Here is a 55,881-nt window from a genome sequence, read left to right as displayed (position 1 = left end):
CCGCGGCCTGCTCGGGTGTGCGGATACCGAAACCGACGCTGATCGGCAGATCGGTGTGGCGGCGCAAGCGAGCGATGGCCTCAGTGACGTGCTCGGTGGTGGCCGAGCCAGCACCGGTCACACCGGCAACCGACACGTAGTAGACGAATCCGGAGCTGCGCTCCAGCACACGCGGCAGACGCGCATCGTCGGTGGTGGGGGTGGTAAGACGGATGAAGTCGATGCCGGACGCCTGTGCAGGTGTCGCCAGCTCGGCGTCGTGCTCGGGTGGCAGGTCAACGATGATCAGACCGTCAACGCCTGCTTTTTTTGCCTGCGCCACGAAGGCTTCGACGCCAAAGCGGTGGATCGGGTTGTAGTAACCCATCAGCACAATCGGCGTAGTCTGATCGTCGACACGGAACTCGCGGACCATCTGCAGAGTTTTCTGCAAGGTCTGGCCAGCGTCCAGAGCACGCAGGGTCGCCAGCTGAATCGCCACACCGTCGGCCATCGGATCGGTGAACGGCATGCCTAGCTCGATCACGTCAGCACCCGCAGCAGGCAGGCCTTTCAGGACTTTAAGCGACGTGTCGTAGCCAGGGTCACCGGCAGTGATGAAGGTGACCAGCGCCGCACGACCTTCAGTCTTAAGCTGGGCGAAACGATGTTCTAGACGGCTCATACCAGCTGCTCCTGAGTGTGTTCGGCGGCGGCCATGTGGTTCATGACGGTTTGCATGTCTTTGTCACCGCGCCCGGACAGGCACACGACCATCAGGTGATCGTCGCGCAGGTTGGTCGCGCGCTTCATGGCTTCGGCCAGGGCGTGAGCGGTTTCCAGCGCCGGGATAATGCCTTCGAGCAGGCAGCACTGATGGAAAGCATCCAGCGCTTCATCATCGGTGATGCTGACGTATTCGACGCGCTTCACTTCGTGCAGGAATGCGTGTTCCGGGCCGATGCCCGGGTAGTCCAGGCCGGCAGAGATCGAGTGCGCATCGGTGATTTGTCCGTCGCCGTCCTGCAGCAGGTAGGTACGGTTGCCGTGCAGCACGCCCGGTACGCCGCCGTTCAGGCTGGCCGCGTGCTTGTCGGTGCTGACGCCGTGACCGCCCGCTTCAACGCCGATGATTTCCACGCTGGCGTCATCCAGGAACGGATGGAACAGGCCCATGGCGTTGGAACCGCCACCGACACAGGCGACCAGGCTGTCCGGCAGACGACCTTCCTTCTCCAGCATCTGCTCTTTGGTTTCCTTGCCGATGATGGCCTGGAAATCACGGACCATCGCCGGGTAAGGGTGCGGGCCTGCCACGGTGCCGATCAGGTAGAAGGTGTCTTCAACGTTGGTCACCCAGTCACGCAGCGCTTCGTTCATCGCATCTTTCAGGGTGCCGGTGCCGGAAGTGACCGGAACGATTTCAGCGCCCAGCAGCCTCATGCGGAACACGTTGGCCTGCTGACGCTCGATGTCGGTAGCACCCATGTAGATCACACAAGGCAGGCCGAAACGTGCAGCAACCGTAGCAGTGGCAACGCCGTGCATGCCGGCGCCGGTTTCTGCGATCAGGCGTTTTTTGCCCATGCGCTTGGCCAGCAGCACCTGGCCGATGCAGTTGTTGATCTTGTGCGCGCCGGTGTGATTGAGCTCTTCGCGCTTGAAGTAGATCTTCGCGCCGCCGCAGAACTCGGTCAGGCGCTCGGCGAAGTACAGCGGGTTCGGACGGCCCACGTAATCGCGCTGAAAGTAGGCCATTTCTTTGATGAATTCCGGGTCGACCTTGGCGGCTTCGTACTCGCGGTTGAGGTCGAGCACCAGCGGCATCAGGGTTTCAGCCACGTAGCGGCCGCCGAATGAGCCGAACAGGCCGTTGGCGTCGGGGCCGCTGCGGAAATTGGTCTGGGTCATGAAGTGCTCCAGTTGCAGTATTGGGCGAATAGGTTGAGCCGTATTGGCAATGGGTCCACTTTAACCAGCGCAAGGCCGGATGAAAACCGATAAGATCGCTGCAACCTGTCAGGAAAACTCACAGATCATGAGCCGCGACCTCCCTCCCCTCAATGCATTGCGCGCCTTTGAAAGCACTGCCCGGCTTGGCAGTGTCAGTCAGGCCGCTGAACAGCTGAACGTGACGCATGGCGCTGTCAGTCGCCAATTGAAGTTGCTCGAAGAGCATTTGGGTGTAAGCCTGTTCAGCAAGGAAGGACGAGGCTTGAAACTCACAGATGCAGGTATTCGTCTACGCGATGTCAGCGGCGATGCGTTCGATCGGTTGCGCGGCGTATGTGCAGAGCTGAGCAAGGGCAGCGCAGATGCACCGTTCGTGCTGGGGTGCTCGGGCAGCCTGCTGGCGCGCTGGTTTATCCCGCGCTTGAGCCGCCTGAATGCCGAGCTGCCGGACCTGCGTCTGCACTTGTCGGCAGGCGAAGGTGATCTTGACCCGCGTCGGCCAGGGCTTGATGCCCTGTTGATCTTTGCCGAGCCGCCGTGGCCGGCAGACATGCAGGTATTCGAACTGGCAAGCGAGCGGATCGGACCGGTGTTGAGCCCACGCTTCGCGCGATTCGAGCGGCTGTGCGATGCACCTGTCGAGGCGCTGCTGGGAGAATCATTGCTGCAAACCACATCGCGTCCGCAGGCGTGGCCAAGCTGGGCGCAGCAGAACGGTATCGACCCGCAGTCATTGCGTTACGGGCAGGGTTTCGAGCATTTGTATTATTTGCTGGAGGCGGCCGTGGCGGGCCTTGGCATCGCGATTGCGCCGGAACCTCTGGTCATCGATGACCTGAAGGCCGGTCGCCTGGCTGCGCCTTGGGGGTTCAGTGAAACCCCGGCGCAGCTGGCGCTTTGGGTACCCAGACGTGCGGCCGATGGACGGGCGCAGCAGCTTGCTCAATGGTTGAAAAATGAGCTGAAGCGGTCCGGGGAACCGATCAGAAACTGATCAGTTACCGCGCTTGAACAGCATGTAGGCAGCGATCAGGCCGATGGCACCTACCGCAACGCCGGCGGTGGTCCAAGGATGTTCCTGAGCGTAGTCACGAGTTGCCAGTGCGTTTTCGCGGGTTTTCTCTTTGACGTCTTCGTAGACATCGCTGAGCAGGCTGCGCGAATGGCTCAGCGCGCTTTCAGCGTTGGCTTTCAGATTCTTCAGAGTCTTGCGCGACTCGTCGGTAGCATCGGCTTTCAGGCCCTCAAGGGACTTCAGGAGGCTCTCGATTTCAGCTTCCATACTCTGCAACGAGGCTTTGCGAAGTGACGTAGTAGCCATGGTGTTTCTCCTGCAATGATGAGTGAGCGTGTTGTTTCGGACTCCGGGCTTTTTGGAAAGTGCGATGGGATTTTTGCAAAGGTCTGAACTTTTGCGCGCCTTCTCCTGACAGAAGCAGGGAGCGCGCTCTATATCGCGTCTTTTTCAGACCTCAGGAGAACTGCCATGTCGGATCATCACACGTACAAGAAAGTTGAAATCGTAGGCTCTTCCACGACCACCATCGAAGACGCCATCAACAATGCCCTGGCCGAAGCCAGCAAAAGCCTCGACCTGATGGAATGGTTCGAAGTGACTGAAACCCGCGGCCATATCGAAAACGGCAAAGTCGCGCACTTCCAGGTGACGTTGAAAGTGGGCTTCCGCATCACCAACAGCTGAGGGTGATCTGAACCTTTCGGCTGGCCGATTGCCATAACTTGCGCTACACGCAGATGTGGCCACGCGTTCGCTGTGTGAGCGTGGGGATTTCAATGGGCGCCTGTTCCGATGGCGTCTTCATTTGGCCGGACGAAAGGGATTACCCATGAAGAAGTTTTTGTTGGCTGTAGGCTTGCTGAGCATTGCAGGCACTGCCCTCGCGGCAGGCAAGCCATGTGAAGAGTTGAAAAGTGAACTCGATGCCAGACTCCAGGCGAAGGGCGTAACGTCCTACACGCTGGAAGTGGTCGAGAAAGGCAGCGCAGCCGACAAGCAAGTCGTCGGCACCTGCGAAGGTGGTACCAAGGAAATCGTTTACCAGCGCGGTTGATTGCCAACCGGGCCCGGCTCAGGCCGGTTTGCCCGGTTAATCCCGTTTGCAGGTTTCACGAACAGAATCGCCCCGGACTGTCATCCAGTCCGGGGCGATTCTGTTTGTGGCTGGTTTTTTCCGATTCGGAAAATCGCTTAGCCGTGTGCGACCTGCGCGAGGATCTCGTATGAGCGCAGTCGATCCTCGTGCTCGTACATGTCGCAGGTGAAGATCAACTCATCAGCGTCGGTCTGCTCAAGCAGCACATCCAGCTTGGCGCGGATCTTGTCCGGGCCGCCCACCATCGCCAGCCCGAGGAAGCTTGCTACGGCCTCACGCTCGTGTGGCAACCACAGACCGTCCATCGACTCGACAGGCGGACGCTGCATCAGGCTGTGTCCACGCATCAGCGCCAGAATGCGCTGGTAGACCGAGGTCGCCAGGTATTCGGCATGCTCGTCCGTGTCGGCTGCCGACAGGGGCACGCCGAGCATCACGTAAGGCTTGTCGAGCACTTCCGATGGCTGGAAGTGATTGCGATACACGCGAATCGCCTCGTGCATGTAACGCGGCGCAAAGTGCGAGGCGAAGGCATACGGCAAGCCGCGCATGCCTGCCAGCTGGGCGCTGAACAGGCTCGAGCCGAGCAGCCAGATCGGCACGTTGGTGTTTGAACCGGGTACGGCGATCACTTTTTGATCAGGCGTGCGCGGGCCCAAATATTCCATCAGCTCGGTGACATCATCCGGAAAGTCATCGGCACTGCCGGAGCGCTCGCGGCGCAAGGCACGCGCAGTCATCTGGTCAGAGCCCGGTGCGCGGCCCAGCCCCAAGTCGATGCGGCCGGGATACAGGCTGGCCAGGGTGCCGAACTGCTCGGCAATCACCAGCGGCGCGTGGTTAGGCAGCATGATCCCGCCCGATCCGACACGAATGGTCGATGTGCCGCCTGCCAGGTAGGCGAGCAGCACCGAGGTCGCCGAACTGGCGATGCCGTCCATGTTGTGGTGTTCGGCCACCCAGAAGCGGTTGTAACCGAGCTTTTCGACATGCTGGGCGAGGTTGAGCGAGTTGCGCAGCGATTCGGCGGGCCCTTTGTCGTGGCGCACCGGCACCAGATCAAGGGTGGAAATTTTTACATCTGCCAGACGTTTCATAGGCCGGGGTAGCTCCTCGAATTGTGATGGGCCGGCTGCTGGAGCTGCCCACGATGAAACAGCAGTGCGGGCGCAAGTCCGGCTTTTCAATGGGGCAGTGTAGAAAAACCTACTGAAACGGTAGGTCTTTCCGACGGTTGAACTTTCCAGAGCCGTCTATCCTCAGAATGCTGTAACAGCAACGATCCAAATTCATCCCAAAAGGAGCCACCATGAGTATCGTCAAGAAAGCATCCGCCCACTGGGAAGGTGATCTGAAAACCGGTATCGGCAGCATCTCCACGGAAACCGGCGTGTTGCGCGAAGCACCTTACGGCTTCAAGGCACGTTTTGAAGGCGGCAAAGGCACCAACCCGGAAGAACTGATCGGTGCAGCGCATGCAGGTTGTTTCTCGATGGCACTGTCCATGATTCTGGGCGGTGCAGGCCTGACTGCTGAAAGCATCGATACTCAGGCTGAGGTGTCGCTGGATCAGGTAGAAGGCGGTTTCGCGATCAGCGCTGTGCATTTGACCCTCAAGGCCAAAGTGCCAGGCGCGACCCAAGAGAAGTTCGACGAGTTGACCAAGCAGGCCAAAGAAGGCTGCCCGGTTTCCAAGGTACTGAACGCCAAGATCACCCTGGATGCGACATTGCTGAGCTGATTCACAGCCAGCCTTGCAGGGGCGCCTTGTGCGCTCCTGTATCTGCTGTATAAAGCTGGCTTGCTTCATCGGTCATGCGTTGGTTGACGCATGGTTTGATTATGATCAGGAGTCGAGCATGAAACGTTTTATTCTGGCAGCGACCTGCACCCTGCTGGCAACCAGCGCCCTGGCGGCACCGAAATCCTGCGAAGAACTCAAGGTTGAAATCGAAGCCAAGATCCAGGCCAACAACGTCACGTCCTATACGCTGGAAATCGTGAGCAACGAAGAAGCCACCGATCCAAGCATGATCGTCGGCAGCTGCGACAACGGTACGAAAAAGATCATCTATCAGCTCAACGGACGCTGATCAGATGCAGTGCACCCCGCCCTCTTCTTCCTCCTCGGCCACCACCTTGCGCTCTGCATCGTAAAGCCAGGCATCGACACTGTTCGCCAGTGAGCGTACCTCCAGCACATAGCGCTGCCCGGCAGCGAAGTGGTCGTAACGAACACTGACGTAACAGGTGATCTCGGTGTACTCGTCGCCGATCATCCCCATGCCGCCGGAGCGGTACTCATAGTCATAACGCACCTGCAACTCATGGCTGCCCGGCGTGACTTGAAAGTAGCGCCCGTCATACGTGTTCTTGTCATCGAGCTTGTCGCCCATGATCAACTGGCCGGTGATGGTGCGCATGTCGACCCACGCCATGTCCGGGTTGACGGCAGGCAAGGGACCGGCGCATCCGGCGAGGGTGGCTAGAGTGAATACGGTTATCAGTATCAGAAGACGGTTTGGCACCGAGGTGTACCTCTGTTTAAAAAGGTTTAGTGGCAACCGTTGAGATGACCTGCCGTTGGCCATTCATCCAGTCTGCAGAAACTGCGCAGCGTGTTTCGGTCAAGCGTTGGATAACGGCAAAATCGCTTCTCAGGTTTCGTGAAAAGATTGGCTCATGATGAGCAATTCGATTTCGAAGCAATCGGATTTGTTCGAGATCAGCCGCGATCTTTGCTCGGTGGGCAGATACAGTGAAGCACTTTTCGAGGTTTGGAAAAAAGCGGTACAGATAAGGCGCCCAGATACGGCCTTCAAACCGTTTTGTGAACATTTTTTCCCAAAAGACGAATTTCAACTCCGCGATGACGGCGCCGGTTGTGCCACATTTCTGTCGGGCTCTTGCAAGCTCTTGTTTTGGCTTGAAAACCGGACCTGTAACATTGGGCAAGCTCTGCTCGAAGCCGGGACTCCAAGGCCACTCGGGGCCGTAAACCGAAGCGATTGCGTCTGCAACACCGTTACGAATAATCACCTCGCACAGGTGTAGAGGTGTAAGGAACGCTGCAGAGACGAGGGCGTTCCAGGCATACAAGGTGATGGCCTCATCAAGACCTCGGCCCACAGCGCGCGCTGCGTTTTCATACGTCGAAATCCGGGCAGAGGAAATGGATAATCTGATTGCCTTTGCGACCTCTAAGGCTGACATTGACGACAACTGCAAATCTCCCTATAGTCTTTCCACTTGCCGAGGGCCTAGCTGGCTTATGCCTCCCCCCACGGACAGATGATATAGCAATACCTAAAGCCCACCTGCACGGTGGGTTTTCTGTTTGTGTCTGATGAAAATAGCTTTTTACACGGGCGCACAGCCTGGTACGTTCCAGCTCGTCCGTGGTTTGAGTCTCCATACCCTTCAATCCTCGTAACAGTTGCACATCCCCACTCCCCTCCTGCATAACATCACCATACCCAAGCCACCAAAGCCCTTCCCTTCATGGCCACACTCTCCCTACCACGCCTTCGACACCTGCTAGCGCTGACGGCCGTCACGCTGCTTGCCGGCTGCTCCAGCGTTTCCTATTACGGCCAGTTGGCTCAAGGGCAGTGGCAGTTGCTGCAGGCGCGCGAGCCGGTGGAGAAGATCGTGGCTGACCCGACTCGGGATGCGGGTTTGCGCGAGCATCTGGCCCGGTCGCAGTTGGCGCGCACGTTTGCCAGTGAGCATTTGCATCTGCCGGACAACAAGAGTTACCGCCTGTATGCGGACCTGGGCCGCCCTTATGTGGTGTGGAATGTGTTCGCGACGGATGAGTTCTCGCTGGAGCCGGTCACGCATTGTTTTCCGATTGCAGGGTGTGTCGCGTATCGCGGTTATTACAGCCCTGGCGGGGCGCGTGGTGAGGCGGCGTTGCAGCGCCAGGCGGGGAAGGATGTGTATTTGAGTGGCGTGGAAGCCTATTCGACGCTGGGTTGGTTCAATGATCCGATTCTCAGTTCGATGATGGGCTGGGGTGACGAGCGTCTGGCCACGCTGATTTTTCATGAGTTGGCGCATCAGCGTTTTTATGTGAAGGACGACACCGAGTTCAACGAGTCCTACGCCAGTTTCGTCGAGCAGGAAGGTACGCGGCAATGGCGTGCGGCGCGGGGATTACCGCCGGAGAGTGTTTCGCAGTCGGCGCGGCGTGATCAGTTTACCCGGTTGGTACTTGACACCCGGGAGCGACTCAAGGGGCTTTATCGTCAACCCCTGTCGGCCGAGGTGATGCGCGCGCGCAAGGCTGAAGCATTCGAGCGGATGCGCCGTGATTACCGCACGTTGCGGAATGAGCAGTGGGCTGGCGACAAGCGTTTCGATGCCTGGATCAACAGCCCGATGAACAACGCCAAACTGCTGCCTTTTGGTCTTTACGATCAATGGGTGCCAGCGTTCGAGACGTTGTTCAGGCAGGTGAATGGCGACTGGCAGGCGTTTTATCACGCTGTGGAAAAGTTGGGCGCGATGCCGGTCGAGGCGCGCAAGGCGGCGCTGCGGGCGTTGATGCCTTGAAGCTCCTGTGGGAGCGAGCTTGCTCGCGAAGAGGTCGGTACAGCGCCCACACAAAGGGCGTTTGAACCGCGGTCTTCGCGAACAAGCGAAGCGTCTCCCCGGCTCGCTCCTACGGCCTTCGGCCAGAATTGAAGGCCGACTGAGTGCAGAGCGCAGTATTAATGACGGGCCTCAACCCTCATCAAACCCCTCAGCCAGGTGCTGATCCTTGAGCTTCACGTAATTAGTCGCGCTGTACGGGAAGAAGGCGATTTCCTTTTCGGTGAGTGCGCGCACCTGTTTGACCGGGCGACCGACGTACAAAAAGCCGCTTTCCAACACTTTGCCCGGCGGCACCAGGCTGCCTGCGCCTATGATCACTTCGTCTTCGACAACCGCGCCATCCATGATGGTGGTGCCCATGCCGACCAGGATGCGGTTGCCGATTGTGCAGCCGTGCAGCATGGCCTTATGACCGATGGTCACTTCATCGCCGATCAGCAGTGGAAAACCGTCCGGGTTGAAGGGGCCGGCGTGGGTGATGTGCAGCACGCTGCCGTCCTGCACGCTGGTGCGAGCGCCGATGCGGATGCGGTGCATGTCGCCGCGTACCACGGTCAGCGGCCAGACGGAGCTGTCGGCGCCGATTTCGACGTCACCGATAACCACCGCTGAATGATCGACAAAGGCCCGTTCGCCGAGGGCTGGGGTGTGCTCCTGAAACTTGCGAATGGCCACGATAGGCTCCTTCTTTGGCAGTGATAGGCGTGTAGAGCGGGTTTGGTTGCTGCGGTCGGCGTCGATTGTAATTAAGATGGCTGAGTGTTTCTTCAAGGCAAGGTGCAAAACCGTGAGCGCGAACAACCCTCTTCTGCAATCGTACGACCTGCCACCCTTTTCGGCGATTCGTGCCGAGCATGTCAAACCTGCTATCGAACAGATCCTGGCGGATAACCGTGCCGCGATTGCCGACATCCTCGCCAAACAGGGTTCGACACCGACCTGGGCCGGGCTGGTGCTGACCATGGACGAGCTGAACGACCGCTTGGGCGCTGCCTGGAGCCCCGTCAGCCACCTCAATGCCGTGTGCAACAGCGCCGAGCTGCGCGAAGCGTATGAATCGTGCCTGCCGGCCTTGAGCGCCTACTCCACCGAGATGGGCCAGAACCGCGTACTGTTCCAGGCCTATGAAGCTCTGGCCAATGGCCCGGAAGCCGCCGGTTTCGACGTTGGCCAGAAGACCATTCTGGAGCAGTCACTGCGTGACTTCCGCCTGTCCGGTATCGATCTGCCGCCAGAGCAGCAGAAGCGTTACGCCGAAGTGCAGAGCAAACTGTCAGAGCTGGGCAGCCAGTTTTCCAACCAGCTGCTCGATGCCACTCAGGCCTGGACCAAGCTGGTCGCCGATGAGTCCGCCCTCGCCGGCCTGACCGATTCTGCCAAACAGCAGATGGCCGCCGCCGCCAAGGCCAAGGATCTGGAAGGCTATCTGATCACGCTGGAATTCCCGAGCTACTACGCGGTGATGACCTACGCCGAAGACCGCGCACTGCGCGAAGAAGTCTATGCGGCGTACGCCACCCGCGCGTCGGATCAAGGTCCGAACGCGGGCAAGAACGACAACACGCCGGTCATGGAGCAGATCCTTGACCTGCGTCAGGAACTCGCGCAATTGCTCGGCTATGCCAACTACGCCGAGTTGAGCCTGGCGACCAAGATGGCCGAGTCCAGCGACCAAGTGCTGAGCTTCCTGCGTGACCTGGCCAAGCGCAGCAAGCCGTTTGCTGCCCAGGATCTGGAGCAGCTCAAGGCTTATGCCGCCGAACAGGGCTGCCCGGATCTGCAAAGCTGGGACAGCGGTTTCTATGGGGAGAAGCTGCGCGAGCAGCGATACAGCGTTTCCCAGGAAATCCTGCGTGCCTACTTCCCTGTCGATAAGGTGCTCGGCGGTCTGTTCACCATCGTTCAGCGCCTGTACGGCATCGAGATTGCCGAGCAGAAAGGCTTCGACGCCTGGCATCCGGATGTTCGTCTGTTCGAGATCAAGGAAAACGGCCAGCACGTCGGGCGCTTCTTCTTCGATTTGTACGCCCGCGCCAACAAGCGTGGTGGTGCCTGGATGGACGGCGCGCGTGACCGTCGCCGTACGGCGCAAGGCACGTTGCAGAGCCCGGTGGCCAATCTGGTGTGCAACTTCACGCCTGCTGTTGCCGGCAAGCCTGCGCTGCTGACCCACGACGAAGTGACCACGCTGTTCCACGAATTCGGTCACGGCCTGCATCACCTGCTGACCCGCGTCGAGCATGCCGGGGTATCCGGTATCAATGGCGTGGCCTGGGACGCCGTCGAGCTGCCGAGCCAGTTCATGGAAAACTGGTGCTGGGAGCCCGAAGGCCTGGCGCTGATTTCCGGTCATTACGAAACCGGCGAGCCCCTGCCGCAGGATCTGCTGGAGAAGATGCTCGCTGCCAAGAACTTTCAGTCCGGCCTGATGATGGTGCGTCAGCTGGAGTTCTCGATGTTCGATTTCGAGCTGCACGCCACTCACGGTGACGGCCGCAGCGTGCTTGAAGTTCTGGAAGGCGTTCGTGATGAAGTCTCGGTGATGCGTCCGCCTGCCTATAACCGTTTCCCGAACAGCTTCGCGCACATCTTCGCAGGCGGTTACGCAGCCGGTTATTACAGCTACAAGTGGGCTGAAGTGCTGTCCGCCGATGCGTTCTCGAAGTTCGAGGAAGATGGCGTGCTCAACGCTGAAACCGGACGCGCCTTCCGCGAAGCCATTCTGGCGCGTGGCGGTTCGCAGGCACCGATGGTGCTGTTCGTCGACTTCCGCGGACGCGAGCCGTCGATTGACGCATTGTTGCGTCACAGTGGCTTGAGTGAGGACGCGGCAGCATGACCGATACACCGGTAGTCATTACCAAGAAACGCTTTATCGCCGGGGCGGTTTGCCCGGCGTGCAGCGAGCCTGACAAACTGATGATGTGGAACGAAAACGACGTGCCGCATCGCGAGTGCGTGAGTTGCGGCTACAGCGATACGCTCAACGAGCAGGGTATTTCGATACCGAAGGAGTTGGGTACGCGGGTCAACAAGGCGGTGGTCAAACCTGCTGATCCGAAGGTCCAGGGCGTGCAGTTCTTTCCGAATCCGAAGTTGAAGAAGCCGGTTGATTTGGATTGATTCGAAATTCATGGCACTCAAAAGACGCTCTTTCCGAGCGTCTTTTTGATAAAGCTACCGAGTCAATTCGTAAGTAAAAGAAATGTTTTTGCCAACTGACTCATCAACTCTTTATCTTCCTCGTCATGCTCTCCGTCCCCGTCGGCATCGATTTTGCCCGAGACATTATTATAACTTCCGTCTTTATTCGGATCACTCACATAGGCTACGTAATCTAGGTCTCCATTTTTATAGATTTCAACAACCACTTCAAGAGTACCATCGCCCTTGGTATATTTTCCGTCAGAATCGCGGATCTTAAAGTCTTCTGCCGAAAGCTTGATTTCTCTGGTGCTCATGGTTCGATCCTCACTTGATAAGTTGATTGCTAAATAACTTATTAGTTTTAATGTTGACGTGAACAATGCTGGATTGACTTTGCTTTACCAATCCGCCAGTTCAGCGATCTTCTTCCTGAACGCCAACGCCAAAACCTGCAGCATTGCCTCGTCCCTGCCCAATTCGCCTTCAACTATTTTGTATCGGCCCTGAGGGTAAAGTTTTATCAGAACATGCTCTTGCAGTTCATCGTCCTCATAAAACTCAATGGCTATTACAGGATGGTTATGTCGCGCTGTATCTTCCGCCCACAACCGAATCTCGTACTTGGCCATCACCCACCTCGTTCTCAGGTAAATGCGCCAGTACCCGATAGCCGAGTTGGCGTTTCGCTACACTAGGCCTGAAGAAAAAGGGCGTCTACTGGCAGAAGTAACAGGTGGTTTTTTGTACAGGGCGGAAAGTTAAGACGCAGAATCGCAACAACGCTGCGGGGGAAGCAGGGACAAGTGGCGAGTACCACTTGTCCCTGGCAGGCAAACGTCAGTCTGCCGTCTGCAGCCTGCGCTTCTCGGCCAGACGACTTCTGCCGTACAGCGCTGCAATGGCGATCAGGGCGATCGCCTGTGCGCCGAGCGAGTACAGGTCGGCGTGAATGCCCAGCCAGTCGAACTCGAAGAACGGCACCGGCCGTGTGCCGAATATGCCCGCCTCCTGCAGCGCCTTGACGCCGTGACCGGCAAACACCACTGACAGTGCGCAGAGTAGTGCAGCGTTGATGCCGAAGAACAGCGACAGCGGCAGCTTCGCCGAACCGCGCAGGATGACCCACGCCAGGCCCACGAGCAGCACCAGCGCCGTGGCGCCGCCCGCCAGCACGGCATCGTGTCCGGCAGGGCCTGCCTGCAGCCACAGGGTTTCGTAGAACAGGATGACTTCGAACAGTTCGCGGTAGACCGAGAAGAACGCCAGCAGCGCGAAGCCGAAACGACCGCCGCCGCCGACCAGGCTGCTTTTGACGTAGTCCTGCCACGCAGCAGCGTGACGACGGTCGTGCATCCACACCCCGAGCCAAAGCACCATCACACTGGCGAACAGCGCGGTGGCACCTTCCAGCAATTCACGTTGCGCGCCGCTGACGTCGATGACATACGCCGCGAGCGCCCAGGTGGCCAGCCCGGCCAGCAGCGCCAGGCCCCAGCCGATGTTGACGCTGCGTACGGCAGACTGCTGGCCGGTGTTGCGCAGAAACGCCAGAATCGCCGCCAGTACCAGAATCGCTTCAAGCCCTTCACGCAGCAGGATCAGCAGGCCCGAAATATAGCTCAGCGACAGGCTTAGCCCATCGCTGCCTAGCAGATCCGCTGATTCCTTGAGCTTGCCTTTGGCTGCTTCCAGCTTCTGCGCAACCTGAGGTAGCGGCATGCTGTCCTGCAAGGACTGCCGGTAAGCCATCAGGCTCTTTTCAGTATCTTTGCGCACATTGGCGTCGACGTTATCCAGCGAGCTTTCGACCAGCTCGAAACCCTCCAGATATGCCGCGACCGACAAATCATAGGCCTGCTCGCGATCACCAGCCTTGTAGGCTGCCAGGCTCTTGTCCAGCGTTACACTGGTGTAATCCAGCAGTTGCGCCGGGCCGCGCTGCACCTGAGGTGGCTGAGCGCGTTGGGCCCGGAAGGTGGCGGTAGCGTCCGGACCTTCGGCAGCCTGGACTTCGGCCGGCGTCTGGCGAGCCAGATCGGCGAGGTTGAAGGTCTTGGCTGGCTGGGCGACAGGTTGTGCGCTGAAGCTGGCGATATAGGTCGCGATGTCCCAGCGCTGGCGATCGTCCAGCTGGTCGGCGAACGCGGGCATATCGGTGCCGGCAATCCCCAATCCGGTCGCGTTGTAGAGATCGTAAAGACTCAGGCGATCCAGCCGCGCGGTATCCCGCAGGTTCGAGGGGGGTGGTTCCAGGCCGATGCCTGCCGGTCCATCCCCTGCACCGCTGTCGCCATGGCACACCGAACAATGCTGAGCGTACAGGGGCGCGCCACGGGCGGGGTCCGGCGTAATGGCCGGGGCCTGACTGACCTCATAGGCAAGCGCGAGCTTCGCACTCAACTGCCGCGCCTGACGCGTGACCTGCACAGCGTCCTGTCGACCTGCCACAGCGCTTTTCAACTGGGTTACCGCCTGCTCCAGAGCCTCACGCTCGGCGCGCTGTGGCAAGGCAACGACCAAGCCCTGCAACGCAGTCAGGTTATCGACCTGTTGCTGATATTTGCCGGTGTCCACAACCTTGCCGTCCGCCACGGTCGCCGGATAATCGGCCCCCAGGTAATCGAGCAGATGCAGCGCCTGGGCCGCACCCTCGACCGGGTCGGCCAGCGCAATGCAACTGCCCAACGCCAGGAGCGGCAACAGTAACCAGGCAAGAAAACGAGAATGGACGGGCATTGCAGAATCTCGACGGGAATGCGAAGCGTTGCATTGTTAACGCCGCAACGGTACTACTCAATAGTCGAGGTCCATTTTTGTTACAGAATCTTACGTTCAGCCTTCAGTCGCCCTGAGCAAAGCGGGTGTCTGCTCAGGGCTCGAGACCGACACGTTTCAGGCCGTACCGCGATGCAACGTCGCGAGGAAACCTGCCGCGCCCACGAACAGGCTGGCGAAGGTGCGATTCATGCGACGTTGCTGGCGAGGCGTCTTGAGCAGGCGCAGCACTTTGGAGGCCAGCCCGGTGTAGCCCGCCATCACGATCAGATCGACCACCACCATGGTCGCCGCGATGATCGCGTACTGGATGAGCAGCGGAGCGGCCGTGTCGATGAACTGTGGCAGGATCGCCAGAATGAAGATCAGCGCCTTGGGGTTGCTGATATTCACCAGAAAACCACGCAATACCAGTGTCATCGGTTTGCCCACCGGGCGCACGGCGGATTCATCGGCCAGGTCGGCTGGCAGGGCGCGCCATTGCTTGATGCCGAGATAGACCAGATACGCGACGCCGAACCATTTGATCAGCGTGAACGCCATATCGGAGGCCGCCAGCACTGCACCCAGACCTGCCGCGACAATGGCGATCTGTGCCACCAACGCAATCTGCAAGCCCAGGGCATTCCAGTAGCCACGCCAGAAGCCGTATTGCAGGCCGCAGGACATCGAAGCGATGGCGCCCGCGCCGGGAGACAGACTGATAATCCAGCAGGCCGCAAAAAAGCCCAGCCACGTTTCAAGCGCCATCGTGCACCTCAAGCAAAGTCGAATGCGCAATAAATTAGTGCTTAATGCTTTGCAAGGCTAACGATTTCTAGGGTCTTTACGAAAAGTCGGCGAGCGAAGGTCAGGCAAGGCAAAAACAGGCGAGGAAGCGGAGTCTACGTGTTGTAAATGAGCATTCCGAGCCTGTTTTTAACGCAGCATCACCGAGCGCAGCCACTTTTCGTACAGACCCTAATCTTGCTCATCCGGCTGCTTTGCAACCACCATCTGCGGAAACAGATCGCTGCCACGCCAGCGGCGCACCGACTTCTGGAAAAACTGGCTGTTGGGCACCTGAACCAGCGTGCCACCGGCCTCTGGCGTCTCGATCAGGGTGGTGAACATCAGATTGATGGCGACCACCCGCCCCTTCACGCCCGGCTTGTCCAGCGTATCGACCAGCTCGACCATGTCACCGATGCGGAACGGGCCGATGGTGAAGATCAGAATGGCGCAGAGCAGGTTCGACAGCACGCTCCACATGGCGAAGAACGCCACCGCCGCAACGGCGACGAAGCCCGACAGTGCCGTCCACAGCACCGTGGCCGACACCCCGAGTCGGCCCAGGACGAGGACAAAGGCGCTGCCCATGATGAACCAGCGCAAGCCGCCGCGAACCGGCACCAGCAATTCTGGCGGCAACGGATAACGCTGGCCCAGACCGGTCAGAAAACCACCGACGATGCGTTGCAGTACGTAACCGGCCAACAGGATCAGCAAAATCTGCGCACCCACCAGCAGCGGTTCAAGCCAGTAAGCGGATACTGGCAAGCCCAACATGTCCATCACTTGCCTGCCTCGCTCACGACAATGCTTCCAGTTCGGCCTGCATTGACTCCAGCAGTTCCAAAGCGTGCATCCAGGCGTCTTCCAGCTCGGATTCACGCACTTTCAGCTTGGCCTGTTCGGCCAGCAGATCGCGCAGCTTGTCCTTGTTGGCCGCCTCGTAGTTGGTGCTGTCGGCCAGTGCTTCTTCGACCTTGGCGAGCTTTTCATTCACCAGTCCGAGATCACGCTCCAGCTTGTCGGCTTCGCGTTTGTGCGGCGCCAGTTGCTGACGCAAGGCCGCTGCCTGCTGACGCTGGGCTTTCTTGTCGGTCTTGTCGGCGTTGACGGGCGTGTTGCTGACCGGCGCGTTGCGCAGCCGGTAATCAGCCAGCCAGCGCGTGTAGTCATCCAGATCGCCGTCGAACTCCTGCACGCGGCCGTCGGCCACCAGCAGGAAGTCATCGGTCGTGCTCTTGAGCAAGTGCCGATCGTGAGACACCACCAGTACCGCGCCACCGAACTCCTGCAAGGCCATGGTCAGCGCCAGGCGCATTTCCAGGTCGAGGTGGTTGGTCGGTTCGTCGAGCAGCAACAGGTTGGGCTTTTCCCAGGCGATCAGCGCCAGCGCCAGACGGGCTTTCTCGCCACCGGAGAAATTCAGCACCGGCTCATCCAGACGCGCGCCACGGAAGTCGAAACCGCCAAGAAAATCGCGCAGCGTCTGTTCACGCTCAGTTGGTGCCAGGCGCTGCAAGTGCAGCAACGGCGTCGCCTTGGCGTCCAGTGAGTCGAGCTGATGCTGGGCAAAGTAGCCCACGGTGAGGTTTTCGCCACGCACCAGCCGACCGCTTTGCGGCTCAAGCTCGCCGGCGAGGTTTTTGATCAGCGTCGACTTGCCTGCGCCGTTCGGACCCAGCAGACCGATGCGTGCGCCCGGCGTGAGTTGCAGCTTGACCTTCTCGAGGATGGTCTTGTCGCCATAACCCAGACGCGCGTCGGACAGGTCCAGCAGAGGGCTGGATATCTTGTCGGACTCACGGAAGACGAAGTTGAACGGTGAGTCGACATGCGCTGCGGACAGCTCTTCCATGCGCTCCAGCGCCTTGATCCGGCTTTGTGCCTGACGGGCCTTGGTGGCCTGAGCCTTGAAGCGCGCAATGTATTTTTCCATGTGCGCACGTTGCACCTGCTGCTTCTCGTAGGCCTGTTGCTGCTGGGCCAGACGTTCGGCACGAGCCCGCTCGAAGGCGCTGTAGCCGCCGCGGTACAAGGTGATCTTGCGCTGCTCGACATGGGCGATGTGATCGACCACGGCATCCAGAAAATCCCGGTCGTGGGAAATCAGCAGCAAGGTGCCGGGGTAACTCTTGAGCCAGTCTTCAAGCCACAGAATGGCGTCGAGGTCCAAGTGGTTGGTCGGTTCGTCGAGCAGCAGCAGGTCCGAGGGGCACATCAATGCCTGCGCCAGGTTCAGGCGCATACGCCAGCCACCGGAGAAACTGCCGACCTGACGCTCCATCTGCTCGTTGGTGAAGCCCAGCCCGGCCAGCAGCTTGCGAGCGCGTGCGTCGGCGGTGTAACCGTCGGCGCTGTCGAGCTCCGAATGCAGACGTGCCTGAGCGGCGCCGTCCTGCGCGGCTTCGGCCTCGGCCAGCGAGCTCTGTACTTCTCGCAGGCGCTCGTCGCCATCGAGCACGTAATCCACGGCCAGGCGTTCGAGTGTGTCGACCTCCTGGCGCATGTGCGCGATACGCCAGTCGGCGGGCAGCAGGCAGTCGCCGGCATCCGGCGTCAGCTCTCCACGCAACAGGGCAAACAGGCTGGATTTACCGGCGCCATTGGCACCGATCAGACCGGCTTTATGGCCGGCGTGCAGAGTCAGCTCGGCGTCTTCTAGCAGACGTTGCGGACCACGCTGTAAGGTAAGGCTTTGAAGTCGAATCATAATGGCGGCGGAGTCTACCAGCTTCGTCCTGAACAGGTGGATCACTATGCCTTCAGCGCTCTGGAGTTTCACCCTCGATTTCTACGCCCGGCCGGGTGTGGAACAGGCTTGTCTGACGCTGCAAGCCAACGGGGCCAACGTGTGCATGGTGCTTTGCGGGGTGTGGCTGGGCACGCGCGACGTGGCGTGTGACGCTCAGCGAGTGGCGCAAATAAAGCAGTTGGCGACACCCTGGCATGACGATGTGGTGCGTCCGCTGCGGGATTTGCGTAACCAATGGCGTAATGCGGCGCTTGAAGATGCGTCGCTGACCCCATTACGGATGAAGGTCAAGGCGCTGGAACTGGAGGCCGAGCAGGGTCTGATGATGAAGCTTGAGGCACTGACCGGGGATTGGCCGGCAGGTGAGGCGAGGAATGCAGAGGAGTGGCTGCTCGAGCTTGCCGAAGGGGACGCAGAAAAAAACCGCGATGCGCTGCATGTGCTGCGCATCGCGGTTGTACTTGCCGTCGACCAGACTTAGGAAGCGCTGGTTGGCGTTGCGCCATTGGCAGGTGTTGCCGGTGCGGCGGCTGGCGCAGCAGGTGCAGCAGGTGCAGGCGTTGTCGGCTTGGCTGCAGCAGCAGGTGCTGGCGTGGCCGGTTTGGCGGCGGCTGGCTTCGCTGCTGGCTTGACCGCAGGTTTGGCGACAGGCTTGGCCGCTGCTTTCACAGGTGCCTTGGCAGGTGCTTTGGCCGGTGCCTTGACGGGCGCTTTCACAGGCGCTTTCGCCGCAGGTTTGGCGGCCGCCGCTTTTGCTGCTGCTGGTTTGGCAGCGCTGCTGGCGGTGGGCTTGGCAGCCGGCGCCTTGGTGGCAGCAGGCTTGGCCACAGCCGGTTTGGCGGCAGTTGTCCTGGCTGCTACAGGCTTGGCTGCTGCAGTCGTGCGGGCGGCCGGTTTGGCAGCGGCTTTTACCGGGGCCTTGGCAGCAGCGGTTTTGACAGCTGGCTTGGCAACTGCGGAAGGCTTGGCTGCGGCTTTGGCGACTGGCTTGGCGGCGGCCGCTTTAACCGGCGCTTTGGCTGCGGTTTTTGCGGGAGCTTTGGCAGCGGGTGTCTTGGCAACAGGTGCCTTGGCGGCGGCTTTAGGCGCGACAGGCTTGGCGTCGCGAGTGGTCAGGATCTTGCCGACCGCCTCTTTCACGCGGCCAATACCCTGGGCCAGTTTCAGGCTTTCCTGTGCATCACGCTTGAGGTGCAGGATGTAAGTGCGGGTTTCAGTCTGACGATCCTTGAGAGCGTCCAGCAACTCTTCCAGCTCGGACACGGCACCTTTGGCCTTGGCCTGCGCCTTGGATTTTCCGGCAGTGGCAGCGTCCTGCAGCTTGATACGGGAGTTGTGCAGTTTTTCCTGCGCCTTGCCGCGTTGTTTCTCAAGCTTGGCGAGCAGTTTCTCGGCATCAGCCAAGGCTTGGGAGCAGGCGTCTTCCAGATGTTCAAGCAAGCTGCCCGATAATTGTTGGAGCAAATGCAACGGAGTATTTACTGGCTTCTTTTTGGCCGACATGACTTACCTCCTGGGTGACGAAATTGCGGCTCATACTAGGCTTCTGCGCGCATCGCCGCTAGGGCATCTTGACAGCATCCATGGGTCCCTGTTGCATACTGAGAGAAATGATTGCTCGACACGATGCAAAGGCATTGTGAAATTCACGTCACAAGACTCGTCACTACTCGCGCTGGCGCAGGCATAATCGCTGCCTTCCCAGGCCGGAGAGCATTAATGTCGCGCTACCTGTTAACGTCGTTGTTCCTCTTGCTTCCCCTGGCTCAGGCCGCCGAGGCGCCACCGGCGTCCAGTGACGGCCACGATCTCGCCTACAGCCTGGGTGCAAGCCTTGGCGAGCGGTTGCATCAGGAAGTCCCTGATCTGGACCTCAAGGCGTTGGTAGAAGGCTTGCAGCAGGCTTACCAGGGCAAGCCGCTGGCGCTCAAGCAGGACCGCATTGACCAGATTCTGCGCGAGCATGACGCCGCTATCGCCCAGGCCGAGACTGCCGGTACGGATGCGCCGACCGAGGCGGCCCTCAAGGCCGAGCGCACGTTCATGGACAGCGAGAAGGCCAAACCGGGTGTGAAGGTGATGGCTGACGGCATTCTCATGACCGAGCTGACCCCGGGTACCGGCCCCAAGCCCAGTGCCGATGGCCGGGTTGAAGTGCGTTATGTCGGTCGTTTGCCGGACGGCACGATCTTCGATCAGAGCACCCAGCCCCAGTGGTTCCGGCTCGACAGCGTGATCAGCGGCTGGACCAGCGCCTTGCAGAGCATGCCGACCGGCGCGAAGTGGCGGCTGGTGATCCCCTCGGATCAAGCCTATGGCGCCGAGGGCGCTGGTGATCTGATTGATCCGTTTACACCGCTGGTATTTGAAATCGAGCTGGTTGCGGTTTCACAGTAAGCGGGCGTAAAACCGGCGTTCAGACATGCGAAAGGGTGCGATATGCACCCTTGGCGTGTAGCGCTGTCACCGACACGGTCACGCCTGAGCGGCGATCTCTTCCTTGTGCGAGTTGTGCAGCACTTCAATCAGGCAGTCTTCCAGCTCGAAACGCTCGTGCAGCAGTTGCCCCAGCTGATTGAATTCCCGGGCTACCACCGCCGCATCCGAGCAGTCGCCCTTTTCGCAGCGATCATTGAACGTCAGGGCAAACTTGGTGATGACGTCCAGACGTGGATAGATCGTGTCTGCCAGTTCGAGCCCACGCTCGTCATTGAACGCCCGGGCTTCATCACCCAGTTGTTCGTAAACTTCAAAGTGCCCGGCAGAGACGTAATCCACAAGAATCCCGCAGAAGTTCTGCAGGCCCTCGAGGTCGGCTGCCAGCGCTTCGGGCGTGTCGCCCAGCGCGTCATAGGCTTCGACCAGTTCGAGACGGCTTTGAAGCCAGCGATCGATCAGCTTGTTCACTCCGCCCCAGCGTTCCTGAGCATTCTGACAACTTTCCAGCATGGTCTTCTCTCTTCCCTTCAGGGGCATGCAGTCCTGTGCCGGTCCGGGTGATTAGCCGGGACCAAGCCTGATAAATGCGTCAGGACAGCATATTTCCAGTGACGCGTGCGGCCCAGATTATGCCCGCTCGACAAGGCCATCAAGGTACGCAGGAGATAAAGTTCATACAAGCGTTTAATAGCTGCCCCGATCTCTGGTCGCCAGCCACTGGCTGAATTCGCTGAAAAGGGGATACAGCGGCAACAGCGCCAGACCCGTAAAACCCAGCAGACTCCACTCCGGCAGGCTGATACCGAACAGTGTCCAGGTGATTTCGGCGCAAAATAGCGCGTCGCTTCGCAGCCGGTCGATGCACATGTCCAGGGAGAGCAGGCTCAATACGTGCTCCAGTCTGGTAATAACAGGTATCAATTGATCGGCCGAGGCGGTCTGCAACCACACCTGTGTGCCTGCTGTGGCAAGCCCGGCCAGAGCGACCAGCAGAAGCGCCAGGCTGTAGCGCCGCGTGCCTGTCGGGCCAGGGGCGTGGCAGGCAGCGCAGAGCGCAAGTACGCCACAGACGATGAATGCAGCCCGTTGCACTATGCACAGCGCGCAAGGGTCGAGACCGACAGCTTGCTGCAGGTAAAAGGCGACGCCAATGATTGATGCACAGGCCAGCGATGCCAGGAAAAACAGAAAGCGTGTGCGAGCCAGATACATGGCAAATCCGTAACAAAGGACGAGACGATTACGGTAGAGGAAAGGGGGCGGCGCATTCAAGGTGGCGGCGTACGGATGCGTCGCTGTTTACCGAGGAAAAAGAACACACCGGCGCGTGGTTCTTTTACACATGTATGTAGGACGATTCTCACGCGTTGAATTTGACGGGGTGGCGAGGCAGCACGGAGAGCCCTCACCGAGGACTCTCCGGTGGATTCACGCCTTGGTCAGCACCGGCAAGGGGCGCGACAGGAGGCGCTCGTCGAGTAGGCCCAGGCCTTCCTGAAACAGCTGATTGCTGCGATCCGTCTCGCCCAGCTGGCCCAGTAGACGAGCCAGCTCGGCACAGGTTTCGGGATTGCGTTCCATACGCAGACTGCTCTCCAGATAATCCCGCGCCTTGCCCCACAAGCGGCCTTGCAGACAGATACGTCCCAGGCTCAGCAACAGGCTTGGATCAGCAGGATGGTGCTTGAGCCAGCCTTCCGCCGCTTGCAGCTGCTTCAACGGATCGGTGCCGCGAACCAGCCCGTACAGACGCGCCAGATGGCTGTTGTACTCGCGCTTGAGGGCGCTACGAAGCACCTCTTCAGCCTGGGCTTCGGCACCTAGACGGCGCAATTGATCGGCATACGCCAGCACCAGTTGCGGCTCCTGACGTTGCGCAGACCCCAGCCCTTGCCAGGCGCTTTCCAGTGAAGGCAGACCGGTCGGTGCGCCTTCGATGCCTTCACTGTACGCCGCCAGGCTCAGGTTCTCGCCCCAGGCGCGGCGTTCCAGCTCGGCCAGTTCCTTGGGGGGCAGGACCTTGTCCTTGCGCAGTTCCGGCATCAGACGGACAACATCGGACCAGTCACCACGTTGCTGATGCAGGCGTTGCAGCTGACGAAGCACCTGTGGGTTATGCGGATGACGCTCTTTCATGGCCAGCAGTGTGGTCAGCGCGCCGTCGGTGTCACCGCGGTCCTGCTGCAGTTGAGCGTGATTCAGGGCGATCGCCAACTCGGCTTGTGGCTGACGCTCGAGCGCGCGTTCCAGCAAGGCGTCGCAGTCTTCGTAGCGGCCCTGCTCGTTGGCAGCACGTGCGGCACCGATGTAGTAGAGCAGCGGATGAGTATCGGCTTCGGCCGCGCGTTGCAGATGACGTTGGGCGCTGGACCAGCGGCCCTCGGCAAGGTCCATCTGGCCTTGCTCGATGGCTATTTGCACGCGACGACGGCGGTTGCGACGCGACCATGGGTTGACCACGCGGCCTGAGGTCGTCAGCAGGCTGATCAGCAGCCTCAGCAGCGCGATCACCAGCAGCGCAACGACCAGCAGCGCCAGGGTCGCCCACAGGCTCGATTCATAGCGGAAGTTCTGATAGGCGATCAGGACATAGCCGGAATGCTCGGCGACGGCGACCCCGATCAGCGCCGCAGCGGCGATCGCGATGAATAACAGCACATAGAAGCGCTTCATCGGCTGGTCCCCTGTTGCGCCTCGGCTGGCTGGCCGGCAGCGTGACGGCGTTCAAGGTAGGCCTGCACGGCGCTCAGGGTCGGTGCCAGATCCGGTGTCTTCACCGATACCGGCTGGCTGGCGACAGCATCAAGCCCCTGGCCGAGTGCCTTGCCCTGTGGGTCGTCCTGATCGAAGTTGGCTTTCAGAACGCTTTGCGCTTCGGTGATGGCCTTGGAATAAACCTCGGGCTCGCCGTTAAGCGCTGCCCACTGCGCCTGCTCCAACGCCAGGCTCAGGGCCAGACGCACCTGCGAAAGGCTCTGGCCGGCGAGTACCGGGCGGATGTCCTTGTCGGCGTTGAAATCAATGCGGAAGTAATGGGAGATCTCGTCCCACCACTGTGACCAGCGGCTGGTTTCGGTCTTGTCGGCGGTCAGCCCCATAAGCGACTCGCCTTTGTCTTCGTATTCGGGAGCCAGCTTGTTGAGCTGCACAGCCTGCTCACGCAATGCCGCCAGTTGTAGAAACAGCCCCGTGCGGTCCGGCTGCTCGACGCTGCGCAGGGCGGCAAGGCTCTTGGCCAGTTGCTCGCGGGCAGCGAATGAGCCTGGATCGTCCTGCTCACGCAGAATTTCGTCGGCTCCCTGAACCAGCGCCTGCGCGCTGTTGATGTCCTGCAGCGCTGAAAGGCGCAGGCTGGCCAGACGAAGCAGATGCTCGGCCTCGGCCAGACGCCAGTCCTTGCGGCTCGCCCCCAGCACGGTTTCGAGTCGCTGGCTGAGGCGCTGCTGATCGCCTTGCAGTTGCGCGACCAGACGTCGGCTGTCTTCCAGCTGATTGGCTGGCGGGAATTGTGCGATGCGTGCGCTCAGTTGCTGGTCATTCTGCGCCAGCACCAGGGTCTGTTCCGCGATGTCCTCGACCTGCCCGCGCTGTTGCTGATGCCCGGCCTGTAACATGCGCAGTTGCCAGACTCCCCAGCCGGCGACGGCGATACCGGCAATTGCCAGCAGCAAGGCCAGGAACACCAGGCCACTGTTGCGGCTGCCGGTGCGCTCGGTGCGGACTGGCTCAGGCTTGGATGCAGGCGTTTTCAACACCGATTCTTCGTCTTTAGGCAAGGCTGTTTCGCTCACGTATCCCATCCTTTGCATTTTGGCGTAATAGCGTAAACGACAGGTGTCGATCATTACGCCTTGACGGCAGGCTGAGGTTGTTCCCGCAACGCTGCCAGCAATGCCGCGGCGCTGGCGCCACGACAATCAATAACGGTCCTTGCTCCGGCTGCCCGCGCAATGCTGGCAACCCGGGGGCTCGGTACAAACAGCGGTAGATCGGCCAGGTCCGGCCATGAATCCCCCGCCAACTGAAGCAAATGTTCAAAACCCTGCCCACTGCTGACCACCAGCCCGTTCAAGCGTTCCACCGCGACACGTTGCGCCAGGGCGCCGGGCGCATGCTGCGGCAGGTAGCGACGATACAGCGGCAGGTAATCAACGCCCACCCCCAGCGCGCGCAGTTGCTCGGCCAACAGCTCGCGCCCCTCGTCACCGCGCATGATCAACACACGGCTTCCCGGTACGGCAATCGCCTGTTTGAGGCGCGGCAGTTCAAGCAAGGCTTCGCTGTCGTCGCCCTGCTCCGGCCAGCTCGCATCAAGCCCGTAATCGAGCAGTATCTGCCCGGTTGCTGAACCCACACTGAACCAGGGTTGCAAGGGCGGTTGCGGCCATACTTCGTCGATCAGCTCGATGGCCAGTCGCGCGGCAGGTTTGCTGACCACGATCACTGCACAATAATTGAGCAGCTCGAAAATGATCGAACGCTGTGCAGGCGTCAAGGGCAACGGCTCGGTTTCAAGCAGGGGCAGACTGCTGCTGAAGATACCGTCCTCGGCCAGCACCCTGGCCAGCGCTGTCGACTCTTCGGCCGGGCGGGTCAGCAGCAGACGCCAGCCACTCATTCGTTATTGGCCTCGCCGTAGACCGCTTTCAGGATGTCGGCGGCGCCCTGCTCCAGCAGCGCTTCAGCCACCTGCACACCCAACGCCTGGGCGGATGTCTGAGGTGCCCGGGCATCCGCGTGCAGCAACACGCTGCCGGATGGATCGCCTACCAGGCCGCGCAACCAGACGTCATCGCCTTCCAGCACGGCGTAGCAAGCGATCGGCACCTGACAGCCACCGTTGAGGTGCTTGTTCAGCGAACGCTCGGCAATTACGCGCACGGCGGTGTCTTCGTGATGCAGAGGGGCAAGCAGCGCATGAATTTCGGCGTCGACGCTGCGGCATTCGATACCCACCGCGCCCTGGCCGCCGGCTGGCAGGCTGTCATCGACGCTGATCGCCGAGGTGATACGGTCTTCGAAACCCAGGCGGATCAGGCCAGCGGCAGCGAGGATGATGGCGTCGTACTCACCGGCATCCAGTTTGGCCAGGCGGGTATTGACGTTGCCGCGCAGGAAACGGATCTGCAGATCGGGTCGGCGCGCCAGCAATTGGGCCTGACGGCGCAGGCTGGAGGTGCCGACAATGCTGCCCGCCGGCAACTGATCCAGGCTGGCAAAGGTGTTGGAGACGAATGCATCGCGCGGATCTTCACGCTCACAGATGCAGAACAGGCCCAGGCCTTGTGGAAAGTCCATTGGCACGTCTTTCATCGAGTGCACGGCGATGTCGGCGTTGTTCTCTAGAAGCGCGGTTTCCAGTTCCTTGACAAACAGGCCTTTGCCACCGATTTTCGACAGCGGGGAGTCGAGCAGTTTGTCGCCACGGCTGACCATGGGCACCAGCGTCACGAGCAGGCCGGGGTGGGCCTGTTCCAGGCGAGCCTTGACGTATTCGGCCTGCCAGAGTGCCAGCGCGCTTTTGCGAGTGGCGATGCGGATTTCGCGAGAGGACATTGAACAATCCGTACTGAGTGAATGCGACGGATAATAACAGCTCAATCTTGGTCAGGGCGGCTTCGGCGCCGATTGGAACTTGCTTCAGACACCAAGCCGATCAATCAAACGGCAGTGCCTGAGGGGCGCATGGGGAAGGCGGCCCGCAGGCCAGCCGAAAAACACATGGATCCGGGATTCTCCCCGTTCCATGTATCGGCCTGGGCGCAGAGGCTCCAGAGCGGCCAAGCGCTAGAGCTGCTGCATCATTTTGCGGACTCCGGCGACGTGGCGGCGGCTGACGATCAGTGCATCGCCATTGAGCCCTCTGAGGAACAGCTGGAAATGCCCCAGCGGGGTGCGCTGCAACCGTTCTATTCGCTCGCGGGCCACCAGCGCATTGCGGTGAATGCGCACGAAACGGTCGCCGAACTCGTCTTCCAGCGCTTTGAGCGGTTCGTCCAGCAGCACTTCGCCGCCCTCGTGACGCAAGGTCACGTACTTGTGATCGGCGATAAAGTAGATCACCTGATCCAGGGGAATCAGCTCGATGCCTTTGCGGGTACGCGCGCTGATGTGGCTGCGTGGGCCCGATCCGCTTTCGGCAGCCGGGCGTGTCAACGCCGCCAGTTGCACACGGTTTGGCCGCTCGGCCTTTTTCAACGCATCGATAAGGTGCTCGGGACGCACTGGCTTGACCAGATAGCCGACCGCACTGACCTGGAAAGCTTCCAGGGCGAACTCATCATGAGCGGTGCAAAAGACCACTGCAGGCGGTGCTTCACGCTCGCACAGCCGCGCTGCGACCTGCAGGCCATCGAGACCCGGCATGCGGATATCGAGCAGCACTACGTCCGGTTTGTGGGTTTCGATCAGCGCCAAGGCTTCTTCGCCATTGGAAGCGCTGGGTTCCAGTACTCGATAACCCTCGATTTCATTGACCATGCGGCTCAATCGCTCGCGGGCCAGGGGTTCGTCATCAACGATCAGGACATTCATATAGCTCTGGCTTCCTGCGTGAGTCTCGCACAAGGATAGCGTAGACAGGTGTAGTGACGACCGTCACGGCGCTCCACGCTCAGACTGGCATGCGGGCCAAAAAGTGCCGCAATTCGTGCGCCTATATTCGTCAGAGCTTGCTGAGTACCGTTGGAAGTCTGCCGATTGGCAACTTCTTCATAGGGATTGCTGACGCTCAATATGAACTCTCCCCCTTCATAGTTCGCTTCGACTGTTACAACGCCCCCTTCAACCCGCGGAGCAATGCCATAAATCAAAGCGTTTTCAAGTAATGGCTGCAAGGTTAGCTGGGGGATTGGCAAGTCATCGGGAATTGCACTCACCCTCCAGTCCAACTGTAGACGCTCGCCAAGACGATATTGCTCAATCGATAAATATCGTTTTGCCAATGCCAGCTCTTCACCCCATGTCACCAGGCTGCCCGGCTTGGCCAGACTGGCGCGAAACAGGTCCGAAAGATCCAGCACCGCCTGCTCGGCCTTGACCGGGTTGCTGGCCACCAGACTGGCGATACTGTTGAGTGTGTTGAAGAGGAAATGCGGGCGGATGCGCGCCTGCAGCGATTCGATCCTGGCGCGCAGTTCGCCCTGTTGCTGCTTGCGCCACTGACTCTGCAGATAAAAGTAGCGCAGCATCAGGGCCGACATGATCAGGGCAATCGTCGAGTAGCGCAGGTAACGCTCGACCATGCCGCTGACCGAAATTCGCCCGGTAAGCTGACAGACATCAGTGACGGCTGTGCACAGCAGCGTCAGGCCGACCACCAAAAGGCAGCTGAGCATGCCCGCCAGGCCCGGCGTCAATCGCGCCAGCCAGGGCCGCAACCCGCACAGCAGCGCTGCGGACAGTAGCACGATCCATTGCACGAACAGCGACATCAACGCCAGGCGTACCCAGTCGAAGCCGCTGCGCATCGGTTCTACCAGCACTAGAACCAGTACCAGCAGCTCCGCCAGCACGACGAGCACCAGCAATGCCTGCGGCAGGCACAGTTCAGGGAGGAAAAAGTCTTTGCCGGGCGCGGGCCGGGCATCGTGTTTCACAGGTTCGATTCGCATGGCTCCAGTCTCTGCCCTGGCCTTGTCAGCGGCAAGCTGTCCGGGGATAAAAATGCATCAACCCTGTTATCATCGCGTTCGTTCTTGTGCCAGGTATCGGGCACGTCACTTTCAGTCAGCAACGAGCGAATCCATGAGCACCGACAAGACCAACCAGTCCTGGGGCGGCCGCTTCAGTGAACCCGTCGACGCGTTTGTCGCGCGTTTCACCGCCTCCGTCACCTTCGATCAACGCCTGTATCGCCACGACATCATGGGCTCCATCGCCCACGCCACAATGCTGGCCAAGGTGGGCGTACTGACCGACGCCGAGCGCGATACCATCGTTGACGGCCTGAACACCATCCAGGCCGAGATCGAGGCTGGTCAGTTCGACTGGCGCGTCGATCTGGAAGACGTGCACATGAACATTGAAGCACGCCTGACCGACCGCATCGGTATCACCGGCAAGAAGCTGCACACCGGTCGCAGCCGCAACGATCAGGTCGCCACCGATATCCGTCTGTGGCTGCGCGACGAAATCGACCTGATCCTCAGCGAAATCACCCGTCTGCAGCAAGGCCTGCTGGGCCAGGCCGAGCGTGAAGCTGAAACCATCATGCCCGGTTTTACCCACTTGCAGACGGCTCAGCCGGTAACATTCGGTCACCATATGCTGGCCTGGTTCGAAATGCTCAGCCGCGATTACGAGCGTCTGGTCGACTGCCGCAAGCGTCTCAACCGCATGCCGCTGGGCAGCGCGGCGCTGGCGGGCACCACCTACCCGATCGACCGCGAGCTGACCTGCACACTGCTGGGCTTCGACGTGGTGGGCGGCAACTCGCTGGACGGCGTATCGGATCGCGACTTCGCCATCGAATTCTGTTCGGCTGCGTCCATCGCCATGATGCACCTGTCGCGCTTTTCGGAAGAGCTGGTGCTGTGGACCAGTGCGCAGTTCCAGTTCATCGACCTGCCGGACCGCTTCTGCACCGGCAGCTCGATCATGCCGCAAAAGAAAAACCCCGATGTCCCTGAGCTGGTTCGCGGCAAGAGCGGCCGTGTGTTCGGTGCCTTGATGGGCCTGCTGACCCTGATGAAAGGCCAGCCGCTGGCGTACAACAAGGACAACCAGGAAGACAAGGAACCGCTGTTCGACGCCGCGGACACCCTGCGTGATTCGTTGCGTGCGTTCGCCGACATGATTCCTGCGATCAAGCCCAAGCACGCAATGATGCGTGAAGCGGCGCTGCGCGGTTTCTCGACCGCCACCGATCTGGCCGACTACCTGGTCCGTCGTGGTCTGCCGTTCCGTGACTGCCACGAAATCGTCGGTCACGCAGTGAAATACGGTGTGGAAACCGGCAAGGACCTGGCAGAGATGAGCCTGGAAGAGCTGCGTCAGTTCAGCAACCAGATCGAACAGGACGTCTTCGCCGTGCTGACCCTGGAAGGCTCGGTGAATGCCCGTAACCACATCGGCGGCACCGCCCCCGAACAGGTCCGCGCTGCCGTGGTTCGCGGCCAGGAACTGCTGGCCGGTCGCTGAACATACCCCGTACAGCCCCTGATGACGCGGAGCATTGGCACGATAGAAATCTCAAGGTTTTCATCGTTCCCATGCTCCGCGTGGGAATGCCGTTCTGGACGCTCCGCGTCTTATCCTGAGCGTGCGTAGCGCAACGGATATGTGACGCAGAGCGTCACGACCTGCATGCCAACGCAGAGCATTGGCACGATAGAAATCTCAAGGTTTCATCGTTCCCATGCTCCGCGTGGGAATGCTGTTCTGGACGCTCTGCGTCCTCTCCTGAATGTGCGCCGCAGAGCGTCACAAAACGACCGTGTTCTCGTGCACCTATCGTTCCTGCAACTCTTTCAGCACCTGCCGATTTCCCTCCAGCGCACCCCGCCGCTATCATCCCCGCTTCTTGTGGGGGACTTATCCGATGCTCAATGGCCTGTGGCTTGGTTTTTTTGTCGTGGCGACGATTTCCGCGCTGGTGCAGTGGCTGGTAGGCGGCAACGCCGGCATTTTTGCCGCGATGGTCGAAAGTATCTTTGCCATGGCCAAGCTGTCGGTCGAGGTCATGGTGCTGCTGTTCGGCACGCTGACTCTATGGCTGGGCTTTTTGCGCATCGCCGAGAAGGCCGGCATCGTCGACTGGCTGGCCAAGGTCCTCGGGCCGCTGTTTCTGCGCTTGATGCCGGAAGTGCCGCCCGGCCACCCTGCGCTGGGGCTGATCACCCTCAACTTCGCTGCCAATGCGCTGGGCCTCGACAACGCCGCCACGCCGATCGGCCTGAAGGCCATGCGCTCGCTGCAGGAACTCAACCCCAGCAAGACCGCCGCCAGTAACGCGCAGATCCTGTTTCTGGTGCTCAACGCCTCATCCCTGACCCTGCTGCCGGTGACGATCTTCATGTACCGCGCCCAGCAAGGTGCGCCTGACCCGACCCTGGTATTCCTGCCGATCCTGCTGGCCACCAGTGTCTCGACCATCGTCGGCCTGCTGTCGGTCGCGTTCATGCAGCGTCTGCGCCTGTGGGACCCGGTGGTGCTCGCTTACCTCATCCCCGGCGCCCTGCTGCTGGGCACCTTCATGGCCTTTCTCGGCACGCTGTCTGCGGCTGCGCTGGCGGGTCTTTCGTCGATTCTGGGCAACCTCACGCTGTTCGGCCTGATCATGATGTTTCTGATCATCGGCACGCTACGCAAGGTGCTGGTCTACGAGGCCTTTGTCGAAGGTGCGAAGGAAGGTTTCGACGTCGCCAAGAGCCTGTTGCCTTATCTGGTCGCCATGCTCTGTGCGGTGGGCGTGCTGCGCGCATCCGGCGCGCTGGACTTCGGTCTGGAAGGCATTCGCCATCTGGTGCAGTGGCTGGGCCTGGACACGCGCTTCGTCGATGCGCTGCCGACCGCGATGGTCAAACCCTTCTCGGGCAGCGCCGCCCGCGCCCTGTTGATCGAAACCATGCAGACCCAAGGCGTGGACAGCTTCGCTGCATTGGCCGCTGCCACGATTCAGGGCAGCACCGAGACCACGTTCTACGTGCTTGCCGTGTACTTCGGCGCCGTGGGCATTCAGCGCGCTCGCCATGCTGTGGGCTGCGCGCTGCTGGCCGAGTTTTCCGGTGTCGTGGCCGCGATCTTCGTCTGCTACTGGTTCTTCGGCGCGACCGCCACCTGAAGCATTACTGCGCCGGAGCCTGAGGCGCAGATTCAGCGGGGGCAGACTGCTCAGGTGCCGGCTCGACAGGCGCAGCCTCCTGCTTCTCCTGCTTCGGCTCATCAGCCGGCGCGGATTCAGGTGTGGTCTCTTCAGCCGAGTCGCCGCCCGGCTTGAGCTTGATTATCCGCCCGGTAGGTCGCTTGACTGCCGGCTGGTCATTGTCTGTGACGACAAAACGCAGTACGCCGATCATCTGGCCGTCCTCGGTCAGCACCCTCACCTGCCAGCGTCCCGTCACGTCCTCCGGGAAGTTCTGCTTGCGCGTCCAGGCGCGATAGCCTTCCTTGCGGCCGCCGTGGATATCCAGCGCGATGCGGTCCATCTCTTCGCCTTCATGCCACCACACATGGTAGATACGCTCATCCAGGCCACGCGGCGCGTTGATGGCGGTGTACGCATACAGGCCGCCGTTGCGCAGCTGCTTGGCGCTGATCAGCGAAATACTGTCGCCCGGCGTACGGTTCTTGTTATCGAAGTCCGGGCTCACCGCCACTTCGGTCAACCACAGCGTCGCAGGTGGCACCCAGGAGCGCAGCAACCAGCCCGCAGCGCCGATGGCCAGGATGATGCTGATCACGGCCAGTGCGCTGCGCCAGGTGTTGAGCGGGAAATTCGACATCAGGCTGGGCGCCGACAGTAGCATCGCCACGCCCAGGGCCAGTTTGTAACTCTCGGCGGTGGTCAGGTGCAGGATGATCGGCAGCGCGGTCAGCAGTGCGGCGAACAGCGTCAGGGTGTGCAGCGTCATGAACAGCCAGCGCCTGGGCGCCAGCCATTTGTAGTAGAGAGGGTCGATGATCGAAATCAGCCCGGCAGCCCCGAGCACCGCAGTGAACACCGCCTGACCACTGTTCCAGGTGGTGGTGATGAAAAAGAACGGCAGCACGAAGAACAGGCTTTCCTGATGGATCATCTGCGTGCCGTAGCGCAGCAAACCCTGCGGGATCTCACGGCCCAGCGCCCTGTTGAGCAACCCGACCATGGTGTTTTCGACCATCAGCCACAGCCAGCTGATCAGCATCACCACCGCGATCCAGGTGGCCAGCCCTGCCTGGCGATCAACCAGAATGAAACTGGCGATACCGGAAACGAAACCAAACGCCGCAATGAGCCCCGGATAGCGCTGCATCAAGTTGAGCACGGGTGTCACATAGCGATTCACGTCAAGCATCGGAGGGGTCACTCGGTTCTGTTCATACAAAAAAACGCGCAGCGTAACAACGCGGCGCGGTGCCTGCACTCTGGGTGCAGTTCGGCGTCAGGATTCTATTTGCTGCGTACACGCCAGCGCCACAGGGCCAGCAGTGCGATGAAACCCAGTACCCCGCCAATCAGCCAATACAGACCGTCATAACTGAACAGCGGCTTTTCAATGCGCATGTAACCCGGCTGGGCAAGCAACTGGCGCATCGCCTGATTGGCGGTTTCCAGCTTCACTGCCTTGATCCGTTTGGCCGGATCCTCGAAGCGCCCGTTTTCATAATCGTTGAGTGCGCTCCAATAGTAGTCGGCCAGCGCACTATTGCCTTGAGTGGCCCAAGATTGCCGGTCTATGGCGAGCTGCTGCAGCCGCGCAAACGTGGCGGGTTGCATGCCTTCTTTTTGCAGGCGCTCGACCAGAGCGCGAATGTCGCGCTCGGCTTCATCGGCATCGTCACGCTCGACATCGGCATTCAGACTCAGAAACCCGACATCGCCGAACACTTCGCGCTCTGCAGAGGGGCCGTAGGACAAACTGTGTTTCAGGCGCAGCTCAGTGTAGAGCGTCCAGTCCAGATAGGCTTTGACCAACTCCCAGGTTTCGTCATGCTGATCGTCGAGCTGCGGCTCGGGGTAGATCAGGTGCAGCTTGGCGCTCTCGCCCAGCCCGCCGCGCTCAAGCTCGCGGCGCGGTTCGGCAGAGCCGCTGCCCTGCGCCAGCGGCGGGTGGTCGATCGGGTCGGTGGGTGCGAGCTTGCCGTAGGTGCGCTCCAGATAGGCTGGCAGCAGCTTGTCCAGATCACCCACCGCAATCAGCGTCATGTTGTTGGGGGCATACCAGTTGGCGAAGATGTCTTCGATGTGCTCCAGCTTGATGCCGTCCACCTCGGGACGGTCGGCACATTTTAGCCCCAGTTCCACGGCGAGCTGGCTGCTGGCGCTGCGCCCGGAATCACGCCGGTCAAGCAGGCGCTGCAAGTGCGAGAAGTGCCCGCCATCTTCACGCTCGACCACGCGTTTGACGCCGTCCAGCCGCGCCTGACTCAGCTCGGTTTTGGTCATGATTTCCAGCAGCAGATCGAGCACCTTGCGCTGGTTTCGCGCAGGCGCTTCGATCACGAAGGTGGTGTCGGCGTTGCTGGTGAAGGCGTTCCACTCGCCGCCCAGTGCCTGCATACGCTCTTCCAGCCCGCCTTCACCGCTGTCATCCACGCCGCTGAACAGCAGGTGTTCCAGCAGATGCGGCAGTTCCTTGTCCTGGCACGGGAAGTCATCGAAGCCGATACCCACCACCAGGCGAATGGCGACGTGCCCCTTGTCGTAACCGGGTTTGAGAATGACTTGCAAACCATTGGGCAGCAGGTAGCCCTCGACCTGAAGACGGTCAAGGGCGAATGAGGGGAGTGAACCGAGGAGCAGACAAGCGAACAGCAGGCAACGCATAAAACAGCTTTCCTGGCGGGCCGGTATGTTTAACAGACTTCACCTCCGCCCTTACGTTCATAGTGATCTGTCTGCCTCGCCCTCGCTTGACAAGGCTCCTGTGTCAGCGGTTTCCAGCACCACGTAGGCGCTGCTGCAAAACAGCGAGTTCAGACGCTTCATGTCGGCAATCAGTTCCAGGTGCAGCGAACTGGTTTCGATGCTCTGGACCACCTTGTTGCGCAAACGGCTGACGTGGGCGTGCGCCAGGCGTCGCTCCTCGGCCCTGAACTGGCGCTTCTCGCGCAATAACTGACGTGCGCTTTCGTGGTCGCCGCTGAGGAACACCGAGAGGCCCAGACGCAGGTTCGACTGTAACTGGATCTGCAGATCGGCAAGTTCTTCAAGACCGACTTCAGAGAACGACCGGCGATGCGCTGTCTTCTGCTGCTGGATCTTGCGCAGCATGCGTTCGATCAGGCCGCTGGCCAGTTCCAGGTTGATGGTCAGCTCGATGATCTCGGCCCAGCGCCGGTTATCGTGCTCGCCGAGGTCTTCACGCGGCATCTGCGCCAGGTACAGCTTGATTGCGCTGTACAGCGCTTCGACGTCGTCGTTGAGGCGGCGCACTTCCTGAGTCACCGCCGTCTGTGTGCCACGCAGCACCGCCAGCATCGAGGCGAGCATGCTCTCGATCAGATCGCCCATCCGCAGGGTTTCACGCACCGCGTTGGCCAGCGCGAGGCTGGGTGTCGACAGTGCGGTCAGGTCCAGGTGACGCGGCTTGGCCAGGCCGCCGACTTCGTTCTGCTGCGGCAGCAGATACGAGCACAACCGCGCCATCGGGGCTACGGTTGGCAGCATGATCAGGCAGCGCACCGTGTTATAGAGCAGGTGAAAGCCGATAACCAGTTCCTGCGGACTAAAGCCGAGCGTGTCGATCCAGGCAACCAGCGGGTCGAGCACCGGAAAGATCAGCAGCAGGCCGAGCAGCTTGTACAGCAGACTGCCCAGCGCCACCTGCCGACCGGCAACGTTCTGCATGCTGGTACTGAGGAAGGCCAGCAGACCGCTGCCGATATTGGCCCCGATCACCAGGCCGATCGCCACCGGCAAGCCAATGACTTCGGTGCCTGCCAATGTCGCCGTCAGCAGCACTGCCGCCAGGCTGGAATAGGAGATCAGCGCGAACATGGCGCCCACCAGCGCATCCAGCAGCAGGTCGCCGGTCAGCGAGGCGAACAGCACCTTGACCCCCGCGGCCTGGGTGATCGGTGCGGCGGCCTCGACGATCAGCTGCAAGGCCAGCACGATCAGGCCCAGGCCGATACCGACCCGCCCCAGTTGACCGGCACGGGTCTGCTTGCGCGACAGGAAGAACACCACGCCAAGGAAGATCAGCAAAGGCGACAGCCATGACAGATCAAAAGTCAGCACGCGAGACATCAAGGCGGTGCCGACATCGGCGCCAAGCATGATCACCAGCGCAGGCGTCAGCGTCATCAGCCCCTGGCCGACAAACGATGTCACCAGCATGGCGGTGGCGTTACTGCTCTGTACCAGCGCTGTCACCAGAATGCCGGCGATGAACGCGAGCGGTCGTTTGGACATGTTCTGGCTGAGCACACGACGAAGTTGTGTACCGTAAACACGAAGGATGCCAGTGCGCACGATATGCGTGCCCCAGATCAGCAGGGCGACGGCAGATAGCAAATCGAGCAGGGTCAGCATGCGAAAAGCCCCCTGAGGTTTGCCCATACAGGCGATGAATTGAAAGATGCAGCGTGTATAGAGCGGGGATGGGTGTAGCGCTCTACTAGGCTCTGTACGAAAAGTGGCTGCGCTCGGTGATGCTTCGTTAAAAACAGGCTCGGATGCGAGTCCAATCGGAATGCTCATTTACAACAAGTAGAGTCGAACGCGACCCCGGCCGTTCCTCGCCTGTTTTTGCCTCGCCTGACCTTCGCTCGCCGACTTTTCGTACAGAGCCTAAGCTTTTAGTCGGCCACGGGCCTTGGCGCCAGCATCGCACAGCGCGGATTCCATTGAAATAAAACTGTCATAAATCAGTATTTTGATATCGCTCGGGCATTCGCCATGGACCCGTCGCACGCATCTCATGGCTGTTCACCTGCCCTGCCGCCCGAAGGCGGCGGAAACGTTACCGAGTCAATCCATAGTGAACGCAACGTTGGGCTCGAGTTTCATGCCGACGGCTTTTGCGACGTGCATGCCTTTTTCATACGAAAACGATTTATCTGCAGTGGGCTGGAAGAACTCCACGAAATCCAGGCTGCGGCGACTGAACACGAACCCGCCGATGAGCGGCTGATTGACTGCATACAGGTGCGGACACAGCGCCATCATCGACGAAGCAGGCACGCCGATCAGGTGTTCCTCGAGATCGCCGGTCTGTTGAGTTTCTTGTGGGTAGAACCACAGTGGCGTGCTGATGAACAGATAGGCATCCGGACCCAGGCTGGAAAGCAACGTGCGCACCAGCCATCTCGCCGTATCGGCCGTCAAGTGCTCGACCACATCCAGCAGACAGATTATCCGGTACTGGGCCAGCCGCTCGGATGACAGCTCTTGAGCCAGGCCGTGCCAGATGTTGCGGTAGGTAGCGTTCTCATGCAGCTGCGAATTCTGGCAGTTGGCTTCCCAGCCATCGATGCCGTCCACCGACCAGTGCGCCGTGTCCGGGTTTGCCTTGATCAAGGCGCCCAGTGTTCCAGAGCCGAACCCGATATCCAGTACTTCAACATCGGCGCTGAGATCTTTCAGGATATGGAAAATCATCGCCTTGGGAGAGACCGAGTCGCCTTCCACATGGCCGGTTGCAGGCGCGAAGCCTTCGGTAGGCTGATAGTTTTCAACATATTGCTTCATGGTCTGGATCCTTGACGATGGTTAGCGAGGCGCGGTTTACCGTAGATCCTGTCGAAGCATGCGCGTTGGGGTGTGGGAACAGTGTAGGGGGTTTCGAGTGCCTGGCCGTTAATCCTGCAAACTGACCAGAAACGCTTGGTGACACTAATGGCACCTGCAGCGACATAGCAGGCTTTGACGGGTATTCAGAAACTGACGCAAGCGTCCGAAACAGCGTGCCAACGCCGAGCCTTGGCACACTGTTCGGTCCGTTTTTAACGGAACCGGTCAACCTCGTGACGCAGTTCTGTCGCCAGGCCATTCAGCTCCTGGGCAGTGATGGCGAGGTTGGACATGACCTGGCGCTGTTCGCTGTTGGCCATGGCGATGCTTTGCAGGTTGCTGCTGAGCATGGTCGCGGTGCTGCTTTGTTCCTGGGTGGCGGTGGTGATCGCGGCGAACTGGTGACCGGCCGAGCGGCTTTGCTCGTCGATCTGCGCCAGTGCGGAGGCCACTTTGGCGTTGAGCGACAGGCCTTCCTGCATCAGTGTGTTGCCCTGCTGCATGGTGCTGATGGCGTTGCCGGTTTCCTGCTGGATGCTGGCGATCATGCCGGAAATCTCATCCGTGGCTTCACGGGTGCGCGAGGCCAGGCTGCGGACTTCGTCAGCCACCACGGCAAAGCCGCGACCCTGCTCACCGGCGCGTGCGGCCTCGATGGCAGCGTTGAGCGCGAGCAGGTTGGTCTGGTCGGCAATCGAGGTAATCACCCCGACAATGCTGCCGATTTCCTGCGAGCGTTGGCCCAGCGTGTCGATGACTTTCGCGGTGCTGCTCAGCGAAGTGGCGATCTGTTGCAGCGACGAAGACGCCTCTTCCATCGAAGTACGACCAATGCGTGTCTGCTGGGCATTTTCCTGGGCCAGACGCTCGGTATTACCCATGTTGTCGGCGATGTTCATCGACGTGGCGCTGAACTCTTCGACGGCACCGGCCATGCTGGTGATCTCGCCGGATTGCTGCTCCATGCCCTCGAACGCGCCGCCCGACAGGCCGGACAGCGCGTTGGCGCGGGTGCTGACTTCCTGCGCCGCGGTACGGATATGCGACACCATCGATGACAGTGCTTCGCTCATCTTGTTGAAGCTGCCCGACAACTGCCCTATCTCGTCATTGCTGGTCACATTCAGGCGTACGCTCAGGTCGCCTGCACCCAGTGCGTCGGCCTGGCGTACCAATTCGGACAGTGGGCGAAGCTTGCTGCGCAGCAGCCAGATGGCGCTGATCACCGCGATGATCATGGCCAGCAGACTGCCGATCGCCAGTTGCGTGCCGACGTGCCAGGTCACTTCGCTGATTTCCTTGCGCGGCATGCTGGCGATGACGGTCCAGGGGCCACCAGCGAACGGCTGGCCGACGCTGTAATAGTTGTCATCCCCGTCATCCCAGAACTGCGCCTTGCCCGGTTTGCTGGCGAGCTCTGCAACTGACTTGGCGGCGCCGTCGAGGGATTTGACGCCTGCCGGTGGCACCAGCCAGGTGCCCTTTTCGTCCAGCAGTGCCAGTGAGCCGGTAGAGCCGATACGGAAGTTCTTGAGGTTATCGAACTGGGTTTTCTGCGCATCGGTGTAATCGAACCCTACGAACAGCGCCGCAATGATCTTGCCGCTGCTGTCGCGGACCGGGCTGTACTGGGTCATGTAATAACGATCGAACAATACCGCTTTGCCGACATAGCTCTGCCCGGCGATCAGGCGCTCGTAGGCTGCGCCCTTGCGGTCCAGCACGGTGCCGATGGCGCGCGTGCCATCCTGCTTGCTCAGGGAGGTGCTGATCCGGATGAAGTCGTCGCCGCTGCGCACGAAAATGGTCGCGACGCCGGCGGTCATCGAGCGGAATTCATCGACTTCGGTGAAGTCGTTATTCAGCGCGGCATCACGCAGGAACAGGCCTGGCGTGGACGTGCCCGCCACCGTGACCGGCTTGTCGGCTTGCAGGCTCAGGCCAGCGGCGAAGCGTTTTTCGAACAGGCCACTCAAGCGCTGAGTGCTGTCGCGCAGCGTGCTGTGGAAAGTGTTGAGCTGGTCAGCGAGGAGCCTGGCTTCACTCGACATGTGCTCTTCACGAATGACCAGGTTGGACGCGTCCAGGGACCTCAACGCGAAGAGGGTGCTACCACTGATAACCACCGCCAGGATCACGGCCAGAGCAATACCAAGTTGCGAAGCAATTCGGGTACGAGGCTTGGACATAGAGACTCCGTGCCGAATGATTGGAGTCGCCGGGTCCGTGGCTTGCCATTCAGCTGATAAATTTAGTTGGTGTTTTTACGCTATTTGAACGAGCAATCTTCAAGCAATGCTTCGGCCATCAAGGTCGTTACTTGAGAGCGGAGCGACACATTTACAGATGATGGCAGTTCAATATTAAACTAAATTTTAATAGAGTACTTCAACTAACGGCAACTGCATGGCGCCCACCTCCGCCTGAAGAAAATCGCTGAGGCGTCGCAACCGCTCTGCGCCGGGCCTCGTACGCGGCCAGACCAGATAATAGTTTTCGCCACTGAACACCGCCGTGCGCCACGGCAGGCTCAACCGGGCCTGCGCCACGTCCTCGGCGACCATCAGCAGATCACCCATCGACACACCGTAGCCACGTGCTGCGGCAATCATGCCTAGCTCCAGGGTGTCGAAGACCTGCCCGCCTTTGAGCGACACCTGATCGGCCAGACCCATGCGGTTCAGCCAGGTGCGCCAGTCACGGCGATCAGGGGTGGGATGCAGCAATTCAGCCTTTGCCAGGCGTTCGACGTCCCATGGCGGGTCCTGCAACAAGGTGGGCGCACCAACTGGAATAAGTAATTCGGGAAACAGCAGTGTGGCTTCCCAGTCCGACGGGAAATGCCCCTGGCTGAGCAGAATCGCGCAGTCAAAAGGCTCCTGGGTAAAGTCCACCGCATCGATTTCCATCCACGCGCTGGTCAGTTGCACCTCGTTGCCCACCTGCAAATGACGAAAACGGCTGAGCCGCGCGAGCAGCCAGCGCATGGTCAGAGTGGACGGGGCTTTCATGCGCAGAATGCCCTCGTCGGTCTGCAAGGTGCTGCAAGCGCGTTCCAGTGCCAGGAACCCATCGCGTACGCCGGGCAATAGCGCGCGTGCCGATTCAGTGAGCTGCAAGTTACGCCCGTTGCGCTGAAACAAGCGGCAGGCAAAGTGCTCTTCCAGCGTACGAATATGCCGGCTTACTGCACTTTGGGTGATCGAAAGTTCCTCGGCCGCGCGGGTAAACGAGGTATGCCGCGCAGCCGCTTCAAAAGCCCTTAGTGCATAGAGAGGGGGGAGACTGCGGGTCATGGGGCGCTTCCTGCGAACGATGAACGGCTACTTTACTGCAAATGCTGAAAATAGCTTCAGATGAGTTTTAGTCATGCTGAGCATCGGATTTATCGTTTTGTGTTTAGTCGAGCAACTGCCCAGAATACGTCGCTCATTCGTCCCTTTGCCGTAGAGCACCGTCACCATGCAGCCGTCCGCCCTCAAAGAACTCTGGATCATCCTGCGCCTGGCGGGGCCGCTGATTGCGTCACAGATGGCGCACATGCTGATGGTCTTCACCGACACCGTAATGATGGGCAAGATCGGCCCGGAGGCCTTGGCCGGCGGGGGGCTGGGCGCTGCCACGTACAGCTTCGTGTCGTTCTTTTGCGTCGGCGTGATGGCCGCGGTCGGCACGCTGGTTTCGATCCGTCATGGTGCCGGCGACACCGAAGGCGCGACCCGTCTGACCCAGGCCGGTCTGTGGCTGGCCTGGGGCATGGCGCTGGTTGCCGCGCTGTTGCTGTGGAACCTCGAACCCATCCTGTTGCAGTTCGGTCAGGCCGAAGCCAACGTGCATATGGCGGCTCAATTTCTGATCACCCTGCCCTTCGCCCTGCCCGGCCTGCTCAGCTTCATGGCATTGCGCGGCTTCACCAGCGCACTGGGTCGTGCGGGGCCGGTGATGACCATCAGCCTGGCCGGTGCGGCAGCCAACTTCGTGCTCAATTACGCATTGATCCATCAATGGCTGGGGCTGCCCAACCTGGGGCTGATGGGCATCGGGCTGGTCACCGCGATCGTCACCAACTGCATGGCCCTCGCGCTGGCGCTGCATATCAGGCGGCATCCGGCCTACGCGGCGTACCCGATCAGAAAAGGGCTTTCGAAACTGTCACGCAGCCATCTGGGCGAGCTATGGCGTCTCGGTTTGCCGATTGGCGGCACTTATGCAGTGGAAGTCGGGCTGTTCACTTTTGCGGCGTTCTGCATGGGCGCGATGGGCAGCACGCAGATGGCGGCGCACCAGATCGCCCTGCAGACCGTGTCCATGGCGTTCATGGTTCCGGTGGGGATGTCCTACGCGGTCACCATGCGTATCGGCCAGCATTATGGAGCAGGCAACCTGTTGATGGTGCGCATGGCCGGGCGTTTGGGCATCGGTTTTGGCGGCTGTGTGATGCTCATGTTCGGGCTGCTGTTCTGGCTGGCGCCGCACCTGGTCATCGGGCTGTTTCTGGACATCAATGACCCGGCGTTTGCCGAGATCGTGGTATTGGCCACAAAACTGCTGGCCATTGCCGCCTTGTTCGAGTTTTTCGACGGCACGCAGACCATTGCCATGGGCGCCATTCGTGGGCTCAAGGATGCACGCACCACCTTCCTGATCGGCCTGGGCTGCTACTGGCTGATCGCCGCGCCTGCCGCGTGGTTGCTCGGTTTCTCTACCGATGCCGGTGCTTCAGGTGTGTGGTGGGGGCTGGCGCTGGGCCTGTTCTGCTCGGCTGTGGCGCTGACCTATGCGTTTGAATGGAAGACGGCTCGGCTGTTGCGTAGGGATGCAGCCGGGGTGGCGGTGCCGGGCTGATCCGGCGCACCGTCACCCGGACCTGGATGTACCTGCGTGCGCGGCTTGCGAACGCAGATAGGTCACCAGTTCTTCCACCGGCAGCGGCCTGCTGATCAGATAACCTTGCACCTGATTGCAGCCAAAACTGCGCAGCAACTCCAGTTGCCCGGCGGTTTCCACACCCTCGGCGACCACCTCCAGGTTCAGGTTGTGCGCCAGATTGATCATGGCGTTGACCAGCTTGCGGTTCTCTTCGCGTAACTCCATCTGCCCGACAAAGCCCATGTCGATCTTGAGTAGCGCGATGGGCAGGCTGTTGAGGTGCATGAACGACGAATAGCCGGTGCCGAAATCATCCAGCGAAAAGCGCACGCCCAGTTGCCGCAATGCATCCATGGTCTGTCTGACCTGATCGCTGCGCCGCATGACGGCGGTTTCGGTGAGTTCGAACTCCAGCCAGCGTGGGTCGACATTGTGTTCCGCGATCAGGCGATTCAAGGTCGGCAGCAACTGGCTGTCCTGAAACTGCCGGAACGACAGGTTGATCGCCATGTGCAGCGGGGCAAAGCCTTGTTCGCGCAGGGCCTGCATGTCACGCAATGCGCGGAAGATGACCCAGTAGCCGAGCGGCACGATCAGGCCGCTTTGCTCGGCCAGTGGCACGAACTCGCTGGGTGGCAGCAGCCCGCGCTCCTGATGGCGCCAGCGCACCAGCGCTTCCAGGCCGACGATACGCCCGCTGTCCAGGCACAGACGCGGCTGGTAATGCAGTTCCAGCTCATCGCGGCGCAAGGCGCGTCGCAGTTCACCTTCCAGGTCGGCGAGGCTGCGGGCGTTGCGGTTGATGCGCTCGTCGAACAGGTGATAAGTGCAGCCCTGCATGCTCTTGGCCTGACGCATGGCGATATGTGCATGCCACATCAGCGGGTCGGCTTCGGGCTGGGCCTGGGAGTGAGCGATGCCCAGGCTGCAACCCAGAAGCAGGCTTTCGCCATCGACCCAATAGGGTTCGGCCAGCACGTCAGTGATACGTTCGGCCATTTGCAGGGCGCGTTCGGGTGCTGTTCGGGTGTCAATCAACAGGGCGAATTCGTCGCCCCCCAGACGGGCGATCTGATCACCTGCATCGAGCTGGTTTTTCAAGCGTGCCACGACTTGCAGGATCAGTCGATCACCGGCCTGATGACCCAGTGAATCGTTGGCGCGGCGAAAGTTGTCCAGGTCCAGATGCCCCAGCGCCACGCCGCCGCCTTCGCTCAGGCGAGCCGAGAGCAGCGCCTGAAAACCCTGGCGGTTGGCGATGCCGGTCAACGGGTCCTGGCCGACCAGGCGTCGCAGGCTGTCTTCCAGGCGACTGCGCTCGTGGACATAGCGCAGGCAGCGCCGAAGCGTGTCACCGGTCAAGGCATCGCGCACCAGCCAGTCACTGACGCCGGTCGGTCCGACCAGTGGTTCGGTCTCGAGCAGCACCACGGTAGGCAACAGGCAGGCCCCGGTCCTGGGCTGCAGATCAGGCGTGGTCAGCAGCACGGTGTTGCGCTCGTTAGCGTAGCGGGCGCTGAAAACATCCCAGTTCGCGCCATGCAGAAGTATCACGTTGCCTCCCGGCGCAGTGAGGCAGCCGCTAAGCAGCGCCTGCCAGAAAGGCTCGTGCGCCAATAACAGCAATCGCAAGGGTTCGACAGGTGTAGGCAATCTAACTTCCTAAGTGCAAAGGAAAAACCGGTGGCCGCTCTCTCGCAGGAGCGCGACAAATACACGTATCGCGCGTCGCGGCGCAAATGTAACAAAAACAGAAGAATTAGATAGCAGTCACTGTCTGACGACGATGAGCACTGCACAAAACCGTGGGCCTGTTAAAATGCCCGACCTTTTTTGCAGACGACTCTTCATACCGCCATGTCCCGACTCAATCCCCGGCAGCAGGAAGCCGTGAACTACGTCGGCGGCCCTCTTTTGGTGCTCGCCGGTGCCGGTTCCGGCAAGACCAGCGTGATCACCCGCAAAATCGCGCACCTGATCCAGAACTGCGGCATTCGCGCCCAGTACATCGTCGCCATGACCTTCACCAACAAGGCCGCGCGCGAGATGAAAGAGCGGGTCGGCACGCTGCTCAGGGGCAGCGAAGGACGCGGCCTGACGGTCTCGACCTTCCACAACCTGGGCCTGAACATCATCCGCAAAGAGCACACGCGGCTGGGCTACAAACCGGGCTTCTCGATCTTTGACGAAACCGACGTCAAGGCGCTGATGACCGACATCATGCAGAAAGAGTATTCCGGCGACGACGGCGTCGACGAAATCAAGAACATGATCGGCTCGTGGAAAAACGACCTGATCCTGCCCGCCGAGGCGCTGGAAAACGCCCGCAATCCCAAGGAACAGACCGCCGCCATCGTTTACACCCACTATCAGCGCACGCTCAAGGCGTACAACGCGGTGGACTTCGACGATCTGATTCTGCTGCCGGTCAAGCTGTTCCAGGAACACGCCGACATCCTGGAAAAGTGGCAGAACAAGGTGCGTTACCTGCTGGTCGACGAATATCAGGACACCAACGCCAGCCAGTACCTGCTGGTGAAGCTGCTGATCGGTACGCGCCATCAGTTCACCGTGGTGGGCGACGACGACCAGTCGATCTACGCCTGGCGTGGCGCGCGGCCGGAAAACCTGATGCTGCTCAAGGACGACTACCCGTCTTTGAAGGTGGTGATGCTGGAGCAGAACTACCGCTCGACCAGCCGTATCCTGCGCTGCGCCAACGTGCTGATCTCCAACAACCCGCACGCCTTCGAAAAGCAACTGTGGTCCGAGATGGGCCACGGCGACGAGATCCGCGTGATCCGCTGCCGTAACGAAGACGCCGAGGCCGAGCGGGTGGCCATGGAAATCCTCACCCTGCACCTGCGCACCGACCGCCCGTACAGCGATTTCGCCATCCTCTATCGCGGCAACTACCAGGCCAAGCTGATCGAGCTGAAATTGCAGCACCATCAGGTGCCGTATCGACTGTCGGGCGGCAACAGTTTCTTCGGCCGCCAGGAAGTGAAGGACCTGATGGCTTATTTCCGTCTGCTGGTGAACCCGGACGACGACAATGCCTTCCTGCGGGTGATCAACGTTCCGCGTCGCGAGATCGGCTCGACCACGCTGGAAAAGCTCGGTAATTACGCCACCGAGCGCAAGGTGTCGATGTACGCCGCCACCGACGAGATCGGCCTGGGCGAGCATCTGGACAGCCGATTCACCGACCGTTTGCAGCGCTTCAAGCGCTGGATGGACGGCGTGCGCCAGCAGTGCGCGCAGAACGATCCCATCGCCGCGCTGCGCAGCATGGTCATGGACATTGATTACGAGAACTGGCTGCGACAGAACAGCTCCAGCGAAAAGGCTGCCGATTACCGGATGAGCAATGTCTGGTTCCTGATCGAGGCGTTGAAAAACACGCTGGAGAAGGACGAAGAAGGCGGCATGACCATCGAGGAAGCCATCGGCAAGCTGGTCCTGCGCGACATGCTCGAACGTCAGCAGGAAGAGGAAGACGGTGCCGAAGGCGTGCAGATGATGACCTTGCACGCCTCCAAGGGCCTGGAATTTCCGTACGTGTTCATCATGGGCATGGAAGAAGAAATCCTGCCGCACCGTTCCAGCATCGAAGCCGACACCATCGAAGAAGAGCGCCGCCTGGCCTACGTGGGCATCACCCGCGCGCGGCAGACCCTGGCCTTCACCTTCGCCGCCAAACGCAAGCAGTACGGTGAAATCATCGACTGCGCGCCAAGCCGCTTTCTGGATGAGCTGCCCCCGGACGACCTGGCCTGGGAAGGCAATGACGACACCCCGACGGAAGTCAAAGCGGTGCGCGGCAACACCGCGCTTGCCGACATTCGCGCCATGCTGAAACGCTAGCCGACACCCTATTGATCATTTATTGCGCAATGGCGCAGCCAAGGAATTGAAGTGGAAGCACTGCACAAGAAAATTCGCGAAGAAGGCATCGTGTTGTCCGATCAGGTGCTGAAGGTCGATGCGTTTCTCAACCATCAGATCGATCCGGCGCTGATGAAAGAAATCGGCGACGAATTCGCCCGATTGTTCGCCGACGCTGGCGTGACCAAGATCGTGACCATCGAAGCGTCCGGCATCGCGCCGGCAGTCATGGCGGGCTTGAACATGGGCGTGCCGGTGATTTTCGCCCGCAAGCACCAGTCCCTGACCCTGACCGAAAACCTGCTGTCGGCGACCGTGTACTCGTTCACCAAGCAGGTGGAAAGCACCGTGGCCATCTCGCCGCGCCACCTGAGCAGCGACGACAAGGTGCTGATCATCGATGACTTCCTGGCCAACGGCAAAGCCTCGCAGGCGCTGATCTCGATCATCAAACAGGCCGGCGCCACGGTGGCCGGACTGGGCATCGTGATCGAGAAATCCTTCCAGGGCGGCCGCGCCGAACTGGACGCCCAGGGCTATCGCGTTGAATCCCTGGCGCGGGTCGAATCCCTGGCCGGTGGGGTTGTGACGTTCAAGTAAGGCTCCCGAGGGCGGACGCGGAGCGTCCGGAAAGGCATACGACGCGGAGCGCCGTACGATGGTTGCGGTTATCGTTCCCTACGCTCCAGCGTGGGAATGCAGGTCTCGACGCTCTGCGTCGCCAAGAGGACGCGGAGCGTCCGGAAAGGCATACGACGCGGAGCGCCGCACGATAGTTGCGATGATCGTTCCCTACGCTCCAGCGTGGGAATGCAGGTCTCGACGCTCTGCGTCGCCAAGAGGACGCGGAGCGTCCGGAAAGGCATGCGACGCGGAGCGCCGCACGAGATAGTTGCGGTTATCGTTCCGCACGCTCCAGTGGGAATGCATTTCGTGACGCTCCGCGTCACAGCTACATGCTGTATCGGGCTGGACAGAAATCTTTGTGGGAGTGAGCTTGCTCACGAAGACTTTGGTCCAAACGCCATATTTCCCGGGGCTGCACCGGCCTCTTCGCGAGCAAGCTCGCTCCCACGAAGACTGTGTATTACGCTGAGCGCGGAGCATGCGGGCACTTATCGTTCCTCACGCTCTGGTGGGAATGCAGGTCTCGACGCTCCGCGTCGCCAAGAGGACGCAGAGCGTCCGGAAAGGCATGCGACGCGGAGCGCCGCACGATAGTTGAGATGATCGTTCCCTACGCTCCAGCGTGGGAATGCCGTTCGTGACGCTCTGCGTCATAGCGTGCGTGCTTCAGCGCGGAATGCCGAGGGCACGCAAACGTCGATACAAAGTGCGTTCGCTCAGTCCCAGTTCTCTGGCCAGTTCGCTGCGCGAGCCGTTGAACACTCGCAGCGCATGGGCGAGTTTTTCCAGGCTGTCGTCCTGCTGGCGGTACGTCACGCCACCCGCCTCGCCCTGCCCACGTACTTCGGCGGGCAGATCCTGCGCGCGAATGATGCCGTCATCGGTAAATAAACGGGCGCGTTCGAGTATGTTGCGCAGCTCGCGAATGTTGCCGGGGTAGCTGTACAAACTCAGCAGCTTCATGGCCTCGGCGTCGACACGCGGCGCGGCGCCAGGCGCGATGCGTTGCAGCAGGCTATCGATCAGCAGCGGCAGGTCTTCACTGCGTTCACGCAGGGCCGGCAGGCGAATCGGAAAGGCGCTGATGCGGTAAAACAAATCCTGGCGAAAGCTGCCGTCGGCGACCATCTCCCTGAGCGGTTTATGCGTGGCGACCACCAGCCGAAAATCCGAGTGCACCGTGCGCAGACTGCCCACCGGACGAAAACTGCCCGACTCAATCAGCCGCAACAGCTTGACCTGCATGGCGAGCGGCACTTCGCCGATCTCATCAAGAAACAACGTCCCGCCATGCGCGGCTTCGGCCAGACCGGTCTTGCGCTGCAATGCGCCAGTGAATGCGCCCTTCTCATAGCCGAACAGCTCGCTTTCCAGCAGGGTTTCGGTAAGCCCGGTGCAATCGACCACCACCAGCGGCCCGGCGGACCTGGCGCTGCTGGCGTGCAGTGCGCGCGCGAACAATTCCTTGCCGGTGCCCGACTCGCCCTGCAGCAACACCGGAATCTGCGCGGGCGCAGCGCGTTGCAGAGCGCCCAGCACTTCTTTGAACGCCGCCGAGCGCCCTACCAGCCCATGTTGCTGCGGCTGGACGGATGCCACCGCCACCGAGCTCAGTCGCTCGACATAAGCGATCACCTCACCCTGATCGTCGAGAATCGGCCGCAGCTCCACATCCACATGCTCGGGGCCGCGCGGCGTGTGATGAATATGCAGCAGACGCTCCGGGAGCCGCGTTTCATGGGCCTTGCGCATCGGGCAATGCTCACCGGCCTGATCGCACGGCACCGCAAACTGATGCGACACCCGATAACACTTCTCGCCCACATGCGGCGTGCCTTCGACGCCGAACTGGCGCTGGTAGGCAGTGTTGGCGGCAATGATGTTGTAGTCGGTGTCGAGCACGATGGTCGGTCGCAGATCATGTTCGAGGTATGACACCAGCGACTGCATGCGACTGCCGGGAAAATCGGTGGCGATGAGGTTCATGGGTGCTCCTGTGGACTGGGCGCAGCTTAACCCATTCGCCTGCCAGCTTGTGCCAAGGACTGCCAAATGACTGCCAGAATGTGGCAGTCAGCGACTTGCGGCAGGCCATCGAGGTGTTTTGAAAAACCGCAAAACGCCCCGAATTTATTAGCCTTAACAGGCTTTACAGTGATTGGCATGGTTATTGAGACATCATGGCAACGACTGCCAACCGTCCGGCCTGGCCAAATGGGCCTTGAGGCGATTTACAGCCACAGGAATTGCACATGATCATCGGTGAAAAACTCCATGTCGAAGCGCTCTTCGACACGCATACCTGGACCATCAGCTATCTGGTGATGGACCTGCACAGCAAGCAATGTGCGCTGATCGACAGCGTGCTCGATTACGACCCCAAGTCCGGCCGTACCAGGACCGAGTCTGCCGACCGGATGATCGAACGGGCGCAGGCGCTGGGCGCCTCGGTGCAGTGGATTTTTGAAACCCACGTGCACGCCGATCACCTCTCGGCAGCGCCGTATCTGAAACAGAGATTGGGTGGGCAAATTGTCATCGGCAGCCATATCACTGCCGTGCAGGAAACCTTCGGCACGCTGTTCAACGCGCCGTCTGACTTTGCCCGCAATGGCAGCCAGTTCGATGTGCTGCTGGAGGACAACGCGTCGTTCGCCCTCGGCACGCTTGAGGTCAAGGCCATGCACACGCCCGGACACACGCCGGCGTGCATGAGTTACCTGGTGCAAGTCGGTGACGCCACGGTCGCGTTTGTCGGCGATACGCTGTTCATGCCCGATTACGGCACCGCTCGTTGCGACTTCCCGGGTGCCGATGCGCGCACGTTGTATCGCTCGATCAAGAAGCTGTTGGCGCTGCCGCCGGACACTCTGCTGTTCATGTGCCACGACTACCTGCCCAATGGCCGGGAGCTGAAGTACATGACCACGGTTGCCGAACAGCGCGCCAGCAACATCCATGTGCACGACGGAGTGGATGAAGACGCGTTCGTCGGCATGCGCGAAGCCCGTGACGCAACGCTGGACATGCCGGTGCTGATGCTGCCTGCGGTGCAGGTCAACATGCGCTGCGGACACTTTCCCGAGCCGGAAGACAACGGCGTCGTCTACCTGAAGATCCCGCTCAATGCCCTTTGACCGCTGCCCGCTCTGGAAAACCCTGTGATGAATGCTTCGACAACAACCTGTCAGATCCTGATCGTCGGTGGCGGTGCTGCCGGTATCGCTACTGCCGCAAGCCTGCTGGCCCGCGACGCTACCCTGCAGATCATCCTGGTCGACCCCGCCGATACCCATTATTACCAGCCCGGCTGGACCATGGTCGGTGCAGGGATCTTCACGCCGCAGTCGACGGCACGCAGCATGGCCTCGCTGATACCCACAGGCGTGCAGTGGATCAAGGCTGCGGTGGCGACCTTCGAGCCGCAGCACAATACGCTGACGCTGGCCGACGGCCGCGTGCTCGGTTATCAGCAACTGGTGGTCTGCCCCGGCCTGAAGCTGGACTGGTCGGCTATCGACGGGCTGGTGGAAACGCTCGGGGCCAATGGCGTGACTTCCAACTATCGCTATGACCTGGCGCCCTACACCTGGAAGCTGGTGCAGAACCTGCAACAGGGCCGCGCGCTGTTTACCCAGCCGCCCATGCCGATCAAATGCGCCGGTGCGCCGCAGAAGGCCATGTACCTGTCCTGCGATCACTGGTTGAAAAGCGGCCGTCTCGCGCAGATCAATACGCAGTTCTACAACGCCGGTGGCGTGCTGTTCGGTGTCGCCGACTATGTCCCGGCGCTGATGAAGTACGTCGAGCGCTACGCCATCGACCTCAAGTTCAGCCACCGGCTGGTCGCCGTCGACGGGCCTGGCAAGCGCGCGACCTTCATTCGCACGCAGGCCGATGGCAGCAGCGAGACCGTCGAGCAAAGCTTCGAAATGTTGCACGTAGTGCCGCCGCAGATTGCCCCTGACTTCATCCGCAGTAGCCCGCTGGCCGATGCCGCAGGCTGGGTGGATGTCGACCCTGCCACGCTGAAGCACCGGCAGTTCGCCAATGTTCATGGTCTGGGCGACGTCACCAATACCAGCAATGCCAAGACCGCCGCAGCGGCACGCAAGCAGGCACCGGTGGTGGCCAACAACGTATTGGTCGCGCTGGGTCGTCGGGATGGGCCAGCGGTGTATGACGGTTACGGCTCGTGCCCGCTGACGGTCGAGAAAGGCCGCATCGTGCTGGCCGAATTTACCTATGGCGGCAAGGTTGCGCCGAGCTTTCCGCGCTGGCTGCTGGAGGGTCGCCAGCCGACCCGACTGGCCTGGTGGTTGAAAGCGCGAGTGCTGCCCGCGCTTTATTGGCATGGCATGCTCAAGGGCCGTGAATGGCTGGCCAAACCGCAAAAGGCTGACACCCGGCATGGATGAGCATCAGTTGCTGGGCGTTGGTCTGGGGACCGTCATCGGTATGGTACTTGCGCTGACCGGCGCGGGCGGCGGCATCCTCGCCGTGCCGCTGCTGGTCTTCGGTCTCGGCCTGTCGATTGTCGAAGCCGCGCCTGTCGGTCTGTTGGCCGTAGGGCTGGCGGCGGGGATCGGTGCGGTGCTGGGGCTGCGTCAGGGCATCGTCCGCTATCGCGCGGCCGGGTACATCGCGTCCATTGGTGTGCTGATGGCGCCTCTGGGCCTGTGGCTCGCTCATCGACTGCCCAATACGCCGCTGGCTTTGGTCTTTTCGGTCGTGCTGCTGTACGCCTGTGGACGCATGTTCATCAGGGCCAGCCGCGAATTGCGCCACGGCAAGCCGGCGCCGCGTGCGGAAATACTGCCCTGCGTGCTCAACCCGCTGCAGGGCCGCCTGCGCTGGACCATGCCCTGCCTGCGCGCACTGACGCTGACCGGCGTGGGCTCCGGGTTGCTGTCCGGGTTGTTGGGGGTGGGCGGCGGGTTCGTGATCATTCCGGCGCTGACCCGCTACAGCGACCTGGACATGAAGAGTGTCGTGGCGACGTCACTGGCCGTGATCGCCCTGGTTTCGATGGGCAGCGTCATTACCGCGTCACTGAGCGGGGTGATGCACTGGGCGGTCGGTGCGCCGTTCGCGCTGGGTGCAGTCATCGGCCTGGTCATCGGCAGACAAGTCGCCCGCTACCTCGCCGGCCCACGCCTGCAACAACTGTTCGCCGTATGCGGCATCGTCGCGGCGTTCATGCTCGCGTTGTCCGTGCGATAACAGCCCGAGGACGCAGAGCACGCGGAGCATGGGAACGATAAGGCTTCTGCCCGGAGGGCGTAGGAGCGAACTTGTTCGCGAAGGGGTCGGTAGAATCGCCGAAAATACATCGACTGAAACACCGTCTTCGCGAGCAATGCGGATCGCCGCTCCGGTCGCTCCCACAAGAGTTGTATATAACGATAAGCACCTGCGCAGGCTTAAAGCTTCTGCCAGACCTTCGGTTTGAAGAACAGCGTTTCGCCCTTGGCCAGGCCCACCAGGCTGTCGTGGTCTTTTACCACTTCGGCCTCGATCAGCTCGTCCTGCCCTTCCACTTTCAAGGTGACCCGCGTCGTCGCGCCCAGTGGGCGGATGTCGCGGACTTCGGCGGCGTGGTGGTCTTCGATTTCCTGGCGGGACAGCGACACCTCATGCGGACGGAACAGCAGGTGACCTTCCTCGCCCAGGCTCAGGCGATTGGAGTCGCCGAGGAAGTGGTAGACGAAGTCGTTGGACGGGTTCTCGTAGACCTCGCCCGGCGAGCCGATCTGTTCGATCACGCCCTTGTTCATCACCACGATGCGATCGGCCACTTCCATGGCCTCTTCCTGATCGTGAGTCACGAACACCGAGGTCAGGTTGATGTCTTCGTGCAGGCGCGCCAGCCAGCGACGCAGCTCTTTGCGGACCTTGGCGTCCAGCGCGCCGAACGGCTCGTCCAGCAGCAGCACTTTTGGCTCGACCGCCAGGGCGCGGGCCAGGGCAATGCGCTGGCGCTGTCCACCCGACAGCTGCTCCGGATAACGGTCGGCCAGCCAGTCCAGCTGCACCATGTTCAATAGCTCATGGACCTTCTCGGCGATCCGCGTTTCGTTCGGGCGCTCGCGCTTGGGCTTCATGCGCAGGCCGAACGCGACGTTGTCGAACACCGTCATATGGCGGAACAGCGCGTAATGCTGGAACACGAACCCGACATTGCGATCACGCACGTCATGCCCGGACACATCTTCGCCATGGAACACAATGCTGCCGTCATCCGGGGTTTCCAGACCGGCAATGATGCGCAGCAGAGTGGTCTTGCCGCAGCCTGACGGGCCGAGCAAAGCCACCAGCTCGCCACTCTGGATGTCCAGACTGATGTTGTTCAGGGCCTTGAAGGCGTTGAAGTTCTTGCTGACGTTACGGACTTCGATCGACATGATTATTCCTCCGCCGCGTTATGGCGCAGACGGTTAATGCGGGATTCGCTCCACTGCTTGAGCAGCAGGATGAACAGCGCCAGGATCAGCAACAGGCTCGCCACGGCAAAGGCGGCAACGTGGTTGTACTCGTTGTAGAGAATTTCGACGTGCAGCGGCAGGGTGTTGGTGACGCCGCGAATGTGCCCGGAAACCACCGACACCGCGCCAAACTCACCCATCGCCCGCGCCGTACACAGCACCACGCCGTAGATCAGGCCCCATTTGATGTTCGGCACCGTGACGTGCCAGAACATCTGCCAGCCGTTGGCGCCTAGCAGCCGTGCGGCCTCTTCTTCCTGAGTGCCCTGCTCCTGCATCAGCGGGATCAGTTCACGTGCAACGAAGGGCACAGTGACGAAGATGGTCGCCAGCACGATGCCCGGCAGGGCAAAGACGATCTGGATGTCGTGATCCTGCAACCACGGCCCGAACAGCCCCTGCGCACCGAACATCAGCACGTAGACCAGACCGGCGATGACCGGCGATACCGAGAACGGCAGGTCGATCAGCGTGACCAGAATGCTCTTGCCGCGGAACGAGTATTTGCTCACGCACCATGCGGCGCTGACGCCGAACACCAGATTGAGCGGTACCGAGATCAGCACCGCTATGACCGTCAGCTTCAGCGCCGACAGCGCGTCCGGCTCGAGGATGGCGGTAAAGAACGCGCCCAGACCGTTTTTCAGGCCCTGGGATACCACGATGAACAGCGGCAGGCCCAGAAACAGGACGAACACCAGCCAGCACAGGCCGATCAGGATACGTCGCGACACCGCGCTGCCACGACGGGCGGCGTTGGCAGAGGCGGCGGCTGAAACAGATGAATAAGACATGTTCTGCGCCTCCTCAGGATGGGGTTTCAATGCGCCGCTGCAGCAGGTTGATCAGCAGCAGCAGAATGAAGGACACCACCAGCATCATCACGCCGATAGCGGTTGCGCCGGTGTAGTCGTACTGGTCGAGCTTGACCATGATCAGCAGCGGCAGGATCTCGGTTTTCATCGGCATGTTGCCGGCGATGAAAATCACCGAACCGTACTCGCCCACGCCACGGGCAAACGCCAGGGCGAAGCCGGTCAGCCAGGCAGGCAGCAACGCCGGTACGAGGATGTGGCGGAACACCTGCAGGGGACGTGCGCCCAGGCAGGCAGCGGCCTCTTCGACTTCGCGGGGGATGTCGGCCAGCACAGGCTGCACGGTGCGCACCACGAACGGCAGGGTGACGAAGGTCAGCGCCAGGGTGATGCCCAGCGGGGTATAGGCGATCTTGAAGCCCAGATCAGCTGCGAACTGGCCGACCCAGCCGTTGGGCGCGTACAGCGCGGTCAGGGCGATACCGGCCACGGCGGTCGGCAGGGCGAAGGGCAAATCGATCATCGCATCGATGATCTTGCGGCCGGGGAAGGTGTAGCGCACCAGCACCCAGGCCAGCAGTGTGCCGATCACCCCGTTGATGAGGGCTGCGTAAAAGGCGGTGCCGAAACTCAGCTTGAGTGCCGCGATCACGCGAGGTGCCGTGATGATGGTCCAGAACTGATCCCAGGTGAGCTGCGCAGCATGTACGAACATGGCGGCCAGCGGTATTAGCACAATCAGACTGAGGTACACCAAGGTGTAGCCCAGCGTCAGCCCGAAGCCGGGTATGACGGGGGAGATACGACGCGACATAAAAGTCCCTGGTTTCACTTGCACGAAGCCCGGACGTCAATCCGGGCTGTTTGGCCAAACCTGCGATGCCGCTCGTGCGGCATCCTCATTCGGCTTATTGCGCCTGATAAATCTGGTCGAACACGCCGCCGTCATTGAAAAACTTCGGCTGCGCAGTTTTCCAGCCACCAAAGTCTTTGTCGATAGTCACCAGATCCAGTTTCGGGAATTGCTTCTCGTACTTGGCCGCCACTTCGGCATCACGTGGACGATAGAAGTTTTTCGCGGCAATTTCCTGACCTTCCTTGCTGTACAGGTGCTTGAGGTATTCAGTCGCGATTTCGGTATTACCTTTCCGCTCGGCATTCTTGTCGACCACGGCAACCGGAGGCTCGGCAAGGATCGACAGCGACGGTACGACGATGTCGAACTTGTCCTTGCCGCCGTCTTCTTTCAACGCCAGGAACGCTTCGTTTTCCCATGCCAGCAGCACATCACCCTGACCGTTGTTGACGAAGGTGATGGTTGAACCGCGTGCGCCGGTATCCAGAATCGGCACGTGCTTGAACAGCGTCTGCACGTATTCCTTGGCCTTGGCTTCGTCACCGCCGCCCGCCTTCAGGCCGTAGGCCCAGGCGGCCAGGAAGTTCCAGCGCGCTCCGCCGGAGGTTTTCGGGTTGGGCGTGATCACCGAGACGCCTTCCTTGGTCAGGTCGCCCCAGTCCTTGATGCCTTTCGGGTTGCCCTTGCGCACCAGAAACACAATGGTCGAGGTGTACGGCGTGCTCGCGTCCGGCAGGCGGGTCTGCCAGTTTTCGGGCAGGGTCTTGCCGAGCTTGGCGATTTCGTCGATGTCACCGGCCAGTGCCAGGGTCACCACGTCGGCGCGCAGGCCGTCGATCACGCCACGCGCCTGCTTGCCCGAGCCGCCGTGGGATTGCTTGATCTCGACCTTGTCGTCCGGATGAGATTTTTTCCAGAAATTGACGAATTCTGCGTTGTAGTCCTGATACAGCTCGCGGGTCGGATCGTAGGACACGTTGAGCAGTTCGTAATCCTTGGCGACAGCCGAACCTGCGAAAACAGCACTGGCCAGAGCAGCCAGCGCAAAACGGCGAATGGACATAGATTGAAGCTCCTGGAAATACGGTGTGTCGGCTTTTTTGATTTCTTCTTGGCGCGTCAGAGCGGCATTCGCACGGGCGCGCTGCTTTTTTTCAGGGGGGTATCAGGAGTCAGGATGAAACCCTCCGGTTGACCAGTCGGGTGCTTGCCGCTTCAGCTCTGCTTGGCAGGGTTCTGCAAACGAAACTTTTCCTTGCGCTCGATCTGCACCACCTGTGCGTTGTGCACGGTGATTTCGACGGCACCAAAACGCAGGTCACGCAACGCACTCTGAATTTCACGCAGAATGGCTGCTTCGTCCTGACCGTCAACACTACGTAGAGATGCGCTCATTGTCTTATTCCTTGAGAAGTGAGAGGCCTGCCTTCGCGA

General features: G+C 60.6%; 53 protein-coding genes (1 of these 53 cut by a window edge). 18 read left to right on the top strand and 35 right to left on the bottom strand.

The window, feature by feature from the left end; all coding sequences use genetic code 11:
- On the bottom strand, positions 1–664 hold the 5' portion of the coding sequence (gene trpA, locus JOE29_RS24520; RefSeq protein ID WP_044313461.1) for a tryptophan synthase subunit alpha. It extends 146 nt beyond the left edge of the window; 664 of the gene's 810 nt are visible here — the first part of the coding sequence; the start codon lies at positions 662–664; its stop codon lies beyond the left edge, outside the window.
- Positions 661–1,890: a tryptophan synthase subunit beta gene (gene trpB, locus JOE29_RS24515; protein ID WP_003318458.1), complete on the bottom strand. Its 1,230-nt coding sequence runs from the start codon at positions 1,888–1,890 to the stop codon at positions 661–663. The genes trpA and trpB overlap by 4 nt, the downstream gene beginning before the upstream one ends.
- A 79-nt stretch (positions 1,891–1,969) precedes the next feature.
- On the opposite strand from trpB, the gene JOE29_RS24510 reads away from it, so the two are divergent.
- Positions 1,970–2,926, top strand: a complete 957-nt coding sequence (locus JOE29_RS24510; protein WP_044313462.1) for a LysR family transcriptional regulator — start codon at positions 1,970–1,972, stop codon at positions 2,924–2,926.
- On the opposite strand, the gene JOE29_RS24505 is transcribed toward JOE29_RS24510, so the two are convergent.
- Positions 2,927–3,253 (bottom strand): DUF883 family protein, encoded by a 327-nt coding sequence (locus tag JOE29_RS24505; RefSeq protein ID WP_003318456.1) that lies wholly within the window; start codon positions 3,251–3,253, stop codon positions 2,927–2,929.
- 165 nt (positions 3,254–3,418) lie between these two features.
- Between JOE29_RS24505 and JOE29_RS24500 the strand changes: the two genes are divergently transcribed.
- Together JOE29_RS24500 and JOE29_RS24495 are read left to right on the top strand one after the other, a co-directional pair.
- On the top strand, positions 3,419–3,634 hold the full coding sequence (locus JOE29_RS24500; protein WP_003318455.1) for a dodecin: 216 nt from the start codon (positions 3,419–3,421) through the stop codon (positions 3,632–3,634).
- Between the two features lie 145 nt (positions 3,635–3,779).
- Positions 3,780–4,004 (top strand): DUF1161 domain-containing protein, encoded by a 225-nt coding sequence (locus JOE29_RS24495; protein ID WP_003318454.1) that lies wholly within the window; start codon positions 3,780–3,782, stop codon positions 4,002–4,004.
- A gap of 137 nt (positions 4,005–4,141) precedes the next feature.
- Here JOE29_RS24495 and JOE29_RS24490 read toward each other — a convergent pair whose 3' ends face one another.
- Positions 4,142–5,143, bottom strand: coding sequence for an LLM class flavin-dependent oxidoreductase (locus JOE29_RS24490; RefSeq protein ID WP_024692212.1), 1,002 nt, complete (start codon positions 5,141–5,143; stop codon positions 4,142–4,144).
- A 212-nt stretch (positions 5,144–5,355) separates the two neighbouring features.
- On the opposite strand from JOE29_RS24490, the gene JOE29_RS24485 reads away from it, so the two are divergent.
- Complete coding sequence (locus JOE29_RS24485; protein WP_003421563.1) at positions 5,356–5,787, top strand: OsmC family protein; 432 nt, start codon at positions 5,356–5,358, stop codon at positions 5,785–5,787.
- A 118-nt stretch (positions 5,788–5,905) separates the two neighbouring features.
- Positions 5,906–6,139, top strand: coding sequence for a DUF1161 domain-containing protein (locus JOE29_RS24480; protein WP_210079960.1), 234 nt, complete (start codon positions 5,906–5,908; stop codon positions 6,137–6,139).
- On the opposite strand, the gene JOE29_RS24475 is transcribed toward JOE29_RS24480, so the two are convergent.
- Together JOE29_RS24475 and JOE29_RS24470 are read right to left on the bottom strand one after the other, a co-directional pair.
- Complete coding sequence (locus JOE29_RS24475; RefSeq protein WP_161806258.1) at positions 6,140–6,505, bottom strand: hypothetical protein; 366 nt, start codon at positions 6,503–6,505, stop codon at positions 6,140–6,142.
- Positions 6,506–6,590: 85 nt separating this feature from the next.
- On the bottom strand, positions 6,591–7,259 hold the full coding sequence (locus JOE29_RS24470) for a hypothetical protein (RefSeq protein ID WP_210079959.1): 669 nt from the start codon (positions 7,257–7,259) through the stop codon (positions 6,591–6,593).
- Between the two features lie 288 nt (positions 7,260–7,547).
- Between JOE29_RS24470 and JOE29_RS24465 the strand changes: the two genes are divergently transcribed.
- The gene (locus JOE29_RS24465; RefSeq protein ID WP_044313465.1) at positions 7,548–8,603 is read left to right on the top strand and encodes an aminopeptidase; all 1,056 of its coding nucleotides are present in this window, start codon (positions 7,548–7,550) and stop codon (positions 8,601–8,603) included.
- 171 nt (positions 8,604–8,774) lie between these two features.
- On the opposite strand, the gene JOE29_RS24460 is transcribed toward JOE29_RS24465, so the two are convergent.
- Positions 8,775–9,320, bottom strand: coding sequence for a gamma carbonic anhydrase family protein (locus JOE29_RS24460; RefSeq protein WP_044313466.1), 546 nt, complete (start codon positions 9,318–9,320; stop codon positions 8,775–8,777).
- Between the two features lie 112 nt (positions 9,321–9,432).
- Between JOE29_RS24460 and prlC the strand changes: the two genes are divergently transcribed.
- The gene (prlC, locus tag JOE29_RS24455; protein ID WP_348635029.1) at positions 9,433–11,484 is read left to right on the top strand and encodes an oligopeptidase A; all 2,052 of its coding nucleotides are present in this window, start codon (positions 9,433–9,435) and stop codon (positions 11,482–11,484) included.
- Positions 11,481–11,768 carry a YheV family putative zinc ribbon protein gene (locus tag JOE29_RS24450; protein ID WP_044313468.1) on the top strand — a complete coding sequence of 96 codons (288 nt, stop codon included), beginning with the start codon at positions 11,481–11,483 and terminating at the stop codon, positions 11,766–11,768. The genes prlC and JOE29_RS24450 overlap by 4 nt, the downstream gene beginning before the upstream one ends.
- A 62-nt stretch (positions 11,769–11,830) precedes the next feature.
- Here the strand turns inward: JOE29_RS24450 and JOE29_RS24445 are convergent, their stop codons facing one another.
- The 6 genes from JOE29_RS24445 to JOE29_RS24420 form a co-directional block, all read right to left on the bottom strand.
- Positions 11,831–12,106, bottom strand: a complete 276-nt coding sequence (locus JOE29_RS24445; RefSeq protein ID WP_044313469.1) for a hypothetical protein — start codon at positions 12,104–12,106, stop codon at positions 11,831–11,833.
- 84 nt (positions 12,107–12,190) lie between these two features.
- Positions 12,191–12,421: a hypothetical protein gene (locus tag JOE29_RS24440; RefSeq protein WP_044313470.1), complete on the bottom strand. Its 231-nt coding sequence runs from the start codon at positions 12,419–12,421 to the stop codon at positions 12,191–12,193.
- Between the two features lie 208 nt (positions 12,422–12,629).
- The gene (locus JOE29_RS24435) at positions 12,630–14,528 is read right to left on the bottom strand and encodes a cytochrome c/FTR1 family iron permease (protein WP_210079957.1); all 1,899 of its coding nucleotides are present in this window, start codon (positions 14,526–14,528) and stop codon (positions 12,630–12,632) included.
- A 156-nt stretch (positions 14,529–14,684) separates the two neighbouring features.
- Positions 14,685–15,317 (bottom strand): LysE family transporter, encoded by a 633-nt coding sequence (locus tag JOE29_RS24430; RefSeq protein ID WP_003421569.1) that lies wholly within the window; start codon positions 15,315–15,317, stop codon positions 14,685–14,687.
- Positions 15,318–15,527: 210 nt separating this feature from the next.
- Complete coding sequence (locus JOE29_RS24425; RefSeq protein WP_210079956.1) at positions 15,528–16,121, bottom strand: mechanosensitive ion channel family protein; 594 nt, start codon at positions 16,119–16,121, stop codon at positions 15,528–15,530.
- 16 nt (positions 16,122–16,137) lie between these two features.
- Positions 16,138–18,048, bottom strand: coding sequence for an ATP-binding cassette domain-containing protein (locus JOE29_RS24420; protein ID WP_004403512.1), 1,911 nt, complete (start codon positions 18,046–18,048; stop codon positions 16,138–16,140).
- A gap of 46 nt (positions 18,049–18,094) precedes the next feature.
- Between JOE29_RS24420 and JOE29_RS24415 the strand changes: the two genes are divergently transcribed.
- Positions 18,095–18,571 carry a TIGR02444 family protein gene (locus JOE29_RS24415; protein WP_210079955.1) on the top strand — a complete coding sequence of 159 codons (477 nt, stop codon included), beginning with the start codon at positions 18,095–18,097 and terminating at the stop codon, positions 18,569–18,571.
- Here the strand turns inward: JOE29_RS24415 and JOE29_RS24410 are convergent.
- On the bottom strand, positions 18,568–19,593 hold the full coding sequence (locus tag JOE29_RS24410) for an AlgP family protein (RefSeq protein ID WP_044313472.1): 1,026 nt from the start codon (positions 19,591–19,593) through the stop codon (positions 18,568–18,570). The genes JOE29_RS24415 and JOE29_RS24410 overlap by 4 nt on opposite strands.
- 216 nt (positions 19,594–19,809) lie before the next feature.
- Here JOE29_RS24410 and JOE29_RS24405 point away from each other — a divergent pair, with 216 nt between their 5' ends.
- A complete protein-coding gene (locus tag JOE29_RS24405) occupies positions 19,810–20,487 on the top strand; it encodes an FKBP-type peptidyl-prolyl cis-trans isomerase (RefSeq protein WP_003421575.1) in 678 nt (225 codons plus the stop codon).
- A 78-nt stretch (positions 20,488–20,565) separates the two neighbouring features.
- Here JOE29_RS24405 and JOE29_RS24400 read toward each other — a convergent pair whose 3' ends face one another.
- The 8 genes from JOE29_RS24400 to JOE29_RS24365 all read right to left on the bottom strand — a co-directional run bounded on the left by JOE29_RS24400 (position 20,566) and on the right by JOE29_RS24365 (position 28,142).
- Positions 20,566–21,039 (bottom strand): Rsd/AlgQ family anti-sigma factor, encoded by a 474-nt coding sequence (locus tag JOE29_RS24400; RefSeq protein WP_003340038.1) that lies wholly within the window; start codon positions 21,037–21,039, stop codon positions 20,566–20,568.
- Between the two features lie 174 nt (positions 21,040–21,213).
- Positions 21,214–21,741 carry a disulfide bond formation protein B gene (locus tag JOE29_RS24395; protein ID WP_210079954.1) on the bottom strand — a complete coding sequence of 176 codons (528 nt, stop codon included), beginning with the start codon at positions 21,739–21,741 and terminating at the stop codon, positions 21,214–21,216.
- 216 nt (positions 21,742–21,957) lie between these two features.
- Positions 21,958–23,202 carry a heme biosynthesis protein HemY gene (locus tag JOE29_RS24390; RefSeq protein ID WP_004403524.1) on the bottom strand — a complete coding sequence of 415 codons (1,245 nt, stop codon included), beginning with the start codon at positions 23,200–23,202 and terminating at the stop codon, positions 21,958–21,960.
- Positions 23,199–24,320, bottom strand: coding sequence for a uroporphyrinogen-III C-methyltransferase (locus JOE29_RS24385; protein WP_024650121.1), 1,122 nt, complete (start codon positions 24,318–24,320; stop codon positions 23,199–23,201). The genes JOE29_RS24390 and JOE29_RS24385 overlap by 4 nt, the downstream gene beginning before the upstream one ends.
- A 53-nt stretch (positions 24,321–24,373) precedes the next feature.
- Positions 24,374–25,147, bottom strand: coding sequence for a uroporphyrinogen-III synthase (locus JOE29_RS24380; protein ID WP_003318427.1), 774 nt, complete (start codon positions 25,145–25,147; stop codon positions 24,374–24,376).
- Complete coding sequence (hemC, locus tag JOE29_RS24375) at positions 25,144–26,085, bottom strand: hydroxymethylbilane synthase (RefSeq protein ID WP_003318426.1); 942 nt, start codon at positions 26,083–26,085, stop codon at positions 25,144–25,146. Before hemC ends, JOE29_RS24380 begins: the two co-directional genes overlap by 4 nt.
- A gap of 231 nt (positions 26,086–26,316) precedes the next feature.
- Positions 26,317–27,063, bottom strand: a complete 747-nt coding sequence (locus JOE29_RS24370) for a LytTR family DNA-binding domain-containing protein (RefSeq protein WP_003421579.1) — start codon at positions 27,061–27,063, stop codon at positions 26,317–26,319.
- Positions 27,060–28,142 carry a sensor histidine kinase gene (locus JOE29_RS24365; protein WP_003318424.1) on the bottom strand — a complete coding sequence of 361 codons (1,083 nt, stop codon included), beginning with the start codon at positions 28,140–28,142 and terminating at the stop codon, positions 27,060–27,062. The genes JOE29_RS24370 and JOE29_RS24365 overlap by 4 nt, the downstream gene beginning before the upstream one ends.
- A 133-nt stretch (positions 28,143–28,275) precedes the next feature.
- On the opposite strand from JOE29_RS24365, the gene argH reads away from it, so the two are divergent.
- Both argH and JOE29_RS24355 read left to right on the top strand, forming a co-directional pair.
- A complete protein-coding gene (gene argH / locus JOE29_RS24360) occupies positions 28,276–29,670 on the top strand; it encodes an argininosuccinate lyase (RefSeq protein WP_003421581.1) in 1,395 nt (464 codons plus the stop codon).
- 400 nt (positions 29,671–30,070) lie between these two features.
- Complete coding sequence (locus tag JOE29_RS24355) at positions 30,071–31,312, top strand: spore maturation protein (protein WP_003367703.1); 1,242 nt, start codon at positions 30,071–30,073, stop codon at positions 31,310–31,312.
- A gap of 4 nt (positions 31,313–31,316) precedes the next feature.
- Here the strand turns inward: JOE29_RS24355 and JOE29_RS24350 are convergent, their stop codons facing one another.
- From JOE29_RS24350 to JOE29_RS24325, 6 genes are all read right to left on the bottom strand, one after another.
- Positions 31,317–32,525, bottom strand: coding sequence for a DUF5924 family protein (locus JOE29_RS24350; RefSeq protein WP_003318421.1), 1,209 nt, complete (start codon positions 32,523–32,525; stop codon positions 31,317–31,319).
- A gap of 95 nt (positions 32,526–32,620) precedes the next feature.
- Positions 32,621–33,997 (bottom strand): pitrilysin family protein, encoded by a 1,377-nt coding sequence (locus JOE29_RS24345; protein ID WP_074910374.1) that lies wholly within the window; start codon positions 33,995–33,997, stop codon positions 32,621–32,623.
- Between the two features lie 57 nt (positions 33,998–34,054).
- Positions 34,055–35,707, bottom strand: a complete 1,653-nt coding sequence (locus JOE29_RS24340) for a Na/Pi cotransporter family protein (protein ID WP_003421583.1) — start codon at positions 35,705–35,707, stop codon at positions 34,055–34,057.
- A 438-nt stretch (positions 35,708–36,145) separates the two neighbouring features.
- Complete coding sequence (locus JOE29_RS24335; protein WP_003421584.1) at positions 36,146–36,865, bottom strand: methyltransferase domain-containing protein; 720 nt, start codon at positions 36,863–36,865, stop codon at positions 36,146–36,148.
- A 254-nt stretch (positions 36,866–37,119) separates the two neighbouring features.
- Entirely contained in the window at positions 37,120–39,096 is a 1,977-nt protein-coding gene (locus JOE29_RS24330; RefSeq protein ID WP_057405991.1) for a methyl-accepting chemotaxis protein, read from the bottom strand.
- 186 nt (positions 39,097–39,282) lie between these two features.
- Entirely contained in the window at positions 39,283–40,203 is a 921-nt protein-coding gene (locus JOE29_RS24325; RefSeq protein ID WP_017278949.1) for a LysR substrate-binding domain-containing protein, read from the bottom strand.
- A gap of 166 nt (positions 40,204–40,369) precedes the next feature.
- On the opposite strand from JOE29_RS24325, the gene JOE29_RS24320 reads away from it, so the two are divergent.
- Positions 40,370–41,752 (top strand): NorM family multidrug efflux MATE transporter, encoded by a 1,383-nt coding sequence (locus JOE29_RS24320; protein ID WP_003421587.1) that lies wholly within the window; start codon positions 40,370–40,372, stop codon positions 41,750–41,752.
- A 12-nt stretch (positions 41,753–41,764) separates the two neighbouring features.
- Here JOE29_RS24320 and JOE29_RS24315 read toward each other — a convergent pair whose 3' ends face one another.
- On the bottom strand, positions 41,765–43,429 hold the full coding sequence (locus JOE29_RS24315) for a bifunctional diguanylate cyclase/phosphodiesterase (RefSeq protein WP_017278947.1): 1,665 nt from the start codon (positions 43,427–43,429) through the stop codon (positions 41,765–41,767).
- Positions 43,430–43,633: 204 nt separating this feature from the next.
- Between JOE29_RS24315 and rep the strand changes: the two genes are divergently transcribed.
- Both rep and JOE29_RS24305 read left to right on the top strand, forming a co-directional pair.
- Positions 43,634–45,643 (top strand): DNA helicase Rep, encoded by a 2,010-nt coding sequence (rep, locus tag JOE29_RS24310; protein WP_003318412.1) that lies wholly within the window; start codon positions 43,634–43,636, stop codon positions 45,641–45,643.
- 51 nt (positions 45,644–45,694) lie between these two features.
- Positions 45,695–46,264, top strand: a complete 570-nt coding sequence (locus JOE29_RS24305; RefSeq protein WP_003318411.1) for a xanthine phosphoribosyltransferase — start codon at positions 45,695–45,697, stop codon at positions 46,262–46,264.
- A 693-nt stretch (positions 46,265–46,957) separates the two neighbouring features.
- On the opposite strand, the gene JOE29_RS24300 is transcribed toward JOE29_RS24305, so the two are convergent.
- Entirely contained in the window at positions 46,958–48,277 is a 1,320-nt protein-coding gene (locus JOE29_RS24300; protein ID WP_074955135.1) for a sigma 54-interacting transcriptional regulator, read from the bottom strand.
- A gap of 266 nt (positions 48,278–48,543) precedes the next feature.
- Between JOE29_RS24300 and JOE29_RS24295 the strand changes: the two genes are divergently transcribed.
- From JOE29_RS24295 to JOE29_RS24285, 3 genes are read left to right on the top strand one after another with little or no spacing between them, the layout of a single operon-like run.
- Positions 48,544–49,428 carry an MBL fold metallo-hydrolase gene (locus JOE29_RS24295; protein WP_003437181.1) on the top strand — a complete coding sequence of 295 codons (885 nt, stop codon included), beginning with the start codon at positions 48,544–48,546 and terminating at the stop codon, positions 49,426–49,428.
- Positions 49,429–49,455: 27 nt separating this feature from the next.
- Complete coding sequence (locus tag JOE29_RS24290; RefSeq protein ID WP_210079953.1) at positions 49,456–50,709, top strand: FAD/NAD(P)-binding oxidoreductase; 1,254 nt, start codon at positions 49,456–49,458, stop codon at positions 50,707–50,709.
- Entirely contained in the window at positions 50,702–51,514 is an 813-nt protein-coding gene (locus tag JOE29_RS24285) for a sulfite exporter TauE/SafE family protein (RefSeq protein ID WP_003421592.1), read from the top strand. Before JOE29_RS24290 ends, JOE29_RS24285 begins: the two co-directional genes overlap by 8 nt.
- A gap of 200 nt (positions 51,515–51,714) precedes the next feature.
- On the opposite strand, the gene JOE29_RS24280 is transcribed toward JOE29_RS24285, so the two are convergent.
- From JOE29_RS24280 to oscA, 5 genes are all read right to left on the bottom strand, one after another.
- Positions 51,715–52,695, bottom strand: coding sequence for a sulfate ABC transporter ATP-binding protein (locus JOE29_RS24280; RefSeq protein WP_003344757.1), 981 nt, complete (start codon positions 52,693–52,695; stop codon positions 51,715–51,717).
- A gap of 2 nt (positions 52,696–52,697) precedes the next feature.
- Complete coding sequence (gene cysW / locus JOE29_RS24275; RefSeq protein ID WP_002551394.1) at positions 52,698–53,570, bottom strand: sulfate ABC transporter permease subunit CysW; 873 nt, start codon at positions 53,568–53,570, stop codon at positions 52,698–52,700.
- A 13-nt stretch (positions 53,571–53,583) separates the two neighbouring features.
- Positions 53,584–54,405: a sulfate ABC transporter permease subunit CysT gene (gene cysT, locus JOE29_RS24270; RefSeq protein ID WP_003421596.1), complete on the bottom strand. Its 822-nt coding sequence runs from the start codon at positions 54,403–54,405 to the stop codon at positions 53,584–53,586.
- A gap of 94 nt (positions 54,406–54,499) precedes the next feature.
- Positions 54,500–55,510 carry a sulfate ABC transporter substrate-binding protein gene (locus JOE29_RS24265; protein ID WP_003413883.1) on the bottom strand — a complete coding sequence of 337 codons (1,011 nt, stop codon included), beginning with the start codon at positions 55,508–55,510 and terminating at the stop codon, positions 54,500–54,502.
- Between the two features lie 152 nt (positions 55,511–55,662).
- On the bottom strand, positions 55,663–55,842 hold the full coding sequence (gene oscA, locus JOE29_RS24260) for a sulfur starvation response protein OscA (RefSeq protein WP_003318679.1): 180 nt from the start codon (positions 55,840–55,842) through the stop codon (positions 55,663–55,665).
- Positions 55,843–55,881 lie beyond the last annotated feature (39 nt).

It is taken from the genome of Pseudomonas sp. PvP009 (assembly GCF_017832995.1).
GTDB lineage: Bacteria > Pseudomonadota > Gammaproteobacteria > Pseudomonadales > Pseudomonadaceae > Aquipseudomonas > Aquipseudomonas syringae.
This window is presented reverse-complemented; position numbering and strand designations above follow the sequence as displayed.

What these genes read in the sequence shown, in the direction of transcription:
- JOE29_RS24430 (WP_003421569.1), bottom strand. Translation starts at nt 15,317, where the DNA reads ATGGCGCTTGAAACGTGGCTGGGCTTTTTTGCGGCCTGCTGGATTATC.
- JOE29_RS24325 (WP_017278949.1), bottom strand. Translation starts at nt 40,203, where the DNA reads ATGACCCGCAGTCTCCCCCCTCTCTATGCACTAAGGGCTTTTGAAGCG.
- cysW (WP_002551394.1), bottom strand. Translation starts at nt 53,570, where the DNA reads ATGTCTTATTCATCTGTTTCAGCCGCCGCCTCTGCCAACGCCGCCCGT.
- JOE29_RS24395 (WP_210079954.1), bottom strand. Translation starts at nt 21,741, where the DNA reads ATGTATCTGGCTCGCACACGCTTTCTGTTTTTCCTGGCATCGCTGGCC.
- JOE29_RS24495 (WP_003318454.1), top strand. Translation starts at nt 3,780, where the DNA reads ATGAAGAAGTTTTTGTTGGCTGTAGGCTTGCTGAGCATTGCAGGCACT.
- JOE29_RS24365 (WP_003318424.1), bottom strand. Translation starts at nt 28,142, where the DNA reads ATGCGAATCGAACCTGTGAAACACGATGCCCGGCCCGCGCCCGGCAAA.
- JOE29_RS24300 (WP_074955135.1), bottom strand. Translation starts at nt 48,277, where the DNA reads ATGAACCTCATCGCCACCGATTTTCCCGGCAGTCGCATGCAGTCGCTG.
- JOE29_RS24440 (WP_044313470.1), bottom strand. Translation starts at nt 12,421, where the DNA reads ATGGCCAAGTACGAGATTCGGTTGTGGGCGGAAGATACAGCGCGACAT.
- JOE29_RS24370 (WP_003421579.1), bottom strand. Translation starts at nt 27,063, where the DNA reads ATGAATGTCCTGATCGTTGATGACGAACCCCTGGCCCGCGAGCGATTG.
- JOE29_RS24485 (WP_003421563.1), top strand. Translation starts at nt 5,356, where the DNA reads ATGAGTATCGTCAAGAAAGCATCCGCCCACTGGGAAGGTGATCTGAAA.
- hemC (WP_003318426.1), bottom strand. Translation starts at nt 26,085, where the DNA reads ATGTCCTCTCGCGAAATCCGCATCGCCACTCGCAAAAGCGCGCTGGCA.
- JOE29_RS24510 (WP_044313462.1), top strand. Translation starts at nt 1,970, where the DNA reads ATGAAAACCGATAAGATCGCTGCAACCTGTCAGGAAAACTCACAGATC.
- JOE29_RS24295 (WP_003437181.1), top strand. Translation starts at nt 48,544, where the DNA reads ATGATCATCGGTGAAAAACTCCATGTCGAAGCGCTCTTCGACACGCAT.
- JOE29_RS24410 (WP_044313472.1), bottom strand. Translation starts at nt 19,593, where the DNA reads ATGTCGGCCAAAAAGAAGCCAGTAAATACTCCGTTGCATTTGCTCCAA.
- JOE29_RS24505 (WP_003318456.1), bottom strand. Translation starts at nt 3,253, where the DNA reads ATGGCTACTACGTCACTTCGCAAAGCCTCGTTGCAGAGTATGGAAGCT.
- JOE29_RS24340 (WP_003421583.1), bottom strand. Translation starts at nt 35,707, where the DNA reads ATGCTGACCCTGCTCGATTTGCTATCTGCCGTCGCCCTGCTGATCTGG.
- argH (WP_003421581.1), top strand. Translation starts at nt 28,276, where the DNA reads ATGAGCACCGACAAGACCAACCAGTCCTGGGGCGGCCGCTTCAGTGAA.
- JOE29_RS24380 (WP_003318427.1), bottom strand. Translation starts at nt 25,147, where the DNA reads ATGAGTGGCTGGCGTCTGCTGCTGACCCGCCCGGCCGAAGAGTCGACA.
- JOE29_RS24285 (WP_003421592.1), top strand. Translation starts at nt 50,702, where the DNA reads ATGGATGAGCATCAGTTGCTGGGCGTTGGTCTGGGGACCGTCATCGGT.
- JOE29_RS24290 (WP_210079953.1), top strand. Translation starts at nt 49,456, where the DNA reads ATGAATGCTTCGACAACAACCTGTCAGATCCTGATCGTCGGTGGCGGT.
- JOE29_RS24345 (WP_074910374.1), bottom strand. Translation starts at nt 33,997, where the DNA reads ATGCGTTGCCTGCTGTTCGCTTGTCTGCTCCTCGGTTCACTCCCCTCA.
- trpB (WP_003318458.1), bottom strand. Translation starts at nt 1,890, where the DNA reads ATGACCCAGACCAATTTCCGCAGCGGCCCCGACGCCAACGGCCTGTTC.
- JOE29_RS24435 (WP_210079957.1), bottom strand. Translation starts at nt 14,528, where the DNA reads ATGCCCGTCCATTCTCGTTTTCTTGCCTGGTTACTGTTGCCGCTCCTG.
- rep (WP_003318412.1), top strand. Translation starts at nt 43,634, where the DNA reads ATGTCCCGACTCAATCCCCGGCAGCAGGAAGCCGTGAACTACGTCGGC.
- JOE29_RS24480 (WP_210079960.1), top strand. Translation starts at nt 5,906, where the DNA reads ATGAAACGTTTTATTCTGGCAGCGACCTGCACCCTGCTGGCAACCAGC.
- JOE29_RS24470 (WP_210079959.1), bottom strand. Translation starts at nt 7,259, where the DNA reads ATGTCAGCCTTAGAGGTCGCAAAGGCAATCAGATTATCCATTTCCTCT.
- JOE29_RS24390 (WP_004403524.1), bottom strand. Translation starts at nt 23,202, where the DNA reads ATGAAGCGCTTCTATGTGCTGTTATTCATCGCGATCGCCGCTGCGGCG.
- JOE29_RS24420 (WP_004403512.1), bottom strand. Translation starts at nt 18,048, where the DNA reads ATGATTCGACTTCAAAGCCTTACCTTACAGCGTGGTCCGCAACGTCTG.
- JOE29_RS24280 (WP_003344757.1), bottom strand. Translation starts at nt 52,695, where the DNA reads ATGTCGATCGAAGTCCGTAACGTCAGCAAGAACTTCAACGCCTTCAAG.
- JOE29_RS24350 (WP_003318421.1), bottom strand. Translation starts at nt 32,525, where the DNA reads ATGCTTGACGTGAATCGCTATGTGACACCCGTGCTCAACTTGATGCAG.
- JOE29_RS24465 (WP_044313465.1), top strand. Translation starts at nt 7,548, where the DNA reads ATGGCCACACTCTCCCTACCACGCCTTCGACACCTGCTAGCGCTGACG.
- JOE29_RS24450 (WP_044313468.1), top strand. Translation starts at nt 11,481, where the DNA reads ATGACCGATACACCGGTAGTCATTACCAAGAAACGCTTTATCGCCGGG.
- JOE29_RS24445 (WP_044313469.1), bottom strand. Translation starts at nt 12,106, where the DNA reads ATGAGCACCAGAGAAATCAAGCTTTCGGCAGAAGACTTTAAGATCCGC.
- JOE29_RS24425 (WP_210079956.1), bottom strand. Translation starts at nt 16,121, where the DNA reads ATGGACATGTTGGGCTTGCCAGTATCCGCTTACTGGCTTGAACCGCTG.
- JOE29_RS24405 (WP_003421575.1), top strand. Translation starts at nt 19,810, where the DNA reads ATGTCGCGCTACCTGTTAACGTCGTTGTTCCTCTTGCTTCCCCTGGCT.
- JOE29_RS24490 (WP_024692212.1), bottom strand. Translation starts at nt 5,143, where the DNA reads ATGAAACGTCTGGCAGATGTAAAAATTTCCACCCTTGATCTGGTGCCG.
- JOE29_RS24500 (WP_003318455.1), top strand. Translation starts at nt 3,419, where the DNA reads ATGTCGGATCATCACACGTACAAGAAAGTTGAAATCGTAGGCTCTTCC.
- JOE29_RS24400 (WP_003340038.1), bottom strand. Translation starts at nt 21,039, where the DNA reads ATGCTGGAAAGTTGTCAGAATGCTCAGGAACGCTGGGGCGGAGTGAAC.
- JOE29_RS24355 (WP_003367703.1), top strand. Translation starts at nt 30,071, where the DNA reads ATGCTCAATGGCCTGTGGCTTGGTTTTTTTGTCGTGGCGACGATTTCC.
- JOE29_RS24335 (WP_003421584.1), bottom strand. Translation starts at nt 36,865, where the DNA reads ATGAAGCAATATGTTGAAAACTATCAGCCTACCGAAGGCTTCGCGCCT.
- JOE29_RS24330 (WP_057405991.1), bottom strand. Translation starts at nt 39,096, where the DNA reads ATGTCCAAGCCTCGTACCCGAATTGCTTCGCAACTTGGTATTGCTCTG.
- oscA (WP_003318679.1), bottom strand. Translation starts at nt 55,842, where the DNA reads ATGAGCGCATCTCTACGTAGTGTTGACGGTCAGGACGAAGCAGCCATT.
- JOE29_RS24265 (WP_003413883.1), bottom strand. Translation starts at nt 55,510, where the DNA reads ATGTCCATTCGCCGTTTTGCGCTGGCTGCTCTGGCCAGTGCTGTTTTC.
- JOE29_RS24415 (WP_210079955.1), top strand. Translation starts at nt 18,095, where the DNA reads ATGCCTTCAGCGCTCTGGAGTTTCACCCTCGATTTCTACGCCCGGCCG.
- JOE29_RS24320 (WP_003421587.1), top strand. Translation starts at nt 40,370, where the DNA reads ATGCAGCCGTCCGCCCTCAAAGAACTCTGGATCATCCTGCGCCTGGCG.
- cysT (WP_003421596.1), bottom strand. Translation starts at nt 54,405, where the DNA reads ATGTCGCGTCGTATCTCCCCCGTCATACCCGGCTTCGGGCTGACGCTG.